This window comes from Agromyces arachidis (assembly GCF_052805135.1).
Genome location: NZ_JBRBDK010000010.1, coordinates 56,983 through 109,014 on the forward strand (window position 1 = coordinate 56,983; position 52,032 = coordinate 109,014).

The window sequence follows — 52,032 nt, forward strand, 5'->3', positions numbered from 1 at the left end:
GTCCAACGGATCGCCCGAGCGGGGTCGGACGGGTGCTGCGGTCGGCGACATCACGGTTCAAGGCTCGCACGGCCGGCGGACGTCTGGTAGCGGGAATCGGACATGGGTGTCGCGTATACGCTGGCGGCATGCACGACGACGTCCGGACCCGCCTCCTGGCCGCGCTGGGCGACGCCGTCGCCGTCGACGGCCCGCTCCTCGACGTGGTCCGAGCGGACCGCTCGGGCTGGGTGAGCCCGGAGCGACCGCTGGCGGTGGTGCGCGCGGCATCCGTCGCCGACGTGCAGGAGGTCATGCGCATCGCGACGGCGACGGGCACGCCCGTCGTGCCGCGCGGCGCCGGCACCGGTCTCGCCGGGGGCGCGATCGCCGGCGCGGGCGCGATCGTCCTCGACCTGACCGGCATGGATCGCATCCTCGAGCTCGACGACGTCGACGAGCTCGCCGTCGTCGAGGCCGGGGTCCTGAACGGCGACCTCGACCGCGCCGCGCGCGAGCGCGGGCTCTGGTACGCGCCCGACCCGGCGAGCCGGGCGATCTCGTCCATCGGCGGCAACATCGCCACCAACGCCGGCGGGCTCCTGTGCGCGAAGTACGGCGTGACCCGCGAGAGCGTCCTCGGGCTCGCGGTGGTGCTCGCCGACGGCAGCCTGCTGCGCACCGGCCACCGCACCGTGAAGGGCGTGACCGGGTACGACCTGACGGCGCTCATGACCGGCTCGGAGGGCACGCTCGGGGTGATCGTCGAGGCCACCCTGCGCCTGCGTCCGGTGGTCCGCGGTCCGGTGGAGACCGTCGCGGCGGCCTTCCCCGACGTCGAGTCGGCGGGCATCGCGGTGGGCGGGGTCGCCGCGGCCCGCGTGCGCCCCGCCATCCTCGAGCTCATCGACCCCGTCGGGCTCGCCCGGGTCGCGGAGCACCTCGGCACCGAGGCCCTCGCCGGCACTCCGCTGGCCGATTTCGCCCCGGGCGAGACGTTCCTGCTCGCGCAGTGCGACGCCGGGGATGCGGCGGCCGAGGCCGCCGTCATCGCGCGCGTGTTCGCCGAGTCGGGCGGGCGGGTCGACCGGTCGACCGACGCCGCGACGGGGGAGCGCCTCCTGGACATCCGCCGCGCGATGCACCCGGCGCTCGCTTCGCGTGGGAACGTGCTCATCGAGGACGTGGCGGTGCCCCGCTCGAAGCTGCCGGAGATGTTCCGCGAGATCGCGCGGATCGGCGCGCGCCACGGCGTGGAGATCCCGACGCTCGCGCACGCGGGCGACGGCAACCTGCACCCGAACTTCGTGTTCGAGGGCGACGAGGTCCCCGAGCGCATCTGGACCGCGGCGGACGAGCTCTTCCGTGCCGCCGTGCGCCTCGGCGGCACCCTCACGGGCGAGCACGGCGTGGGCGTGCTGAAGCGCCGGTGGCTCGCCGACGAGCTCGGGGACGCGTCGGTCGACCTGCAGCGCCGCATCAAGGCGGTGTTCGACCCGGCCGGCATCCTGAACCCGGGCGCGATGTTCCCGCCGACCGACGGTCCGGATCGCTAGGCTTCCGCCGTGAGCCTGACGCCTCCGCCCCCCGTCGATCCGCACGGTCACCTGAACCCGGCCGGCCCGCCCGCCGCGGACCCCGCCTTCGCGCATCGGACCCCCGGTCGGACGCGCGACGGCCTGGGCGCGGGCGCCGCCATCGTCGTGCTCATCGCCGTGGCGGGCCTCGTCGCGCTGCTGGTGGCGGGCTACCTCGCGATCGCGCTCGGCGCCTCCGTCGTTGCCGTCGGCACGCTGGTCGCGCTCGTGCCGCTCGCCATCGTCCTGCTTGCGGTCCGCTGGATCGACCGCTGGGAACCCGAACCGCGCTGGGCGCTCTGGCTCGCCTTCCTCTGGGGGGCCGCGGTGTCGGTCGCGATCGCGCTCGTCGTCGACCTCGGCGTGCAGCTGTTCGCCGCCTTCGCCTCGCCCGGGGGCGCGACCACCGACGAGGCGCTGCAGGCGGTCGTGCAGGCGCCGATCGTCGAGGAGATCGCGAAGGGCGCCGGCGTGCTCCTCATCTTCCTGCTCGCCCGGTCGCACTTCGACGGCCCCGTCGACGGTCTCGTCTACGGGGCGACGGTCGCCGCGGGCTTCGCCTTCACCGAGAACATCCTCTACTTCGGCGTCGCGCTCCTCGAGGGCGGTGCGGGCGAGCTCGGCGCGACCTTCATCGTGCGCGGGCTGTTCTCCCCGTTCGCGCACGTGCTGTTCACGGCCTGCACGGGCATCGCGATCGGCTTCGCCGCCCGGCGCGGTCGCGGCGCGGGCGTCGTCGCGTGGTTCCTGGTCGGCCTCGCCGCCGCCATCCTGCTGCACGCGTTCTGGAACGGCTCGCTCGCGTTCGCCGACGCGTTCGCGCTCTACTTCACCGTCCAGGTGCCGATCTTCATCGCCGCGATCGTCGTGACGGTGCTCCTCCGACGCGAGGAGCAGCGGGTGACGCGCAGGCGGCTCTCGGAGTACGCGGCCGCGGGGTGGTTCAGCCAGGACGAGGTCGACGGGCTCTCGACGTGGCCGGGGCGACGGGCCGCGCTCGCCTGGGCTCGCACCCAGCAGCCGCCGCGCACGGCCCAGGTGCAGCGGTTCATCGCGGATGCCACCCGGCTGGCCTTCACGCGCAACGTCATCGCGACCGGTCGAGCCGACGTGCGGCGGCACGCCGACGAGCGCGCCCTCCTCGACGCGGTCGCGCGCAGCCGGGCCGCGATCTCGGCCTGAGCAGGAGCGAGGCTCCGTCGGCCGGTCTATGCTGGCCGCAACCGCGAGGAGATCGACGGCGATCGGAGACGGCGTGCCCATGCCGAACGAGGTGCCGCAGGGCAGCGACCCCAGCGCCCTGCGCGACCGCCTGCTGCGCGCCCAGGAGGACGCCCTCGCCACCGGCGTGGTCCCGCTCAGCCTCCGCCCCGTCGTGCGCGAGTCGTGGGAACGCGCCATCCGCGGGGCGATCGACCCCGACCGCGCGCTGCCGCGCATCGAGCTCGACGAGGACGAGTTCCGCGCGTATCGCGCCTCGCATGCCCTCGCACCCGTGATGCCGGTCATCCGTCGCCTGCTCGTCGACGGCACCGAGGACGCCGGGCTCGTGGTCGCCGTCGGCGATGCGCAGGGCCGGCTGCTCTTCGTCGAGGGCGACCCGCACCTGCGCCGTCGCGCCGAGGACATGCTCTTCATCGCGGGCGCGGACTGGTCCGAGGCGAGCATCGGCACCAGCGCACCGGGAACGGCGCTCCAGCTCGACCGGGCGGTCCAGATCCGCGGGGCCGAGCACTACAACCGCATCGTCCACCCCTGGAGCTGCACGGCCGCGCCCGTGCACGACCCCGTGACCGGCGCCCTCCTCGGCGTCATCGACATCACCGGCACCGACCTCGCCGTCGCGCCGCACACGCTCTCGCTCGTGTCGGCGACCGTCGCCGCGGTCGAGGCCGAGCTGCGCATCGCGACCCTCGAGTCGAACGTGCACGCCACCATCCGGCGCTCCCGCATGCGGCCCGTGCTGCCCCCGCGCACGGCGCTCACCGTGCTCGGCGCGCAGCGGCCGCGGCTCGGCGCCAACGAGCTGAGCCCCCGGCACGCGGAGATCCTGACACTGCTCGCGTGGCATCCGAACGGGATCGGTGCCGAACGGCTCGCCTCGCTCGTCTACGAGGGGGATGCCTCGCCCGTGACCCTGCGCGCCGAGGTCACGCGCCTGCGACGCGTGCTCGATGCCGTCGGCGAGCCGCCGCTGGAGTCCCGCCCGTACCGCCTCGCGCGCGAGCTCGATGTCGACGCCGCTCGGGTCGCGAAGCTGGCCGGCCAGGGTTCGCTCCGCAAGGCGCTCGAGCAGTACCCGGGCCCGATCCTGCCGTCCTCGGTCGCGCCCGGCATCGTCGACCTCCGCGACGAGCTCGCGAGTCGGCTGCGCGAGTCGATGCTCGCCGACGCGTCGCCCGAGCTGCTCGCCGAGTTCGCCGAGCGCGACGAGCACCGATTCGACGTCGGGCTCTGGCGCGCGCTCCTCGAGGTGCTGCCGCCTCGGTCGCCGCGTCGCGCGTCGGTCGTCGCGCACCTGGAGCGCATCGACGCGGCCCTGCGCTGAGGCGGGCCGCCCGCGGCATCCGCCGCCCGCGGCATCCGCCGTCCCACTGCAACGCGGCTGCAACCCTCGGGCAACCGGCCCGCAACGCCCGCGCCCGTACCGTGGCGCACGCCCCACTCCGAGGGCATGACGACGACGTCACGAGGAGACACGATGACCGTGTACGCAGCGCCCGGCACCGCCGGCGCACTGATCCAGTTCAAGCCGCGCTACGAGCACTTCATCGGCGGCGAGTGGGTGAAGCCCGTCGAGGGCGCCTACTTCGACGACATCTCGCCGGTGAACGGCAGGCCGTTCGCCGAGGTCGCCCGCGGCACCGCGGCCGACATCGAGGCCGCGCTCGACGCGGCGCACAAGGCCGCCCCGGCGTGGGGTCGCACGAGCACCGCGCACCGCGCCGCCATCCTGAACGCCATCGCCGACCGCATCGACGCCAACCTCGAACTGCTCGCGGTCGCCGAGACCTGGGACAACGGCAAGTCGATCCGCGAGCCGCTGAACGCCGACCTGCCGCTCGCGAGCGACCACTTCCGCTACTTCGCGAGCCTCATCCGCGCGCAGGAGGGCAGCTTCACGCAGCTCGACGAGGACAACGTCGCCTACCACTTCGACGAGCCGCTGGGCGTGGTCGGCCAGATCATCCCGTGGAACTTCCCGCTGCTCATGGCCGTGTGGAAGCTCGCCCCGGCCCTCGCTGCCGGCAACGCCGTCGTGCTGAAGCCCGCCGAGCAGACGCCCGTGTCGATCCTCGTGCTCGTCGAGCTCATCGCCGACCTGCTGCCGGCGGGCGTGCTGAACGTCGTCAACGGCTTCGGCGTCGAGGCCGGCAAGCCGCTCGCGTCGTCGAGCCGCATCCGCAAGATCGCGTTCACGGGCGAGACCACGACCGGCCGCCTCATCCTGCAGTACGCGTCGGCGAACATCATCCCCTCGACGGTCGAGCTCGGCGGCAAGAGCCCGAACATCGTCTTCGAGTCGGTCGCCGACCGGCGGGACTCGTTCTACGAGAAGGCGCTCGAGGGCTTCAGCCTGTTCGCGTTCAACCAGGGCGAGGTGTGCACCTGCCCGAGCCGGTCGCTCATCCAGAAGTCGATCTACGACACGTTCCTCGACGACGCGATCGAGCGCACCAAGCTCGCCCGCCAGGGCAACCCGCTCGACACCGAGACGCAGGTCGGCGCTCAGGCGTCGAACGACCAGCTCGAGAAGATCCTGAGCTACATCGACATCGGCAAGAAGGAGGGCGCGAAGCTCCTCCTCGGCGGCGAGCGCGTCGACCTCGGCGGCGACCTCAGCGAGGGCTACTACGTCGCTCCGACGATCTTCGAGGGCGAGAACCGCATGCGGCTCTTCCAGGAGGAGATCTTCGGACCGGTCGTCGCGGTCACGAGCTTCCAGGACTACGACGACGCGATCCGCATCGCGAACGACACGCTCTACGGCCTCGGTGCGGGCGTCTGGAGCCGCAACGGGAACGAGGCGTACCGGGCCGGCCGCGACATCCAGGCCGGCCGCGTGTGGGTGAACAACTACCACGCGTACCCCGCGGGCGCGGCGTTCGGCGGCTACAAGTCCTCGGGCATCGGGCGCGAGAACAACAAGGAGGCCCTGTCGCACTACCAGCAGACGAAGAACCTCCTCGTCAGCTACAGCGAGAACCCGCTCGGGTACTTCTGATCGGGAGCCGGCCATGACGATCGAGACGACGGATGTCGCGGCGCTCGCCGGACGCGTGGTCGCGTCGGTCACGGTCGAGGGCGACGTCTCGCCGCGGGTGGAGCTCGCACCCGCGGCGAGCGTGCTGCTCGCGACGCTGTGGGCGAAGCACGGGCCGCTGATGTTCCACCAGTCCGGCGGCTGCTGCGACGGCAGCGCGCCGATGTGCTACCCGGCGGGCGACTTCGCCACGAGCGCGGCCGACGTGCTGCTCGGCGAGCTCGACCTCGGGTCGGGGCGGGTCGTGCCGTTCTGGATGTCGGCCGAGCAGTTCCGGTACTGGCGCCACACGCACCTCACGGTCGACGTCGTGCCGGGCCGGGGGAGCGGCTTCTCCCTGGAGGCGCCGGAGGGCCTGCGCTTCCTCATCCGCTCGCGGCTGATGGACGAGGGCACCCGCTGACGGAAGAAGCTCGTCGCCCCGTGGATGTGGCAATGCCGACATCTCGACGGGGCGACGAGCCTTTGAGGGCACCAGACTGCAAGATGTTCGCCGTCAGCACAAGACCCACGTGGACGGGCGTCCCGGATTGAACCGTCGGGCGGCATCCGTTTGGATGGGGGCATGACTGATACGAACAGCAAGCCCGAGGTCGACGCTCCCCAGGGCCCGGCCCCCGAGGACCTCGTCATCGAGGACATCGTCGTGGGCGACGGCGCGGAGGCGGCTGCCGGCTCGACCGTCGACGTCCACTACCTCGGCGTCGAGTACGACTCGGGTGAGGAGTTCGACTCCTCGTGGAGCCGTGGGCAGTCCATCAACTTCCCGCTGCAGGCGCTCATCGCCGGCTGGCAGGAGGGCATCCCCGGCATGAAGGTCGGCGGTCGGCGCAAGCTCATCGTCCCGCCGCACAAGGCGTACGGACCCGCCGGCGGCGGGCACCAGCTCTCGGGCAAGACGCTCATCTTCGTGATCGACCTGCTCGGCGTCAGCTGAGCCCACGTCGACCGGCGCACCAGGGCCGGCGGACCCCGGGTCCGCCGGCCCTCGTCATGCCCGCGCCGACGATTTTCCATTCAGGTGCATCCGAACGCCGTGCTCGGTCGGAAGTAGGTGATGAAGGCACACATCGCCGCTCCGCCGGGCGGAGCTGACCTGGAGGGAATCATGAACAAGATCCTCATCGCCGGCATCGGTGCCGGAGCGCTCGTCGCGTTCGGCGCCGTCGCGCCGGCCAACGCAGCCGAGGACGGCGCCATGCTCTCGGTGCTGCACGGCATCCCGGACACGCCCGTCGACGTGTACGTCAACGACGAGCTCACCATCGACGACTTCCAGCCGGGCGACCTGGCCGGTCCGCTCGAGCTGCCGGCGGGCACGTACTCGGTGGCGCTCACCGCGCCGGATGCCGCGGACGCCTCGGCGCCCGTGCTCGGACCGATCGACCTCCCGCTCGAGGCGGGCGGGAACTACACCGCCGTGGCCCACCTCGACGCCTCGGGCGCGCCGACGGCCAACCTGTTCACCAACGACATCTCGGACATCGCCGCGGGCGAGGGCCGCCTGACCGTTCGCCACGTGGCCGCCGCGCCGGCCGTCGACGTCCTGGCCGGCGGCTCGCCCGTCATCGAGGGCCTCGAGAACCCGAACGAGCAGACGCTCGACCTGCCCGCCGGTACGGTCGAGGCGTCGGTCGCCGCCGCCGGCACGACCGAGCCCGTCCTCGGGCCGGCTCCGGTCGACGTCGCTGAGGGCACCCTGACCATCGTCTACGCGTGGGGCAGCCTCGAGGACGAGAACCTCGACCTCGCGGTGCAGACCGTCACGGGCATGCACTCGAGCCCCGATGGCGTGCCCGCCGGCTCCGCCGGCCTCGTCGCCACCAACGCGCCCGAGCAGCAGGCCGGCCTCTGGGCCGCTGCGGGCCTGGCGCTCCTCGCGGCGATCGCGCTCGGCGCGGGCTTCGCTCGGAAGTCCGCCGCTGCCAAGGCGGAGCGCTGATCCACATGAAGCGAGCGGAGGTCGCGACCGGGATCGTCGGATCCCTGGTCGCGGCCTCCGCCGTGCTCGGCCTCCTGGCCGGATGCGTCGCGGCGCCGTCGGGGGTCGGCGCCGCGACGGGGGCGGCGACTCCGGCGCCCGCGGCGGCGGCCGACGAGGAGCCGTCGCGTCCCGCGGCGGCCGCGCCGGCGGCATCCGTGCCGGAGGTGCCCCGCCGATCCGCGTCGCTGGCCGACCAGCAGGCGCGTCCCGCAGCGCCCACCCGGATCGAGGTGCCGGCGCTCGGGATCGACATGGCGATCCGGCCGGTCGGCCTCGACGGCGACGGCAACATGGGGCTCTTCGACGACCCGTCCGTCGCCGCGTGGTACCAGTGGGGTCCCGCTCCGGCGAGCGAGTCCGGGTCGACGGTGATCGCCGCCCACGTCGACTCGCTGGAGTACCGGATCCTGCCGTTCGCCAAGCTGCGCGACGCGAGGCCGGGCACGCTCGTCATCGTGACGGATGCCGCGGGCGTCCGGCACTCCTTCGGCGTCGACGCCACGCAGGTCATCGAGAAGGGCGTCGTCGACTGGGCGGCCGCCTTCGATCGGTCCGGCCCGCCGCGACTGACCCTCGTGACCTGCGGGGGCGAGTTCGACTACGCGAACCGCACCTACCTGAGCAACCTGGTGGTGACCGCGACGCCGCGGTGATCGACTGAGCCGATGACCACGTACGGAAAGGGAGGGTGGATATGCTGATGCCGACGTCGCACGCGAGTGTCGCGACGCCGCCGCGGGTCGTGATCGACTCGCGACGCCTCCTGGACCGACGAAGGGGTGAACGCCGTACCGTGAGCGCGACCGCCTTCGAGACGCTCGACGACCGCACGCTCGCGACCGAGTTCGCGGCCGGCGAGGAGCGCGCGCTCCGAGAGGCCTACGCCCGCTGGTCCCCGCTCGTGTTCCGTCTCGCGCTCCGCTCGCTGGGCGATCGCACCGACGCCGAGGACGTCACCCAGCAGGTCTACATCTCGGCATGGCGCGGGCGCCACACCTTCGACCCGGCGCGGTCGAGCCTCAGTGCGTGGCTCGTCGGGATCACGAAGCACCGCATCGCCGATGCGCACGAGGCCCGGGCCCGGGCCCGTCGCCTCGAGGACACGCTCGTCGCCGAGGCGTCGACCGCGCCCGATGCGGTCGAGGACGATCTCGCGGAGCGGGTGATGGTGGCCGAGGAACTCGAACGCCTCGAGCCGGTCCCTCGCCGCGTCATGCAACTCGCGTTCTACGACGAGCTGAGCCATTCGCAGATCGCCGACACGCTCGGCATGCCGATCGGCACCGTGAAGAGTCATGTCCGACGCAGCCTCGCCCGGCTGCGCACACGATGGGAGGTGGATGATGGACCACATCGAGCCTGAGGAGCTCGCCGTGCTCGCCCTCGACGGGAGCGAGCCCGACGCGGCCGTCCGTGACCACCTCGATGGGTGCGCCGACTGCCGGGGAGAGTACGACGCCCTCGTCCGAACCGTGGCGCTCGGCCGCGGACCCTCCGACGACCGGTTCGAGTCGCCGTCGTCGTCGGTCTGGTCGTCGATCCACGCCGAGCTCGGGCTGGCGCCCGACCTGGCGGCCGATCCGCTGGAGGGCCGGACCGCGGTCGCCGTCGCGCCGGCGGCGACGTCCGACCACGTCGCGCGCCGCCGGCGCCCGCGCCGGCCGGCGCTGGCCTCGGACGGCCCGGACGGCACGCGGCGTCGCGCTGCGTGGCTCCCGATCACGGTCGCAGCGGCGGTCGGCGGCATCCTCGCGGGGGTGGGCCTCGGGTGGCTGTTCGGCGCGGCCGGGTCCGGCGGCGGAACGGAAGTCGACGACCCCGCGGTCGTGCTCGCGAGCGCCGACCTCGACGCCTTCCCCGGCTGGGATGACGCGGTCGGCACGGCCACGGTCGAGGAGGCCGCGGACGGCGCCCGCACCGTGGTCGTCGACCTCGACGCGGTCGTGCCCGAGGGAGAGGTGCGGGAGGTCTGGCTCATCCGCTCGGACGCGTCCGGGCTCGTCAGCCTCGGCCTGCTCGACGGTTCGAACGGCCGGTTCGTGGTGCCGCCGGGCGTCGACCTCGACGAGTACCCGCTCGTCGACGTCTCCGCCGAGCCGGTCGACGGCAACCCGGCCCACTCGGGCGACTCGATCGTGCGCGGGGAGCTCCGCTCGACGTGACGCCCGTGCCGGGTCGATGCACCCGGCTCGCGCGGCTCACGGTGCCGGTCGGCGCCCTCGGTCCGGTTCCGAGACCTCGCGCACCCGCTCCACGAGCTCGCGCCACGGCCCGGTGAGCTGGCGCTCCGCGAGCGTCGCCTCATGCGGCTCGCAGCGGATGCGGTACTCGTACCGGTCGGGCTCGGCCGGTGCGGGCGCGGCCTCCTCCCAGGGCAGCCGCTCGAGGAGCAGCTCCCACTCCTCGGGATCGGGCTGGTCCTCGACGTGAACCCTCCAGGTGAGCCGCAGGCCGGCGATGCCTCCGCTGCGGACGACCTCCACCTCCATGCCGCCGATGGTACTCCGCCGGCGCTCGGGCGGCGGGAGGGCTTCGTCGCCCGTCATTCGGGATCGATCCCCACGGCGCGCCATCCGCTCGCCACCGCACGCGACTCGCGCGACGCCACGCCGTACCGGGCGCGCGCGGCCGCGTGCGTCGCCGCGGCGAACACGGCGAATCCGTCGTCGGGGCCGAGCACGCCGTCGGTGAGCGCGTCGTACCAGACGCGTCCCGCGTGCTCCCATGCGAACCCGCCCAGCTCGCTCGCCGCGAGGGCGAAGGCGCGGTTGGGGATGCCGGAGTTCAGGTGCACGCCGCCGTTGTCGTCGCGGGTCACGACGTAGTCGCGAAGGTGGGCCGGCTGCGGGTCGCGGCCGAGCACGTCGTCGTCGTAGGCGGTCCCCGGCTCGAGCATGGAGCGCAGCGCCCGCCCTTCGACGAGCTCGGTGAACACGCCCTCGCCGATCAGCCAGCTCGCCGCCGCGGCATCCTGTCCCATCGCGTACTGCTCGACGAGGGCGCCGAAGACGTCGGAGACGTGTTCGTTGAGCGCACCGGACTGGTCACGGTAGCGCAGGCGCGCCGTGGCCTCGGTGACGCCGTGGGCGAGCTCGTGCCCGATGACGCTGAGCGAGTGGGTGAAGCCGCGGAACACCTCGCCGTCGCCGTCGCCGAAGACCATCCGCTCGCCGTCCCAGAAGGCGTTGTCGTAGCGATCGCCGAAGTGCACGGTCGCCTCGAGCGACCCGCCGGCGCCGTCGATGGCATCGCGCCCGTAGACCCGACGGAACAGGCGGTAGGTCTCGCCGAGGCCGTCGTAGGCCTGGTCGACCGCCTCGTCGCCGGTCTCGGGGCCGCCCTCGCGACGGACGAGCCGGCCGGGCAGGGTCTGCGCGCCGCCGGCATCCGAGATGCGACGGTCCGGGCCGGGCTCGCCACCCGGTCGCAGCGAGGGCAGTTCCTCGGGCGTCGGCGGGACGGCGAACGGCGGGCGGGCCCCCTCGGCGCGCAGTTCGCGCATCGGCGCGTCGTGGCGGAGCGAGCGCCGCGCCGCGTCGGCCGCCACGTCGAACCGTTCGCCGGCTTCGGCGACGCGCAGCAGCAGCCATGGCGGGACGACGCCCGCGGGCCGTGCGGCCTCGATGGGGCGTCGGGGGAGCGGCATCCGGGTCATGCGTCGATGCTCGCACGCACCGCCGACGGGACCGGAGCCGTCCGGCCGCGAGTCGCCTGCGAGATCCGGTGCCGCCCGCGCGCGCATGGCAGGCTGGTGACGTGACCGCGACCGCCCCCGCCACCGCCGAGGTGCGCACCCATCCGGTCGGGCTGGTCCCGGCGTTCCTGGTGTGCGCGGCCGCGGTGTCGCTCTTCGGGTTCCAGGAGCGGCTGCCCGGCTACGCGCTGCTCGCGATCGGCGTCGCCGCCGCCTGGTTCGTCGACCGCTCCGGCCGCACCGAGCGGCTCGCGCCCGACCTGCTGCTGATCGCGATCGGCCAGGTGATCATCTCGACGATGTCGCTGAAGGCCGAGCTGTCGGATGCCGCGATGGTGCGCTTCGCAGTCGTCCTGGGCCTCGCCGTGCTCGTGCCCTACGCGATCTCGCGATTCGTCTACCGCGAGCGCGTCATCCGCTTCCCGTGGCGCACGGGGCGTCGATGGACCCGCACGCAGTGGCTCTACCTCATCTTCGTCACGCTCGCCGGCTGGCTGATCCTGCCCTTCTACTTCATCACCTCGGGCGTGTACCAGAACTGGCCCGTCGTCGAGACGCCGAACGAGATCGCCCGCCTCTTCGTCGGCGTCAACGCGGTCGGCACCTGGGACGAGCTCTTCTTCATCTGCACGGTCTTCACGCTGCTGAAACGGCACTTCCCGGCCTGGCAGGCGAACCTGCTGCAGTCGATCGTGTTCGTCTCGTTCCTGTGGGAGCTCGGCTACCAGTCGTGGGGGCCGCTGCTCACCATCCCGTTCGCGCTCATCCAGGGCTACACGTTCAAGCTCACCAAGTCGCTCACGTACGTGCTCATCGTGCACCTCATCTTCGACGCGGTCGTGTTCATGGTGATCGTGTACGCGCACAACGGCTGGCCGGCGATCTTCCCGCTGGTGCCGGGCGGCTGAGCGGCGCCCGATTCAGACGGCCGACCACCCGCCGTCCGACGGCAGGACCACGCCCGTGACGTTGGCCGAGTCGTCGCTCGCGAGCCAGGTGATGGCCGCGGCGAGCTGCTCCGGCGTCGCGACGCCGGGGATGACGACCTGCATCAGCGGCCCGAGGCGGCCCTGCGCCCACTCCGACTCCCACGGCGCCTCGATGTTCGTCGCGGTCGCTCCCGGCGCGACCGCGTTCACGCGGATGCCCTTCGGGGCGTACATGAACGCCGTGTTCTTCGTGTAGCCGATCACGGCGTGCTTCGAGGTCGTGTACGCCACGCCGGCCGCCGACCCTCGGAGCCCCGCCTCGCTGGTGACGTTCACGATGACGCCGCTCCCCGCCTCGATCATGCGGGGGAGCACGGCGCGGGTCAGCCGCATGATCGCCGTGACGTTGACGGCCATCACCCGTTCCCACGTCGCGTCGTCGACCTCGGCGGCCGGGAGGAAGGCGTCCATGATCCCGGCGTTGTTGACGAGCACGTCGATGCGCTCGCCCGCGGCGGCGACCAGCGCCTGAGCGGTCTCCTCGGTCGAGACGTCGCCGGCGACCGCGACGAATCCCGCCCCCGGGTGGGCGGCTACGAGCGCGTCGAGCCGCTCCTGGGAGAGGTCGCTCGCCACCACGCGGGCCCCCTCGTCCGCAAGGCGCAGCGCCGTGGCGAGTCCGATGCCGGAGCCCGCGCCGGTGACGATGGCCGTGCGTCCCCCGAATCGTGCGGTAGTCGAGCCCATGTCGCGTCCGTCCTTCCGGGTCGGTGTCGGGATGGACCCACGTTAGGCGCCGTTCGACGGGTCGGACAGGGCCGAAGGTACCGCTCGCGCGTTCCCGGGGGATCGGCCGGCGGCATCCGCTCTGCTAGACTCTTGAGGTTGCCGTGAAACGGCCGCGCATCAAGAGAGCCCAGGCATCAGGCCCCGGGCAGCGCGCAACGAGAAGAAGGGATCCCATCTATGGCACTGGATGCAGACATCAAGAAGGCGATCATCGAAGAGTACGCGACGCACCCCGGTGACACTGGATCCCCCGAGGTCCAGATCGCGATCCTCACCAAGCGGATCAAGGACCTCACCGAGCACCTCAAGGAGCACAAGCACGACCACCACTCGCGTCGTGGCCTGCTGCTCCTCGTCGGTCAGCGTCGTCGTCTGCTCGGCTACCTCGCCGACGTCGACATCAACCGCTACCGCTCGCTCATCGAGCGTCTCGGGCTGCGCCGCTAAGCGCATTCACCCGCGCGGCTCTCGACGACACCGCGAACTTCTTGCGAAGGCCCCCCGCCGGCTCATCACGAGCCCGCCGGGGGCCTTCGTCATGTCCGGGCGCGGTGGGCGCGAGCGGCCATCCGGTTGCCGCACCGGGTGCTGCAGTACCGCTTCGACGCGTTCTTCGACAGGTCGACGAACACCCCGGTGCAGTCGTCGGCGTCGCAGCGGGCGAGCCGGCGGGTCTCGTCGGCGCGGATGACGTCGACGAGGGCCATCGCGGCCTCGACGAGCATACGTTCGGCCAGCGGCGACTCCTGCGAGACCGCGTGGATGTGCCAGTCGAGGTCGTCGTGCCGGATGAGGCGGGGCGTCGCGTTCGTCTCCTCGAGGATCGTGTTCACGGCCTCGACCATGTCGTCGCGTTCGAGCGTCCAGACCGAGCGGAGCCGGTCGCGGACCTCGCGCACCTCGTCGAGTTCGCGCCGGTCGCCGTCGCGCCGTCCGGAGAAGCCCCAGTCGTCGAGGAGCGTGCGGAGCTGGGCGATCGTGGCCAGTTCGTCGTCCCCCGATTCGGACGCGCTCGGCACGGTGTCGGCCACGGCCGCCATGAACCCCAGGGCCGCGGTCGTGTCATCGGTGAAAATCATTTGACTCCTGACATCCGCTCGGCTAACGTCACGAGCATAACGACGTTCGGCCCTGACGTGGGCCGACGGCGCGCAGGTTGTGGAGAGGGGGCACCGTGCGTGCATCACGGGGGATCGTCGGCATCGCGCTCGGACTGGGCGCCGGGCTCGCCTTCGGTGCGGGCGGCGTCTTCGTCAAGCCGCTGCTCGAAGCGGGCTGGTCGCCCGGTGCCGCCGTGCTCGCGCGGATCTCGATCGCCGCGGTGCTGCTCGTGGTCCCGGCGCTGATCGCGCTCCGGTTCGACCTGCGCCCGCTCTGGCGCGCGCGCTGGACCGTGCTGCTCTACGGCCTCGTCGCCGTCGCGAGCGTGCAGGTCGCGTTCTACGCGTCGCTCGAGCGCATCCCCGTCTCCATGACGCTGCTCATCGAGTACCTCGCGCCGATCGCGCTCGTCTTGTTCGCGTGGGTGCGAACCCGGCGGATGCCGCAGCTCATCGTGCTCGGCGGATCGGTGCTCGCCATGGCCGGGCTCGTCCTGGTCATCGGCCCCGGCGGCGGCGACCTCGACGTGCTGGGCCTCGCGTTCGCCGGCATCGCGATGATCGGCGTGTGCGTCTACTACGCGGTGGGCGAGCGTGCCACCGAGCAGTTGCCGCCCGTGGCGCTGATCGCGGCCGGCTTCGTGGTCGGCGCCATCGCGCTGGCGCTGCTCGGGTTCGTCGGCATCCTGCCGATGGAGGCGGCCTTCACCGACGTCGGGTTCCTCGGGGGGACCGCGCCCTGGTGGGTGCCGCTGCTGACCGTCGGCGCGGTCTCGACCGCGTTCGCGTACACGGCGGGCGTCGCCGCCATCCGCCTGCTCGGATCGCGACTGTCCTCGTTCCTCGGCCTGTCGGAGGTCGTGTTCGCCGGGGTCGTCGGATGGATCCTGCTCGGCGAGGCACTCGGCCCGCTGCAGATCCTCGGCGGCGCGCTCATCCTGGCCGGGATCGTCCTGGTCCGGATGGAGCGCGGCGACCGGGGCCCGGCGTCGGTGGCCCTCGACGTCGATCTCGTGCCGGTTCCGGATGACGCGCCCGTCGATCCGCCTGCCGACGGGGCGGGTCGGACCGTGCGCGCGGCCGTGGCCGAGCCCGCGTAGGCTCTGGGCATGCGCTTCGGACTGGTCATCCTGCCGCAGTACGAGTGGCCGGGGGCGGGTCGGCTGTGGCGCGACGCCGAGCGGCTCGGCTTCGGCCACGCCTGGACCTACGACCACCTGTCGTGGCGGGGGCTCGCGGGGGAGCGCTGGCACGCGACCGTGCCGACGCTGACCGCGGCGGCCATGGCGACCGAGCGGATCCGGCTGGGCACGCTCGTCGCGAGCCCGAACTTCCGGCACCCGGTGCCGTTCGCGAAGGACGTCGCCACCATCGACCAGATCTCGGGCGGCCGGTTCGTGCTCGGACTCGGCTCGGGCGGGACCGGGTTCGACGCGCGGGTGCTCGGGCAGGGCGAGCTCACGCCGCGGGAGCGGTTCGAGCGGTTCCGCGAGTTCACCGAGGCGCTCGATCGGCTGCTCCGGTTCGAGCGCGGCGCCGACCGCGGCATCACCTACTGGGGCGACGAGTTCTCGGCCGACGCCGCGCGCATGGTCGGCGAGCCCGCCCAGCTGCCCCGCATGCCGTTCCTCATGGCGGGGGAGGGGCCGCGCGCCATGCGCCTGGCCGCGCGCTTCGGCTCCGGCTGGGTCACGACGGGACCGAAGGCCGAAACGGATGACGCATGGTGGGCCGGGCTCGCCCCGCTCGTCGCGCGCCTCGACGAGGCGTGCGCCGCCGAGGGACGCGACCCGGGCGACCTCGACCGCGTGCTCTCGCTCGACGACGAGGGGCGGTACTCGATGGGCAGCGTCGCCGCCTTCGAGGACTCGGTCGGCCGGGCGCGCGAGCTCGGCTTCACCGACGTGATCTCGCACCGACCGCGCGAGCACGGCCTCTACGCCGGGAGCGAGGCGGTGCTCGAGGAGATCGCCGGGAGGCTCGACGCGCTCCGGTGAGTGTCGCGTCGCCCGCATTCGCGTCGCGCGCGCGCGTCGCCCGCGCCGGGGCGCCCGACATCGCCCACCGGTAGCCTGTCGTGGTGTCCGCGCCGCGCTTCGTCCACCCCCTCCGCTGGGAGCCGCTCCCGTACCTCGTGCTCGTCGCACTGCTCGTGCTCACCGGGCTCGTCCGGCCGGAATCCGGTGCCGCGTTCATCGCGCTGGTGGTCGCGATCGTGCTCGCCGGCACCTGGCTGGTCCTCGGCTGGCTGCGGGAGCGGCGCATGCGCAACCCCGATGCCGTCGGCGAGCTGACCGACGCGGGCGCCCTGGACCTCGTCGACGCTCCGTCAGCAGGCGATGCGCTGCGCGCCGTCGTGCCCGTCGCGGACGCGCATCGTCACCAGCCCGCCATCGACCTCGCGAGGCTGCACGGGGGAGCGCGGCAGTGGGCGGTCCTCGTGCCGCGTGCCCGCCGGTGGATGTCGCCGCGCTTCCGGGTCGGGGTGCAGCTGGTGGGCGACGTGGAGCCCCGTCACGCGGGGTTCCTCCCCGACACCGCCGACGCGACCTGGCGCGATCGCCTGGACGGCCTGCGCGAGTCCGGGCGCTTCGTCCGCGTGCCCGCCGTGATCGAGGGCTCGGGGCGTCCCTATCGCGTCGACCTCGACCTCAGCGGGCTCGCGCACGTGGTCGGCGAGGACGGTCCGTCCGCGGGCTGAATCGGGACCGCGACCCCTCAGCGGGTGTCGCTCATACGGGGTACATCGCTCGAAGTCAAGACTGTTTCTTCCTGTCAGTTGCCGCATAGGGTCTCGGCGTATGGGGCGTCGACGAGGGCGCCCCTCGAGAAGGAGAAACGATGTACCGATCTGCAAGGCATGCCCGCCGCGCCGTCGTGCTCGCGACCGCCACCGCCGTGGCCGGAGCGCTCGCGCTCGCGCCGGGCGCCGCGTTCGCCGCACCGCCCACCGGCAAGGTCTGCGAGAAGCGAGACAACAACACGATCGCGAAGCTCCTCGAGTGCGTCACCCCTGAAGGTGCAATGGAGCACCTCCAGGCCCTGCAGGCGATCGCGGACGCCAACGACGACAACCGCGCGGCCGGCACCTCGGGCTACGAGGCCAGCGTCGACTACGTGACCGGCGTGCTCGAGGCCGCCGGCTGGGAGGTGTCGATCGACGAGTTCCCGTACACGTACGTCGGGCCGTCGACCCTGACGCAGCTCACGCCGAGCACGGCCGAGTACCCGACCGGCCCCTACACCGGCAGCGGCGCCGGTGACGTGACCGGAACGATCATCCCGGTGGACCTCCAGCTCTACCTGGGCAACACCAGCACGAGCGGATGCACGGCCGACGACTTCGCCGGCCTCGACTTCTCGGGCCCCGCCGACATCGCGCTCATTCAGCGCGGCGGCTGCAACTTCAGCGCCAAGGCTCTCAACGCCGAGGCCGCCGGCGCTGAGGCCGTGATCATCTTCAACCAGGGCAACGAGGACACCGACGCCCGCAAGGGGCTCATCGTCGGCACCCTCGGCGGCTCGAACGTCGTGGGCATCCCGACCGTCGGCGCAAGCTACGACCAGGGCGTCGCGCTCTCGCAGGCCGGCTCGACGGCGAACGTCTTCGTCCCCGCGCCGGAGTCGCGCCCGCAGAAGAACGTCATCGCCGAGCTCCCGGGCGTCAACGACGACAACGTCGTGATGGCGGGCTCGCACCTCGACTCGGTGCAGGCCGGCCCCGGCATCAACGACAACGGCAGCGGCTCGGCCGCGCTGCTCGAGCTCGCGCAGAACATCGCCACGCTCGAGCCGCAGAACACCATCCGCCTCGCCTGGTGGGGTGCCGAGGAGTCCGGCCTCATCGGCTCGGAGGAGTACGTCGCCGAGCTCAGCCAGGAGGAGAAGGACCGCATCGCGCTGTACCTGAACTTCGACATGATCGCCTCGCCGAACTACATCTTCATGGTGTACGACGGCAACGAGTCGAGCTTCGACGCCCCGGTCACGGTGCCCGACGGCTCCACCGCGATCGAGGAGCTCTTCGAGCGCTACTACACCTTCGTGGGCGAGCCCTACGACGACACCGCGTTCAGCGGCCGCAGCGACTACCAGGCGTTCATCGAGAACGGCATCGCCGCCGGCGGCCTGTTCACCGGTGCCGAGGTCGTGAAGACCGAGGAGCAGGAGTCGATCTGGGGCGGTACGGCCGGCGAGTCGTTCGACCCGTGCTACCACCAGGCGTGCGATGACATCAGCAACCTCGACATGCACGCGCTCGGCGTCAACGCCGACGCGGTCGCCCTCGCGGTGCTCGTGTACTCGTACTCCACCGAGACGGTCAACGGCGTCGCCGGCGTCGAGGTGGCCGGTGGCCTGAAGCTGCCGGCTGCGGCCGGCCCCGAGGGCACGTTCGTCCCCGAGAACGGCGGCGGTCTGTCGCCCGACCTGGTGGACGGCCACGACCACAGCCACGGCCCGACCGACCTGGACTAGTCCCGGATCGATCGAACCCAGCGGGGCCCGTCGCGACAGCGACGGGCCCCGTGTTCGTGCCCGGTGGCGGCACACTGGAGCCGTGGAGACCTTCGTCAAGCAGCGTGCGGACGCCCCGACCGGCTTCTTCGAGGCGGAGGCCGCCGGGCTCGCCTGGCTCGACGCCGCGGGTGGCGTGCCGGTCGTCGGCGTGCTCGACGTCCGACCGGGTCGGATCGAGCTCCGGCGGGTCGACGAGGTCCGCCCCACGCGCACCGCCGCTCGGTCGTTCGGCGCCGCGCTCGCCCGGACCCACGCCGCGGGTGCGCCGGTGTTCGGGTCACCGCCGGACGGCTGGGACGGCCCGCTCTTCATCGGTCGTCGCGAGATGCCGACGGCCGCCGAACCGTCCTGGGGCCGCTTCTACGCCCGCGACCGCGTGATGCCGTTCCTCTCCGTCGCCGTCGACGCCGGCGGCCTCACCGGGCACGAGGCCGACCTGGTGGAGCGCACCTGCGACGTGGTGGCCGCGGGCGCGTTCGACGACGGCGAGCCGCCGGCGCGCCTCCACGGCGACCTCTGGACGGGCAACGTGCTGTGGTCCGCCGAGGGGGCGGTGCTCGTCGATCCCGCCGCGCACGGCGGACACCGCGAGACCGACCTCGCCATGCTCCACCTGTTCGGCTGCCCGTACCTCGACGACGTCATCGCGGCCTACGACGCGGCGGCGCCGCTGCGCGACGGATGGCGCGAACGCCTGCCGCTCCACCAGCTGCATCCGCTCGCGGTGCACGCCGCCGGGCACGGCCGCGCCTACGGGATCGCCCTCGCGGATGCCGCGCGGGCCGTGCTGGACCTGGCCGGATGAGGTCGGGAATACTTCGACCGGGTCATCGGTTCACCAGATTGCATGCAAAAGCATGAAACGAGACGGAGCCCAGGAGGGCGACATGCAGTTCGGAATCTTCACCGTCAGCGACATCACGCAGGACCCCACGACCGGCCGCACCCCGAGCGAGGCCGAGCGGATCCAGGCGACGCTGACCATCGCCAGGCACGCGGAGGAGGTCGGTCTCGACGTCTTCGCGCTCGGCGAGCACCACAACCCGCCGTTCTGGTCGTCCTCGCCCACCACGACGCTCGCCTACATCGCCGGGCAGACCAGCACCCTGCAGCTCTCGACGGCGACCACGCTCATCACCACGAACGACCCGGTGAAGCTCGCCGAGGACTACGCGATGCTCCAGCACGTGTCGAACGGACGCGCCGACCTCATGCTCGGCCGCGGCAACACCGGCCCGGTCTACCCGTGGTTCGGCAAGGACATCCGCCAGGGCCTGCCCATCGCGATCGAGAGCTACGAGCTCCTGCACCGCCTCTGGCGCGAGGACGTCGTCGACTGGGAGGGGAAGTTCCGCACGCCCCTGCAGGGCTTCACCGCGACGCCGCGCCCGCTCGACGGCGTGCCGCCGTTCGTCTGGCACGGATCGATCCGCACCCCCGAGGTCGCCGAGCAGGCCGCCTTCTACGGCGACGGGTTCTTCGCCAACCACATCTTCTGGCCGGCATCCCACACGCAGCGGATGATCGCGCTGTACCGCCAGCGCTACGAGCACCACGGCCACGGCACCGCCGCGCAGGCGATCGTCGGCCTCGGGGGCCAGGTGTTCATGCGCAAGAACTCCCAGGACGCCGTGAACGAGTTCCGCCCGTACTTCGACAACGCGCCCGTCTACGGACACGGCCCGAGCATGGAGGACTTCACGCAGCAGACCCCGCTCACCGTCGGCAGCCCGCAGGAGGTCATCGACCGGACGCTCGGCTTCCGCGACTACGTCGGCGACTACCAGCGCCAGCTGTGGCTCATCGACCACGCGGGACTGCCGCTGAAGACCGTCCTCGAGCAGCTCGACCTGCTCGGCGAGGAGGTCGTGCCGGTGCTCCGACGCGAGTTCGCGACGGACCGCCCGGCCCACGTGCCCGACGCGCCGACGCACGCCTCGCTCGTGGCGGCGAAGTACGGCGACGGGACGCCGCGGCAGGCGACCCCGCGCGCGAACCGCGGCGACAACCTGACGGCCGGGTCGCCCTACCAGGACGCGCCGGCCCTCGCCGGCGCCCCGGCGTCGGGGGCGGCCTTCGGCCTCGCCGCGACGAGGACGGCGGGTGCACGATGACCGCCAAGCGCATCGTCGTCGTCTCGTCCGGACTGAGCACGCCGAGCTCGACCCGGCAGCTCGCCGACCGCCTCACCGCCGACGCCGTCGGCGTCCTCCGCGAGCGCGGGGTCGAGGCCGAGGTACGGACGGTCGAACTGCGCGACCTCGCGCACGACATCACCAACCACCTGCTCACCGGCTTCGCGCCGCCGAAGCTGCAGGAGGTGCTCGACGAGCTCGCCACGGCGGACGGCCTCATCGCCGTGACGCCCATCTTCTCGACGAGCTACGCCGGACTGTTCAAGTCGTTCATCGACGTGATCGACCCGCAGTCGCTCACCGACCTGCCGGTGCTCATCGGGGCGACCGGCGGCACGCCGCGGCACTCGCTCGCGATCGACTACGCCATCCGGCCGCTGTTCACGTACCTCCACGCCGTCCCGGTGACCACCGGCGTGTTCGCCGCCACCGGCGACTGGGGCGGGGGCGACGGCGTCCGCTCGCTGCCCGACCGCATCTTCCGCGGCGCGCGCGAGTTCGCCGAGCTCGTCGAGCGAACCGACCGCGGCGACCGCGTGAGCGACCCGTTCGCGCTCGACCGCCCGATGGGGCACCTGCTGGGGGGACTCGCGGGGGAGTAGGCATACGGCGGGGCGGGAGCCATCGGCTCCCTCCCCGCCGTCGTTCGGCTCGTCAGTCGTCGAGGACGAACGTGACCTCGAGGGTCACGGACCACTCGATGATGCGGTCGCCGTCGACCTTGACCTTCTGCTCCTTGACCCAGGCGCCCTTGACGCCGCGAAGCGTCTGCGCCGAGCGGGCGATGCCCACGGCGACGGCGTCCTCGAAGCTCTTCTCGGAGAACGCGGTGATGGTGGTGACCCGTGCGACGGATGACATGGAGTTCCTCCTCGGCGATCCGGGATGCACCGGACGGTGCCCCCACGGCCAATGATGCGCCTTCCCCGGCTCCCGCCGCGAGGGGTTGCGTCGACGGGTGCCGCCGGCCCCCGTGCCCCGCAGGTCGCATCCGGTCGGAGGGCCCCGCTAGGCCGCGACACGCCGGGCTGGTAGGCTCGCCGAGGATGCCCGCGCGGCATCCGCTCAATTCAACATGAGCTCGCGCCCTCTCGTGGGCGCTCCGGAGCAGGCCGGCAGGAAGCTGGTCCCCTGTGGTGGCTTACCAAGCGAGAGCTTGGTGGACTTCTACTGGTGGCCAGCGCTGGCGGGTCATCGACGCGCTGAGATCTGCCTGTTCCCTGCTCCTTGTTCACCTCGCGTGCCACACGGGCGCGCGAGCCGAAACAAAGGAGAGAGACCTCTTGGAAGGTCCTGAAATCACGTTCGCCGAGACCGTCATCGACAACGGTCGCTTCGGCACCCGCACCGTCCGCTTCGAGACCGGTCGCCTCGCCCAGCAGGCGCAGGGCTCCGCGGTCGCGTACCTCGACGACGAGACCATGCTGCTCTCGGCCACCTCGGTCTCGAAGCAGCCGAAGGAGCACTTCGACTTCTTCCCGCTCACGATCGACGTCGAGGAGCGCATGTACGCCGCGGGCCGCATCCCCGGCTCGTTCTTCCGCCGCGAGGGCCGCCCCTCGACCGAGGCGATCCTCACCTGCCGCCTGATCGACCGCCCGCTGCGTCCGTCGTTCGTCGACGGCCTCCGCAACGAGGTCCAGGTCGTCGTGACCGTGCTCGCGATCGAGCCCGACGAGCTCTACGACGTGCTCGCCATCAACAGCGCGTCGCTCTCGACGCAGCTGTCGGGCCTGCCGTTCTCGGGCCCGATCGGCGGCGTGCGCGTCGCGCTGATCGACGGCCAGTGGGTCGCGTTCCCGAAGCACTCGCAGCTCGAGGAGGCCGTGTTCAGCATGGTCGTCGCCGGCCGGGTCATCACCGAGGCCGACGGCTCGCAGGACGTCGCGATCATGATGATCGAGGCCGAGGCGACCGACAACGCGTTCACGCTCATCCAGTCCGGTGCGGTCAAGCCCGACGAGACCGTCATCGCGCAGGGCATCGAGGCGTCGAAGCCGTTCATCAAGCAGCTCGTCGAGGCGCAGCAGGAGGTCGCGAAGACCGCCGCGAAGCCGACGGCCGACTACCCGACGTTCCCGCCCTACCAGGACGCCACGAAGGCCGCGGTCGAGGAGCTCGCGCTGGAGGAGCTGAAGGGCATCTACCAGATCGCCGGCAAGGTCGAGCGCCAGGACGCCGACGACGCGCTGAAGGCGCGCGTCAAGGAGGCCGTCGCCGCCAAGGTCGAGGCCGGGGAGCTCCCCGAGTCGGCCAACGGCGAGGTCTCGGCCGCCTACAAGTCGGTCACCAAGCACGTCGTGCGCTCGCGCGTCCTCTCCGAGGGCGTCCGCATCGACGGTCGCGGGCTGGCCGACATCCGCCCGCTCGACGCCGAGGTGCAGGTCATCCCGCGCGTGCACGGTTCCGCGATCTTCCAGCGCGGCGAGACCCAGATCCTGGGCGTCACCACGCTGAACATGCTCAAGATGGAGCAGCAGATCGACTCGCTGAGCCCGGTCACCAAGAAGCGCTACATGCACAACTACAACTTCCCGCCCTACTCGACGGGTGAGACGGGTCGTGTGGGGTCGCCGAAGCGCCGCGAGATCGGCCACGGCGCGCTCGCCGAGCGCGCGCTCGTGCCGGTGCTGCCGAGCCGCGAGGAGTTCCCGTACGCCATCCGCCAGGTCTCGGAGGCGCTCGGCTCGAACGGCTCGACGTCGATGGGCTCGGTCTGCGCGTCCACGCTGTCGCTGCTGAACGCGGGCGTGCCGCTGAAGGCGCCGGTCGCGGGCATCGCGATGGGCCTCATCTCCGACACCGTCGACGGTGAGACCCGCTATGCGGCGCTCACCGACATCCTCGGTGCGGAGGACGCGCTCGGCGACATGGACTTCAAGGTCGCCGGCACGTCGGAGTTCGTCACCGCGATCCAGCTCGACACGAAGCTCGACGGCATCCCCGCCTCGGTGCTCGCGGGTGCGCTGACGCAGGCCAAGGAGGCGCGCACGACGATCCTCGCCGTGCTGAACGCCGCCATCGACGGCCCCGACGAGATGGCCCCGACCGCGCCGCGCGTCATCAGCGTGCAGATCCCGGTCGACAAGATCGGCGAGCTGATCGGCCCGAAGGGCAAGACGATCAACGGCATCCAGGACGACACGGGCGCCGAGATCTCGATCGAGGACGACGGCACCGTCTACATCGGCGCGACCGACGGCCCGACGGCCGAGGCGGCTCGTGCCGCGGTGAACGCGATCGCCAACCCGACCAATCCGGAGGTCGGCGAGCAGTTCCTCGGCACGGTCGTGAAGATCGCCGCGTTCGGCGCGTTCATCTCGCTGCTGCCGGGCAAGGACGGCCTCCTGCACATCTCGGAGGTCCGCAAGCTCGCCGGCGGCAAGCGCGTCGAGAACGTCGACGACGTCCTCGGCGTCGGGCAGAAGATCCTCGTCGAGATCACGAAGATCGACGACCGCGGCAAGCTCTCGCTCGCGCCGGTCATCGCCGAGGACGCCGACACCAACGGTCGCGGCGCCACCGGCGAGCACGCCGAGGCCCCGGCCGAGGGTGCCGACGCGTAGCACCGCGCGACGTCCGGCACGGATGCCCCGCCCGATCGATTCGGGCGGGGCATCCGTCGTCTCCGGCGGGTCGGGTCAGAGCGGCAGCCAGCCCGCGCGCCGGATGAACTCGTCGCGTTCGGCCACCGCCGCGGCGGCGACGGCGCGCGCCTCGATGCGGGAGAGCTGGGTGCGAGGACGCGTGCCTCGCGGCGGGCGCCGATCAGCCCTCTCGCGCCAGGAGCGGTGCGAGGCGATACGGGATGAGCTCGCCCATCGCGAGCGAGGTCTCCGTCCGCTCGACGCCGTCGATGGCCAGGATCTCCTCGTCGATGCGGAACAGGTCGTGCGCATCGCGGCACACGACCCGCACGAGCAGGTCGACCTGCCCGGAGAGCCCGTGCGCCTGGATCACCTCGGGGATCCGGACGAGCTCCCGCACGACGTCGGCGAGCACCTTCTGCCTCGCGTGCACCGACACGAAGGCCTCGAGCGGATAGCCCAGCGGCGTCGGGTCGATGCTCCGCTCGAACGAGAGGAACGCGCCGGACGCCTCGAGGCGGGCCATCCTCGCCTGCACCGTGTTGCGGCTCAGCTTCAGCCGCTCGGCGAGGGCGACCACCGTCGCGCGCGGATCGTCGGACAGCGCCGCCAGGAGGGCGCGGTCGACGGCGTCATACCCGTTCATAGCGCCACACGTTAGCACCGTGAGGCAGGGTCGCACTACGCAATCTGCGCAACGCGGTGGACGTTGCTTGAGCCGAATGCCAGATCGGCGTAGCCTGCCCGTATCCGGCACCGTCGCCGGATGCGACGCTGCCCACAAGGCGGCGGAGCCGACACGGAGGTTCGACGATGACCCCTTCCGACCGAGAGGCGACCGGGCTGCTCACACGCCCGGACGACCTCGTCCAGCTCCTCGACCCGTCGGGCACGCGGCATGCGAACCCCGAGTTCGACCCGTGGGTCGCCGACGTCGACACCGAGGCCCTCGCCGCGCTGCACCGCGACATGGTCGTGGTCCGCCGGCTCGACGCCGAGGCCACCGCGCTGCAGCGTCAGGGCGAGCTCGGCCTGTGGCCGCCGCTGGCCGGGCAGGAGGCCGCGCAGATCGGTTCGGCGCGCGCCCTCGACGACGAGGACTTCGTGTTCTCCAGCTACCGCGAGCACGCCGTGGCGTGGCTCCGCGGCGTGCAGCCGGTCGAGTTGCTGAGCGTCTGGCGCGGGACCGCGGCATCCGGGTGGAACCCCTACGAGAAGCGGATGGCGGTGCCGCAGATCATCATCGGCGCGCAGTCGCTGCACGCCGTCGGCTGGGCCATGGGCGCCAAGTGGGAGGGCTCCGAGCACGCCTCGATCAGCTACTTCGGCGACGGCGCGACCAGCGAGGGCGACGTCAACGAGGCGTTCGTCTTCGCGTCGAGCTTCGACGCCCCGGTCGTGTTCTTCTGCCAGAACAACGGCTGGGCGATCTCCGAGCCGGTCGGCCTGCAGTCCAAGCAGCCGCTCGCGCGCCGCGCCGACGGGTTCGGCATGCCCGGCATCCGCGTCGACGGCAACGACGTGCTGGCGGTGCTCGCCGTGACCCGGTGGGCGCTCGACCGCGCCCGACGCGGCGAGGGACCGGCGCTCATCGAGGCCGTGACCTACCGCATGGGTCCCCACACCACCGCCGACGACCCCAAGCGCTACCGCACCGACGACGACCTCGCCGCGTGGCGCGAGCGCGATCCCGTCACGCGCCTGCACGCCCTGCTCGCCTCGTCCGGCGCCGACATGGAGGCCGTCGACGCCGACGCGAAGGCGGCCGCCGACCGCGCCGCCGCCGACCTCCGCGCGGCCATCACGAACATCCCGGACCCGGAGCCGATGAGCGTCTTCGACCACGTCTACGCCGAGCCCAACAGCCACCTGGAGCGCCAGCGCTCGCGATACGCCCGGTACCTCGCCATGTTCGACGAGGAGGGCGGCCGATGACCACGCTGACCCTCGGCAAGGCCCTCAACGAGGGGCTGCGCCGCGCGCTCGCCGACGACGACAAGGTCGTGCTCATGGGCGAGGACATCGGCACCCTCGGCGGGGTGTTCCGCATCACCGACGGCCTGAAGGCCGAGTTCGGCGCCGAGCGAGTCGTCGACACGCCCCTGTCCGAGGCCGGCATCCTCGGCACCGCCGTGGGGCTCGCGTACCGCGGGTTCCGTCCGGTGGTCGAGATCCAGTTCGACGGATTCGTCTACCCCGGGTTCGACCAGATCGTCGCGCAGGTCGCGAAGCTCCACTACCGGTCGCGCGGCACCGTCAGGATGCCCATGGTCATCCGGATCCCGTTCGGCGGCGGCATCGGCGCGGCCGAGCACCACTCGGAGTCGCCCGAGGCCTACTTCACGCACACGGCGGGGCTGCGCGTGATCGCGTGCTCGAACCCCGCCGACGCGTACGTGATGATCCGCCAGGCGATCGCGAGCGACGACCCGGTGGTGTTCCTCGAGCCCAAGCGCCGGTACCACGTGAAGGGCGAGGTCGACCTCGAGGCGAACCTCGCCGACGCGCGGCCGATGGGCGTGGCCACCGTCGCGGCGTCCGGCGACGACGTCACCCTCGTCACCTACGGCGCGCTCGTCCAGACCGCGAGGGACGCGGCGACGGCCGCGGCCGAGGAGGGCGTGTCGATCGAGGTCATCGACCTGCGCTCGCTCGCGCCGGTCGACTACGCGACCGTCGAGGCGTCGGTCCGTCGCACGGGCCGCCTCGTGGTCGCGCACGAGGCCGGCGAGCAGGGCGGGGTCGGCGCCGAGATCGCCGCGTCGATCACCGAGCGCTGCTTCGAGTTCCTCGAGGCCGCGCCCGTGCGGGTGACCGGCCACGACATCCCCTATCCGCCGGCCAAGCTCGAGCAGCACCACCTGCCCGACCTCGATCGCATCCTCGACGGGGTGGACCGGGCCATGGGCCGGCCCAATTCGCTCTCCGACGTGTCGGAGGTGGAGGCGTGAGCATGATCCGCGACTTCGCGCTGCCCGATCTCGGCGAAGGACTCACCGAGTCCGAGATCGTCGCCTGGCGCGTCAAGGTCGGCGACCACGTCGAGCTCAACCAGATCATCGCCGACGTCGAGACCGCGAAGGCCGTCGTCGAGCTGCCGTCCCCCTTCGAGGGCACCGTCACGGCGCTCCACGCGGCCGAGGGCGAGACGGTGAACGTGGGCGAGCGGCTGTTCTCGTGCGACACGGGCGGCGGTGCGACGACGGAGGCCGCGGCGCCGGAGTCCGGTGCGCAGTCGGCTCCCGCGCCGGGTGCCGCCGGCGAGGCAGTGCCCGCGGCGAGCGCCGAACCCGCCGCGGAGGTCCGCGAACCCACCCTCGTCGGCTACGGCGCGGGGGTGGAACGCGGGCCCAAGCGCCGTGCGCGTCGCCTCGGCGCCGCCGCGCTCCGCGACGACCTCGTGCCGGCGCCGCCGGAGCACGATCGGATCGAGCCCGACGCCGCGACGGACGGGGCCGGCAGCGGTCCGGCGGCCGTCGGGGAACGCCGGGAGCGTCCGCGTTCCACCCCGCCGGTCCGCAAGCTCGCCCGCGATCTCGGCGTCGACCTCGAGCAGGTCGCCGGCACCGGCGAGCGCGGGCTCATCACGCGCGGCGACGTCGAGGCCGCGGCATCCGGGACCTCGGCGCCCGCTCGTGCTGCGGCGGCGACCGAGCACCGCTCGGAGCCGGCGCGCGAGGCGTCGACCGAGACGCGGACGCCCATCCGCGGCGTCCGCAAGCACACCGCCGCGGCCATGGTGCGAAGCGCGTTCACGGCGCCGCACGTGACCGAGTTCCTCACCGTCGACGTGACGGCCACGATGGAGCTCCTGGCCGCCATCCGCGCCGATCGCGAATACGCGGGCCGGAAGGTCACGCCGCTCACGGTCGTCGCCAAGGCGCTGTGCATCGCGGCGGCCCGCACGCCCGAGGTGAATTCGCGCTGGGACGAGGACGCGCAGGAGATCGTGCGGTTCGCCCACGTCAACCTCGGCATCGCGGCGGCGACGGAGCGCGGGCTCGTGGTGCCGAACGTGAAGGGCGCCGAGCGGATGACGCTCATCGAGCTCGCCGACGCGATCGCCGCGCTCGCGGAGACGGCGCGCGCCGGGCGCACGACGCCCGGCGACCTCTCCGGCGGCACGATCTCGATCACGAACATCGGCGTGTTCGGGATCGACGCGGGAACGCCGATCCTCAACCCGGGGGAGGCCGCGATCCTCGCGATGGGTGCGGTGCGCCGGCAGCCGTGGGAGCATCACGGCGAGGTCGCGCTGCGCGACGTGATGACGCTCTCGCTCTCGTTCGACCACCGGCTGGTCGACGGCGAGCAGGGGTCGCGGTTCCTGGCCGACATCGGTCGCATCCTCCGCGAACCCGGCCTGGCCCTCACCATGTCCTGACGTGCGCACGGACGCGGATCGTCGGAATTCCATTCGGGTTCCGACGATTCGCGTTCGGCGGGGGATTTGCGTCGCATTGCACAGCGCCGATTCATTTCGAGCAGCCCATATCGAATGGGAATAGGATTCCCGGAGGAATTCACTATCCATTCGAGCGCAGTTCCCCCTGCGAATTCAGCGGTCCTCACCGCGGAAAGGGCGTGCACCATGGCCAAGCGAATTGTCGAGACCCTCGTCGACGATCTCGACGGATCCGAAGCCGACCGCACGATCGCATTCAGCATCAACGGCGAGGGCTATGCCATCGACCTCTCCTCGGCGAACGCGGAGAAGTTCGACGCGGCCCTCGCGCCGTTCGTCGACGCCGCGCGACGCACCTCGTCCGGGCGCGCCGGCGGCGGCTCGCGCCGACGCGGCGGCGGAGGCGGCGGCAGCGACACGAAGGACGCGCGCGAGTGGCTCCGCGCCAACGGCCACCAGGTCTCGGATCGCGGCCGGATCCCGGCGCCCCTCCTGGAGCTCTACCGCAACCGCTGATCCGGCACGGCGCCGCGGCATCGCCATCCGCTCATCGCAGGACGAACTCGATCTCCTCGATCTCCTCGCGACGGGCCTCGGCGAAGCCGCGGTCCCGGCCGACCTCGACGAAGCCGAGCTTGCGCAGCACGGCGATCGAGCCGGCGTTGTCGGCCGCGGCCCGCGCGCGGAGCGGACGCGGCTGGGTGTCGAGGAACAGGCGCAGGGCGCGCGTGGCGATGCCGCGCCCCCAGTGCTCGCGGTCGATCCAGTAGGAGATCTCGACCATGCCGGTGTCGTCGTCGACCCACCGGCCGACGCTGCCCACGATGCGCCCGTCGCAGCGGACGGTGCGGTTGTCGACGTCGTCGCGGGCGGCGAACCGGGCGACGCGCGCGTCGTAGGCCGCGCGATCCGTCGGGTCCTTCGAGGTGAACGCCGCCATGCGGTTCGCCTCGGGGTCGCATTGGATGCGGAACAGCTCATCGCGATCGCCGGCGCGGGTCGCGCGCAGGGTCACGACGTGAGGCTCGACCATGCCATGTCCTCCAGGATGCCGCGGACGAGCCTGTCCGCGGGTCGGCGCCCATGGATGCGGGCGCTGTGCGGGGTCGAGTTGATCAGTCCGAAGGCGGCGTGTGCCCGGATGCGCAACTCGGATTCGGCCCGGTCGGGCCTCAGGCGGGCGAGCACGCCCACCCACAGTTCGACGTACTCGCGCTGCAGCCGACGGACCTCGTGCGCATCGGAATCGTCGAGGTTGCCCAGGTCGCGGTCCTGCACGCGGATGACGTCGGCGTTCGCGAGCGCGAACTCGACGTGGAACCGGATGAGCGCACGGAGCGCGTCATCGGGCTCGGCGACCTCCTCGACCGTGCGGCGGCCGCCGTCGAGGAGCCCGCGGCTCGCGTCGGCGAGGATCGCGGCGAGGACGGCGGCCTTGCCCGGGAAGTGCCGGTACACCGCCGGACCCGAGACCCCGGCGGCCTGCCCGAGTTCCTCGAGGGTGACGCCCGGGTATCCGCGCTCGGCGAACAGGCGCGCCGCCGCCGCGAGCAGCGCTGCACGGCGATCGGCCTTGGCGCGGCCGCGCTCGGTGAGCGTCTCGGTCACGGGCACCTCCGGGGCATTCGGTGAATGCACACTAACCGACCTTCAGGCCCGCGGCAACCGGTCTGCGGGCCCGGAGCGCGATCGGCTCGACCGCCGGCGCGTCCTGGAGGGTCAGTGCGGATCGCCGCCGGCGGCGGCGCGGACGAGTCGCACGGCCTCCCGGGCGCCGCGGTTCCACGGCGTGCCATGACCGGGCAGGACCCACGTGGCATCCGTCGCCGCCAGCCGATCGAGCGAGTCGAGCGCGGTGTCGGGCGCATCGGTGAACGGCGCGGGCTGCGGGCCGCGTCGGCCGGTGAGCACGTGACGGGTGGTGAGCGCGTCGCCGACGGCGATCGCGTCGAGCGCGGGGGAGTGCACGGCGATGCTGCCGGACGAGTGGCCCGGCATGGCGATGATCTCGGGCGAGCCGGGGAGGTCGGCGAGTCGTTCCCCGCCCTCGAGCGTGCCGGCCTCGGTGAGGTACTCGGTACGCGCGCCGCCCTTGCCGAGTGCGTAGGCGAAGAAGCGCGCGACCGGCCAGGGGCGGATGCCGCGGCCGAGCGAGGTCGCGGGCTTGGCGCCGCCCTTCGCGCGATCGAGGTCGGCCGCATGCACGTACACGGGCACGCCGTGCTCGCGGCGCAGGCGTTCGGCGAATCCGAGGTGGTCGGTGTCGCCGTGCGTGAGGATGATCGCGCGTACGTCGTCGATCGCGAGGCCGGCGTCGGCGAGCTCGGCCAGCAGGTCGCGGTAGTGGCCGGCCAGGCCGGCGTCGACGACGGTGACGCCGCGGTCGTCGATGAAGAGGTAGGACGCGACGATCTCGTTGCCGACGCGCCGGAGTCCGGGTGCGAGTTGCATGATGGCTACGATACATAGCTATGATGGCTAGTGTCAATAGCCATGGAGGAGGCGGACATGCCGGCACCCGCGAAGGTCACCCCTGAAACGCTGCGCGTCGCTGCGCGCGGGATCCTCGAGCGCGAGGGGCAGCCCGGCCTCACGATGCAGGCGGTCGCCGCCGAGCTCGGCGTGCGCGCGCCGTCGCTGTACAAGCACCTTCGCGACCGCGATGCGCTCGTGCGGCTCGTCGCCGAGGACGTCGCGGTCGGGCTCGGCGAGCGGATGGACCGGGTCCTGGCCGCCGAGGCCGATCCGGTCCGGGCCGTCCGCGCGATCGCGGCATCCGCTCGCGCCTATGCGCACGAGCATCCGCACGGGTACGGCCTCGTCTTCGGGCCGCTGCCCGACGCCGCGCGGGCCGGGGGAGCGGCCCTGGAGCAGGCGAGCGCCGCGATCCTCGAGGCGGCGCGGCGCCTCTCGGGCGACGGGCGCGCGCTCGAGTCGGCGCGCACGATCACGGCGTGGATGCACGGCTTCGTCAGCATGGAGCTCGCGGGCGCGTTCCGCCTCGGCGGCTCGATCGACGACGCATGGGAGTTCGGGCTCGATCACCTGTTGCGCGGGCTCGCGGCGGCGGGGTGACCGCTGCGGTTGCGCAACTCGGTGAATGGTCGCTAACATGAATCCCGGTTAGCGGGCGTTCACCGAAGCGCTCGCGGTCACGCCACGACGGAGAGGCGGAACGGGAGCGGATGCACACCATCACGAGCGCGGTCGACGCGGCCTCCGACGCCGCCCGCGCGAACGCCGACGCCCACGCCGCCCTGGCCGACGAGCTCCGCGAGAAGCTGCGCGTCGCCGCCCTCGGCGGCCCCGAGGCATCCCGCGACCGTCACGTCGCCCGCGGCAAGCTGCTGCCGCGCGACCGGGTCGAGCGACTGCTCGACGAGGGAAGCCCGTTCCTCGAACTCGCACCGCTCGCGGCGGGAGACCTCTACGACGACGACACCCCCGCCGCCGGCGTCATCGCCGGGGTCGGGCTCGTGCACGGCCGACCCGTGATGGTCGTCTGCAACGACGCGACCGTCAAGGGCGGCACGTACTACCCGATGACGGTGAAGAAGCACCTCCGAGCGCAGGAGGTCGCCCTCGAGAACCGCCTGCCGTGCGTCTACCTCGTCGACTCCGGCGGCGCGTTCCTCCCGAAGCAGGACGAGGTCTTCCCCGACCGCGACCACTTCGGCCGGATCTTCTACAACCAGGCGAACCTCTCCGCACGGCGCATTCCGCAGATCGCCGCCGTCATGGGCTCCTGCACCGCGGGCGGCGCCTACGTCCCCGCGATGAGCGACGAGACCGTGATCGTGCGCGACCAGGGAACGATCTTCCTCGGCGGACCGCCCCTCGTGAAGGCCGCGATCGGCGAGGTCGTGACCCCCGAGGAGCTCGGCGGCGGCGAACTGCACGCCCGCACCTCCGGGGTCACCGACCACCTCGCCGAGGACGACGAGCACGCGCTCGAGCTCGTGCGCGACATCCTCACGACCCTGCCGCCGCTGCCCGACCGGGCCTGGGCCGTGCGCGAGCCGCGCGAGCCCGCGGTCGACCCGGCGACCCTGACCGCGGCCGTGCCCGTCGACGTGCAGCAGCCGTACGACGTGCGCGAGGTGATCGCCCGGCTCGTCGACGGCAGCGAGTTCCACGAGTTCAAGAAGGAGTACGGCGACACGCTCGTCGCGGGCTTCGCCTGGATCGACGGTCATCCCGTCGGCATCGTCGCGAACAATGGGGTGCTCTTCAGCGAGTCGGCCATGAAGGGCGCGCACTTCATCGAGCTCTGCGACCAGCGCGGCATCCCGCTGCTGTTCCTGCAGAACATCTCGGGCTTCATGGTCGGCCGCGACGCGGAGGCCGGCGGCATCGCCAAGCACGGTGCCAAGATGGTCACCGCCGTCGCGACGACCCGCGTTCCGAAGTTCACGGTCGTGATCGGCGGCTCCTTCGGCGCCGGCAACTACTCGATGTGCGGACGCGCCTACTCGCCGCGGTTCCTCTGGATGTGGCCGAACGCGCGCATCTCCGTGATGGGCGGCGAGCAGGCGGCATCCGTGCTCTCGACGGTCAAGCGCGACCAGATGGCCGTCCGCGGCGAGGAGTGGCCGGCCGACGCCGAGGAGGCGTTCAAGTCGCCCGTGCGCGCCCAGTACGAGGCGCAGGGCAGCCCCTACCACTCGACCTCGCGCCTGTGGGACGACGGCGTCATCGCGCCCGGCGACACCCGCACCGTGCTCGCCCTCGCCCTCGAGCTCGCCAGCCGCACGCCGCTGCCCGAGCCCCGCTTCGGCCTGTTCAGGATGTGACCGGATGACGCAGCCCACCACCCGCACGACGTCCCGCCCGTTCGACCGCGTGCTCGTCGCGAACCGCGGCGAGATCGCCGTCCGCGTCATCCGCACCCTGAAGCGCTTGGGCATCCACGCCATCGCCGTGCACTCCGACGCCGATGCCGACGCGCCCCACGTGGCGCTCGCCGACGAGGCCGTGCGCATCGGCCCTGCCGCGGCGTCCGAGAGCTACCTCGACCCCGCTCGCATCGTGCGGGCGGCGCTCGACACGGGCGCGCAGGCGATCCACCCGGGCTACGGGTTCCTCTCCGAGAACGCCGCCTTCGGCCGGGCCTGCGCCGAGGCCGGCATCGTCTTCGTCGGCCCCGGCGGACTCGCCCTCGAGGTCATGGGCGACAAGATCCGGGCGAAGCGGCACGTCGCCGAGTCGGGCGTGCCCGTCGTGCCCGGGATCAGCGAGCCCGACGCGACCGACGACGAGCTGCTCGACGCGGCGCCGCTCATCGGCTTCCCGATCCTCGTGAAGCCGTCCGCGGGCGGCGGCGGCAAGGGCATGCAGGTCGCCCGCGACCAGTCCGAGCTCGAGCACGCGCTGCCCGCCGCGCGCCGCGTCGCGCGCGCCGCGTTCGGCGACGACACGCTCCTGCTCGAGCGCTTCATCGACACGCCGCGGCACATCGAGGTGCAGGTGCTCGCCGACGCCCACGGCGGTGTGATCCACCTCGGCGAGCGCGAGTGCTCGCTGCAGCGCCGGCACCAGAAGGTCGTCGAGGAGGCGCCGTCGCCCCTGCTGGACGCCGCCACGCGCGAGCGCATCGGCCGGGCCGCGTGCGACGCCGCCCGGAGCGTCGACTACCTCGGCGCCGGCACCGTCGAGTTCCTCGTATCGGATGCCGCCCCCGACGAGTTCTTCTTCATCGAGATGAACACCCGACTGCAGGTGGAGCACCCGGTGACCGAGCTCGTCACCGGCGTCGACCTCGTCGAGCAGCAGCTGCGGATCGCCGCGGGGGAGCCGCTCGCGCTCGCCCAGTCGGACGTGCGGATGGCCGGCCACGCCGTCGAGGCGCGCGTCTACGCGGAGAGCCCGGAGCGCGGATTCCTGCCCTCGACCGGCGAGGTGCTCGCATGGCGTCCGCCCGCGGGCGACGGCGTCCGCGTGGACGCGGGAATCCGCGAGGGCCAGCGCGTCACGGCCGACTACGACCCGATGATCGCCAAGGTGATCGCGTTCGGCGACGACCGCGCCGAGGCCCTCGACCGGCTCGACGCCGCGCTCGCCGACACCGTCCTGCTCGGCGTCGAATCGAACATCGCGTTCCTGCGCACGCTGCTCGCGCACCCCGACGTCCGTGCAGGACACCTCGACACGGGACTCATCGATCGCCTCCAGGACGCCGACGCACCCGTCGCCCCGGACGGGGCCGCCGATCAGGAGGAGGACGCAGCCGACCTCCACGCCGAGGTCGCGCGCCTCGCCCGCGATCGTGCCGCCCGCGTCGCGGCCGCGGGCGCCGGCGCGTGGGAGCGCGAGCGCGGATGGCGGCTCGGCGGTGGCGGCGGCCCTGCCGAGCGCGACGCCCGCGCGGCGGCCGCCTCGGAGCGCGCGACCGTGCGGTTCGCCGACGACGGCACGGCATGGGTCCACCTGGACGGACGCGCACGCGCGGTGCCGCACGCCGACCGCCGCGCCGCGCTCGCCGATCGCCTCGCACAGCTCGAGCGCGGCGGCACGGCCGACCCCGACCTGCGCGCCCCGATGCCGGGCAGCGTGACGACCCTCCTCCTCGCCGACGGCGACCGCGTCGAAGCGGGCCGGGCCGTGCTCGCGATCGAGGCGATGAAGATGGAGCACCGCGTGGTCGCGACCGTCCCGGGCATCGTCCGCCTCCGCGTCGCCGAGGGCGACCAGGTCGCGCGCGACCAGGTCGTCGCCCGCATCGAACCCGCCGAGGACGAGGCCGCCGGCCCCGCGGCATCCGACCACCGACCCCGGGCCGGCGCCCACGACGCCGCCGTCCCGAACGCATCCCACCAGGAATGAGGAGCACCATGCACGACCTGACCGACGAGGAACAGCAGCTGTACGACATGGTCTGCGAGTTCGCCGACACCGTCGTCGCCCCGCAGGCCTACGAGGCCGACCGCACCCACGAGCTGTCGATGGACGTCGTCGCGCAGATGGGCGAGCTCGGGCTGTTCGGGCTGCCGTTCCCCGAGGAGGTCGGGGGACAGGGCGGCGACTACATGGCGCTGTGCCTCGCGATCGAGGCGCTCGCCCGCGTGGACCAGTCGGTCGCGATCACGCTCGAGGCCGGAGTGGGCCTGGGCGCCATGCCGATCTTCCGCCACGGCACCGACGAGCAGAAGGCCGAGTACCTGCCCGACCTCGTGGCCGGACGCGCGCTCGGCGGCTTCGGCCTCACCGAGCCCGAGGCCGGATCGGACGCGGGCGCCACCCGCACGACCGCCGTGCTCGACGGCGACGAGTGGGTCGTCAACGGCTCCAAGCAGTTCATCACCAACTCGGGCACGCCGATCACGCGCTTCGTCACCGTCACCGCGGTGACCGGTGAGCGCACGCGGGCCGACGGCTCCACCTCCAAGGAGCTGTCCACGATCATCATCCCGAACGGCACGCCCGGGTTCACCGTGGGACCGGGCTACGACAAGTCCGGATGGCGCGCCTCGGACACCCACCCGCTGACCTTCGACGACGTCCGCGTTCCGGCCGGGAACCTCCTCGGCGAACGCGGCCGCGGCTTCGCGAACTTCCTCCGCGCACTCGACGAGGGGCGCATCGCCATCGCCGCGCTCGCCACCGGCGCGGCGCAGGGCTGCCTCGACGAGGCCATGGCGTACGCGAAGACCCGGAACGTGTTCGGCGTGCCCATCGCGAGCCACCAGCACATCGCGTTCACGATCGCGGGGATGCAGGCCCGCGTGCACACCGCCCGCCTCGCCTGGCACGATGCCGCGCGACGCGCCGACGCGGGGCTCCCGTTCAAGAAGGAGGCCGCGATCGCGAAGCTGGTCTCGAGCGACGCGGCCATGCTGAACGCGCGCGACGCCACCCAGATCTTCGGCGGCATGGGCTTCATGAACGAGACGACCGTCGCGCGGCACTATCGTGACTCGAAGATCCTCGAGATCGGCGAGGGCACCAACGAGGTGCAGCTCATGGTCATCGCGCGCGAGCTCGGGCTGGCGGCGTAGCGAGGCACGGCGACCGGAGGGAGGGAGTGCCATGACGGATGGCGCGATGCGCGAGGTCGTGCAACGCGGGCTCTGGTTCGAGGAGTTCGAGGAGGGCGTGCGGTACCTGCACCGCCCCGGCCGCACCGTGACGGAGGCCGACAACGTGCTGTTCACGACGCTCACCATGAACCCCCAGCCGCTCCACCTCGACGCCGCGTGGTCGGCGCGCCAGCCCTTCGGCCGGATCCTCGTGAACTCGCTCTTCACGCTGTCGACCCTCGTCGGGCAGTCCGTGGGGCAGCTCACGCAGGGGACCCTCGTGGCCAACCTCGGCTTCGGAGCGGTCGCGTTCCCGAACCCCGTCTTCGTGGGCGACACGCTCTACGGCGAGAGCGTCGTCGAGTCGAAGCGCCTGTCGTCGTCTCGGCCCGGCGAGGGCGTCGTCGTGCTCGCGCACACCGCCCGGAACCAGGACGGCGAGGTGGTCGCGACCGCCTCGCGGACCATGCTGGTCTGGACGCGGGAGGCGGGCGAGCGCCGTTCGCGAGCCGATGGCGGGGCCGACGGATGACGCACCCGCCGTTCCCCTTCGGGCCCGCACTGCTGTTCTGCCCGGCCGACCGGCCCGACCGGTACGCCAAGGCGATCGAACGGGCCGACGCGGTGATCCTCGACCTCGAGGACGCGGTGGCCGAGACCGCGAAGTCGGCGGCGCGCGAATCGCTGGTCGCGAACCCGCTCGATCCGGCCCGCGTGATCGTCCGGGTCAACCCGGCGTCCACGCCGCACCTGGCCGACGACGTCGCGGCGCTCCGCCGCACCTCGTATCGGACCGTGATGCTCGCCAAGTGCGAGGGCACGGCCGACCTCGTCGCCCTCGAGGACTTCGACGTGATCGCGCTGTGCGAGACCGCGCGGGGCGTGCTGGCCGCGCCCGGCCTCGCCTCGGTGCCGATCGTCAGCGCGCTCATGTGGGGCGCGGAGGACCTCGTCGCGTCGCTCGGCGGCGCGTCCAGCCGCTTCCCGGACGGCCGCTACCGCGACGTCGCGCGACACGCCAGGTCCCAGGTGCTGCTCGCGGCGGGAGCGCACGGCGTGGCGGCGATCGACGCGGTGCACCTCGACCTCGCCGACGCGGAGGGCCTCCGTGCCGAGGCGGAGGACGCCGCGGCGCTCGGCTTCGCTGCCACGGCCTGCGTGCATCCGGCCCAGGTCGACGTGGTGAGGTCGGCGTACGCGCCGACCCCGGAACGACTGGAGTGGGCGCGCACCCTGCTCGCCGAGGCCGCCGTGCGCGAGGAGCAGGGCGTGTTCGCGTTCCGCGGGCAGATGGTCGACGCACCGCTCATGCGGCAGGCCGAGGCGATCATGCGACGTGCGCGAACCGCAATCGATGGAGGGACAGACGCCAGATGAAGATCATCGTCCTCGTGAAGGAGGTGCCCGACACCTGGGGCGAGCGCAAGCTCGACCTGGAGACGGGACTCGCCGATCGCGCCGCCGGCGAGGTGGTGCTCGACGAGATCGGCGAGCGGGCGCTCGAGGTGGCGCTCGCCCACGCCGACGCCCACGACGGCACCGAGGTGGTGGTCATGTCGATGGGGCCCGAGAGCGCCGCGACGACGATCCGCAAGGGCCTGGCCATGGGAGCCGGATCGGCCGTCCACATCGCCGACCCGGCACTGGCCGCCGCCGACCTCGGGCTGACCGCTCGCACCCTCGCGGCGGCGATCCGCCGCACCGGGTTCGACCTGGTGATCACCGGCAACCTCTCGACCGACGGCAGCGGAGGCGTCATCCCCGCGATGCTGGCCGAGCTCCTCGGCGTACCGAACGCCACGGGGCTCGCATCCGTCGAGATCGGCGAGACCTCGGTGTCGGGGACGCGCGCCGTCGAGGGCGGGACGATGCGGGTGAGTGCACCCCTGCCCGCGGTCGTGTCGATCACCGAGGCGCTTCCCGACGCCCGCTTCCCGAACTTCAAGGGGATCATGGCCGCGAAGAAGAAGCCGTTCGAGACGATCGGCGCCGCCGATCTCGGCATCGAACCCGACGACCTGTCCGTTCCCTGGTCGATCATGACCTCGGTCGCGGAGAAGCCGCCGCGCGCGTCGGGGACCAAGATCACCGACGAAGGCGACGCCGGCGCGAGGATCGCGGAGTTCCTGATCGAGAACCGCCTGGTCTGAGAGGACGATCGTGACCGACTACCCTGCTGACTCCATCCTCGTCGTCCTCGAGACGGCGGCGAACGGCGAACTCGCCACGAGCGCCTCCGGCCTGCTCTCGGCCGCATCCCGCATCGGCACTCCGATCGCACTCGTCGTCACGGCCCCGGGCGGCGCGCAGGCGCTCGCCGAGCAGGCCGCGGCGCTCGGAGCCGATCGGGTCCTCGCCGCGGAGACCGCGTCCGCGACCTCCGAGCTCACGGTCCCGCACGTCGACGCGCTCGCCGCGGCGATGACGCTGACCGCCGCGGAGGCGGTGCTCGTGCCGAACTCGATCGACGGTCGCGACGTCGCCGGGCGCTTCGCGGCCCGCACCGGCGCACCGCTCGCCGTGGACGCGGTCGGCGTCTCGCGCGACGACGAGGGCGTGCTCGCCCACCACTCCGTCTACGGCGGCGCCTACAACGTCGACTCCGCAGCGACCTTCGGGCCACTGGTGGTCACCGTCCGCCAGGGCGCGATCGACGGTCGTGCCGAGGCGCGACCGGTCGCGCTGGAGACGATCGAGGTGCCGGCGTCGGGAGCGCCGTCCGCCTCCATCGAGTCGGTCGAGGCCGTCGCCGCGACCTCGGGCCGGCCGGAACTGCGGGGCGCGAAGCGAGTGGTCTCGGGCGGTCGCGGTCTCGGGTCGGCCGAGAAGTTCGCACTCGTCGAGGAGCTGGCCGACGCCCTCGGCGCCGCGGTCGGCGCGTCGCGCGCGGCCGTCGACGCCGGCTACGTCCCGGCGACCATGCAGGTCGGCCAGACCGGGGTCTCGGTCTCGCCGCAGCTCTACATCGCCCTCGGAATCTCCGGTGCGATCCAGCACCGGGCCGGCATGCAGACCGCGAAGAACATCGTCGCCGTCAACAAGGATCCCGACGCGCCCATCTTCGACGTCGCCGACTTCGGCGTCGTCGGCGACGTCTTCACGGTCGTTCCGCAGCTGATCGACGCGCTCGCCGAACGGAAGCGGTGACCGTGACCGCCGTGGGGAACGTGCGCCGGGGACTGCCGCGCCGACGCGGGGGCGAGCCCTGGCCGCCCGCGGGCACCGTCGGCCCGGCGGAGCGGGCCGACGCGCCCGTCGCGCAGGCGTCCCCCGCCCGGCCGGCGGCTGAAGCGCCGGTGACTGGAGCGCCGGCGCCCGTCGCGACGCCGGAACCGGTCGAGACGCCGCAGCCTGCGGCGACGACCGACCCGGTCGCCGCGTCGACGGCGACCGCAGCGGCGGTTCGCGGGCTCCGACGCGGCCTTCCGCGCGTTCGCGGCGGCCGGCCGTGGCCGGACGCGGTCGAGACGCCGCAGGCGGCCGCCGCACCGACGACCGGTTCCCAGCCCGGCGCGGCGCCGGAGGGCGTCGCCGAACCCGTCGTCGAGGCGGCTGCCGAGCCGGTCGTCGCTCCGCAGCCCCCGATGGCTTCGGACGCCCCGGCACCGGCCGCCGGCTCCGGGCTCCGCCGCGGCCTCCCGCGCGTGGCGGGAGGAGACCCGTGGCCCGCGGCGACGGCGGCTCGCGTCGCAGCGCCCGCGCCACCTCGGGACGCGGCGGCGGATGCCGCCGTGGAACCCGCCCCGGCGCCCGCGCCCGCGGAACCGGACGCGTCCGTCGAGGGAACCGGTGTCCCCGAGGTGGCCGCCGCCGTTCCTGCCGAGGTCGCGCCCGCGCCGGCCCGGGTGCCGGAGCCGGCACCTGCGGCGCAGCCCGCGCCGGCACCGGTATCCGCGCCGGAGCCGGCGCCTGCGCCCGCACGGGCGCCCGCGCCGGTGTCCGCGCCGGAGCCGGCGTCGGCGCCGGAGGCGCGACGGTACGGCCCGCTGACGGTGAGGCAGTGGGCCGCCGCATCCGTCGTCGGCGTCCTCGCGATCATCGGCGCCGCGACCGTCGTCGTGCAGCTCACGAGGTGGTTCCTCGGCCTGGACTTCATGCAGGACTTCATGGCGACCTACCCCGGCGAGACGCCCCTGCCCGAGGGGGCGCCGGTCGGGCTCCCGGCGTGGCTCGGCTGGCAGCACTTCTTCAACGTCTTCCTCATCGTGCTGATCATCAGGTCGGGCCTGCAGGTGCGCACGGAGCGACGACCACCGGCGTCCTGGACGCCGCGCTGGTCGAAGGGCGGGCAGGGGAGGATCAGCCTCACCCTCTGGTTCCACCAGTCGCTCGACCTGCTGTGGTTCGTCAACGGACTCGTCTTCGTGGTGCTGCTGTTCGCGACGGGGCAGTGGATGCGCGTGGTGCCGACGAGCTGGGAGATCGTGCCCAACGCGATCTCGGCCGGGTTGCAGTACCTCTCGCTCGACTGGCCGCTCGAGGACGGCTGGGTCAACTACAACAGCCTCCAGGTGCTCGCGTACTTCGTGACGATCTTCATCGCGGCGCCGCTCGCCGCCGTCACCGGCGTGCGGATGTCGGGCCTCTGGCCGAAGGGCGCGACGACGCTCAACCGGGCCTACCCGGTGGAATGGGCCCGCGCCGTGCACTTCCCGGTCATGCTCTACTTCGTCGGGTTCATCGTCGTGCACGTCACCCTCGTGCTCCTCACCGGGGCGCTGCGCAACCTCAACCACATGTACGCCGCGCAGGACTCCGACGGCTGGCTCGGCTTCTGGCTCTTCGTCGCCTCGCTGGTCGTCATCGCGGCGGCATGGGTCGCCGCCCGCCCGACGGTGCTCGCGCCGATCGCGGGCCTGTTCGGCAAGGTCGGTCGGTAGGGCGACGGATGCCGCGGCATGCGCCCTCGGCGGGCGCGAGCCGCGGCATCCGCTCGGTCAGACCGCGACGTCGCGTCGCCGGAACACCACCCAGCCGACCACGAGCAGGACGGCGATGACGGCGTAGTTCAGCCAGATCGTGCCGTTCCACCCGTTGAGGATCGGCGAGTCGCCGTAGGCCCAGCTGTAGGGCGACCAGTCGTGCAGCCACGAGAGGTCGTCGCTCTGGTTGCCGAGCGCGTTGAGCGCGTATGCGTACACGGCGACGCCCGCCCCGGCGCCGACCGCCCAGGACCGCCGGCCCGTGACGGCGCCGATGCCGATCGCCGCGGCCGCGGACAACGAGACCAGGCCGAGGAAGGCGACCGCGGTCGCGACCAGGTTGCCGAACTCGACGCCGAGCTCGGCGGGCTCGTTCAGGACCATGACGACGACGACGCTCACGACGGCGAGCCAGAGGAGCTTGACGAGCACCGCCGCCGCGCGCTCGGCGAGGAGCTGCCCGCGGAGCACGCCGTGGGCGAGCGTGAGCTCCAGCTGGCCGTTCTCCTCGTCGTTCGCGATCGCCTGGCTGCCCCATCCGACGGCCGCGATCGTGAGGAGCACGAAGCCGATGAGGCCGTAGAACGTCGCCTGCGCGTACCCCGGTCCCGAGCCGATCTGGTCGTAGTTCAGCGACCTGACCAGCTCGGGCGGCAGCGTGTCGATGATCTGCTGCATCTGGCCGTTGCCTCCGAACGACGGGTACAGCGGCAGGTAGAGGAACAGCGCGGCGAGGATCCCGATCGTCCAGCCGGCGAGGCCGCGCCATCCGTCGGACATCGAACGGCGGAAGAGGGGGAGCACGCGGTTCATCGCTCGGCCGCCTTCCGGTCCGCCTCGACGGGTTCCGCGGTCGAGGAGACGTCGGTGCCGTAGTACGCGAGCACCATCTCCTCCAGATCCGGCTCCTCGATCGACAGGTCGACGATGGCCAGGCGCGCGACCGCCTTGACGAACGCGTCGACGTGGGAGTCGAGCGTCGCGGTGAGGGCGACCGTGCCCGGGCCGTTCGGCGCCTCCGCGAGACCGGCCACGCCGGGCAGCGCGTCGAGCGTGGATCGCGCGTCGGCGGCATCCGACTCGGCCACCACGACCTTGACGTGGTGCAGCGCGTTCTCGCGCAGCGCGGCGACGGTCGCGCGCTCGATGATGCGCCCCTCCTTGATGATCGCGATCTCGTGCGCGGTCTGCTGCACCTCGCTCAGCACGTGCGAGCTGAGGAACACGGTCTGCCCCTTCGCGTTCGCCTCGCGGAGCATCGCGTGGAACTCCTGCTGGACGAGCGGGTCGAGGCCGCTCGTCGGCTCGTCGAGCACGAGCAGTTCGGGTTCGTGCATGAAGGCCTGGATCAGGCCGACCTTCTGCTTGTTGCCCTTGGACAGGCTGCGCACGGGGCGGCCGAGGTCGACGCCGAGCCGGTCCGCGAGATCGTCGACGGCGCCCTTGCGAACCGGGCCGGAGATCTCCGCGTAGTGCGCCAGGAGGTCGCGGCCCTTCACGCGCGTGCCGAGGTGCAGCTCGCCCGGGAGGTAGCCGATGCGGCGCCTGAGCGACGCCCCGCCGTCTCGCGGCGACTCGCCGAGCACGCGGAGTTCGCCGGCGGTGGGCCGGAGGATGTCGAGCAGCAGTCGCATGGTGGTGGTCTTGCCCGCGCCGTTCGGACCGATCATCCCGAACACGCTGCCGCGCGGGATGTCGAGGTCGATGCCGTGCAGGGCGGTGCTGGCGCCGTAGCGCTTGACGAGACCGCGGGTCGTGACCGCGGCGTCGGTGGTGGTGTCCATGTTCGTCCTTCCGAAGTCGATGAGAGCGGATGGCGCGCGTCAGCCGCGCGCGTCGTCGTCGTCGTCGATCGGCGGGTCGGGGTCCTGGTTCGGGTTGCCGGCGCCCTTGTCCGAGCGCACCCGCTCGGCGGGGGTCGCGGCCTCCGGATGCGTCGAGGCGTGCCCGGTGCCGGCGTCGGCGATCGCGGCGCGCGCCGCGTCGAGGATCCGGGAGTCGGCGTACAGGCCGTGCGTGTACAGCTCGAGGGTGGGCAGGGTCAGCCGCCGCACGGTCCGGGGGTCGTCGAGGGGCGCGCCGAGGCTGCGCGCGAGGTGCTCGCGCAGCAGGAGCGGCGCGAGCCCGGAGACGGTGACCAGCAGGGCGCGCAGCTCGGGGTCGGAGCTCTCCTGCATCGCGCCCGACGCGACGCCCTCGGCGAGCATGGACCCGGTCTCCGCCAGCAGCAGGTCGAACAGGCGCGCCCCGCCCTCGGTGCCGTCTGCGAGCATCATCGCCATGTAGTCGAGCCGCTCGCGGAAGCGGCCCGGGTCGTCGAGCCACTCGCGGATGCTCGACGCGACCGAGGCGTCGCCGAGCCGCGCCTTCTCGCCCATGAGCTGCCCGACCAGCCATTCGTCGCACGCCCGGCGCAAGCCGTCCTTCGAGCCGAAGTGGTGGATCACCAGGCCCGGGCTGACGCCCGCGTCGGCGGCGATCTCGCGCACGCTCGTGCGTGCGAAGCCGCGAGCGCCGAACCGTGCGACCGCCGCGCCGCGGATCCGGGCCGCCGTGGTCGCGTCCTGCGACGAGATTGAACGCACGTTCAGCAATCTAAACGAGTGTTCAATCGCGCGTCAAGGAGCGCGGTCCGCCGGGTCATCCGAACGGATGATGCGGCGCGCCGGGAGCGGCGCGACGATGTTCGCCAACGGTTCGGTAACGCTTCGCCGCTGCGGTCGGAGCCGGCCCGCCGGGGCACGTAGCGTCGATGTCAATCCTGGGGAGGAGGATCGCGTGGCAGCGAAGCACGCACTGCACGGGGCACGACCCGCCGAGGGCGAGGCGGCGCCGACGCTCGGACGCGCCGCGACCGCCGAGATCGACACGAACGCCCTCTCCGGCCCGATCACGGTGCCGCAGACGGTCGCCCTCGGCCACTCCGGCATCCGGGTGCACCCGCTCGTGCTCGCCGCCGGACGGCTCGCGATCGACGCCGACCCCGAGATGGCGTCCGGCGTGCTCGATCGCTTCGCCGCCCTCGGGGGCACCCTCATCGACGCCGCCGACGTCCCGGGCGACGCCGATGCCGGCCGCACCGAGCGCCTGGTCGGCGAGTGGCTGGACGCACGCGGCACGCACGACCGCATGCGCGTCATGGTCCGCGCGGGGCGGGCGGAGGCGCGCACCGGTCGGGACTCGACCATCGCGGCCGCCGTCGACGCATCGCTGCGCCGGCTGCGAGCCGAGCGCGTCGACCTCCTCTGCCTCGACGGCGACGACCCCGCCGATCCGCTCGAGGAGCGCCTCGGCGCGGTCGACGCCCTCATCACGGCGGGCAAGGTGCGGGCCATCGGCGCCGCCGGGTTCTCCCCCGAGCGGCTCCTGGAGGCTCGCGTGCTGGCCGCGAACGGACTCCCGCGATTCGAGGTGCTCGTCACCCGCGACGACCTCGCGGAACCGAGCGGGTCCGAGTCCGCCTCGGAACTCGTCGCGCACGCCCAGGGCCTCGCCGTGCTGCCCGACCTCGCGGTCGGGGAGGGCATCGCGGGCGTCGTCGGACGCGCCCGCGCCGACGCCCGGCACGACCGGCGCGATCGGAAGCGGGCGCGGGAACTCGGACGCCGGAGCATCCGGGTGCACCACGTCCTCGAGCGGGTCGCCGCGGCGCACGACACCACGCCGACCGCCGTGGCCGTCGCCTGGCTGCTCGCGCGGCCGACCGTCGTCGCGCCCATCGCCGCAGCCCGCCGACCCGAAGCCGTCGACGCGCTCATGGCCGCGTCGTCCCTCATCCTGCACCGGTCGGAGCTCGTCGAGCTGGATCGCGCCTCGTCCTGAGTCCGGGCGCCGATCGCCGCGGCGAGCCGTGACATAGGCTGGAGGGGTGAACGGCGCCGTCGACCTCCCCCTCGGCATGCCCGAGCTCGAGTTCCGCGCCGCGGGCGACACCCTGGTCCGCCGCACGGTCCTGCCCTCCGGCATCCGAGTGCTCAGCGAGCGCGTGCCCGGCAGCCGCAGCGCCACGATCGGCTTCTGGGTCGCCGTCGGCTCGCGCGACGAGCATCCGTCGGAGTCGGGGCACCCCGCCACCTTCGGCTCGACCCACTTCCTCGAGCACCTGCTCTTCAAGGGCACCGAGCGCCGCAGCGCGCTCGACATCGCGATCGCCTTCGACGCGGTCGGCGGCGAGCACAACGCCGTCACCGCGAAGGAGTACACCTGCTACTACGCGAAGGTGCAGGATCGCGACCTGCCCATGGCGGTCGAGGTCCTCGCCGACATGTTCACGTCCTCGATCCTCGACCCGGAGGAGTTCGAGAGCGAGCGGCGGGTCATCCTCGAGGAGCTCGCGATGGCCGGCGACGACCCGGCGGACGTCGCGAGCGAGCGGTTCTTCGAGGCGGTCCTCGGGCGGCATCCGCTGGCCAGGCCGATCGGCGGCGATCCCGACGCGATCGCGGCGGCGAGCCGCGACGCGGTCTGGGAGCACTACCGGACGAACTACCGGCCGCAGGACCTCGTCGTGACGGTGGCCGGCGCGGTCGACCACGACCGGGTGGTCGACGACCTGCGCACCGCGCTCGGAGGCGCCGGGTGGCGGCTCGGCGACGAGGCCGCGCCCGTCGAGCGCCGCGCCACCAGCGTGGAGGCGCCGTTCGACTCGAGCGGGCTGACCGTCGTCGAGAAGCCCAACGAGCAGGTGAACCTCGTGCTCGGCATGCCGGGCCTCGTGGCCACCGACGAGCGGCGCGCCGTGCTGAGCGTCCTCAACACGGTCTTCGGCTCCGGCATGTCGTCGCGGTTGTTCCAGCAGATCCGCGAACGACGGGGCCTGGCCTACTCGGTGTACTCCTTCGCGCCCGGGTACTCCGACGCGGGCGTCTTCGGCATGTACGCCGGATGCGCGCCGAAGAACGCGGCGACCGTCGCCGCGCTCATGCGCACCGAGCTCGAGCGGCTCGCGCACCACGGCGTCAGCGCCGACGAGATGGAGCGCGCGGTCGGCTACCTCGGCGGGGCATCGGCGCTCGCCCTCGAGGACTCCGACACGCGGATGTCGCGGCTCGGCCGCGCGGAGCTGGCCCTCGGCGAGTTCGTCGACCTCGACGAGGCGCTCCGGCGGGTGGCGCGCGTCACCGCCGACGACGTGCAGGCCCTCGCCGCCGAGCTCGCCGGCCGCCCGATGTCGCTCGTCGCCGTCGGCCCGGTCGACGAGCACGCCTTCCGTCCCATCGTCGACGACTCCGACCCCCGAACCGACGTCGCCTGAGCGACGACCGAACCCACCCAGGACCCGACGTGCCCCACCACCTGTACCTCGTACGCCACGGCGAGCAGCTCGATGCCGAGCACGGCCTGCCCGACGGCCCGCTGTCCCCGCGCGGCCGTCGCCAGGCCGAACTGCTCGCCGAACGCCTCGGCGGCATCCCGTTCGACCACGCCTGGCACTCGCCGCTGCAGCGCGCGGCCGAGACCGCCCGGATCATCGCCGGGAAGCTCCCCGCCCTGAAGCCCGAACCGTCGGCGCTCCTGTTCGACTGCATCCCCTCCGGGCCCGACCCGGAGACGCCGGCCGCCTACGCCCCGTTCTTCGGTTCCTACTCCGAGCTCGACTTCGAGGCGGGCCGGGCGCAGATGGCCGACGCGCGGTCCGAGTTCCTCAGCTCGCACCGCGAGGATCGCCACGACCTGCTCATCACCCACAACTTCGTGATCGGCTGGTTCGTCCGTGAGGTGCTCGGAGCCCCCGAGTGGCGCTGGGTCACGATCAACCAGGCCAACTGCGGTCTCACCGTGCTCACCCAGCGCGCGCCGGGGCGCCCGTGGAGCCTCGTCGTGCACAACGACCTCGCGCACCTGCCGCCCGAGCTGCGCACCGGCCTGCCCGACCTGTACTCCCTCTGAGCCGGCGCTCCCGCCGACCCGGCGCGGATCAGACCCGCTTGCCGTACCAGTTCGTCGCGTTCGGGTTGTCGTTGTACGGCGGGATGTCGACGTACCCGCTCGATCGGTAGAGCCCGCCCGCGGCCTCGAGGCTCGCGTTCGTGTCGAGCACGAGCTCGCGGGCGCCGAAGGCGGCCGCGCGCCGCTCGAGCTCCGCCAGGAGCCGGCGACCCTCGCCGCGGCCCCGGCCCGCGGGGGAGAGCCAGAGGTGCTTCACCTCGTAGCGGAGCGAGCCGTCGTCGGCGTCGGCGATGCGCCGCACCCCGCCGCACCCGACCGGCTCGCCGGCCTCGTCCTCGACCACGAGGAAGACGCCGGCGGGCGGCGTGAAGCCGGCCGGATCCGGCCACGTCGGCCGGTACGCGCCCTGCTCGGCCGGGAACCCCGCCGCTCGTTCGGCGAAGTAGTCGCCGATGAGGCGGTGCGCGTCGGGGTCGGTCACGGCGGCGTCGCGATAGCGCAGCATCCGCCCAGCCTACGGCGGCCGCGACCCCGGTCGCGCCGCTTCCCCGAGGGCGGCGCCGCGGCGGATTGCTAGGGTGATCGACGTGACGATCAGGGTGGCGGTGGCCGGGGCGACCGGGAAGATGGGGCGGCTGGCTCTCAGGCTGATCGAGGAGGCGGACGACCTCGAGCTGCACGCCGGACTCGACTCGAGCTCGAGCCTCGACGAGCTCGAGGGTGCCGACGTGGTGCTGGATGTCACCCACCCCGCGGCGAGCCAGGGGATCGTCGAGGCGGCCATCGAAGCGGGCGCCGCCGTGGTCGTCGGCACCTCGGGCTGGTCGAACGAGCGCATCGCCGAGGTCGAGCGGCGCCTCCGCGACCACGACGACGCACCCGGCGTGATCTTCGTCCCGAACTTCTCGGTGGGCAGCGTGCTCGGATCGGCGTTCGCGGCCTTCGCGGCCCGCCACTTCGACTCGATCGAGATCATCGAGGCCCACCACGCCGGCAAGGTCGACTCGCCCTCCGGCACGGCGGTCCGCACGGCCGAGCTGATCGCCGCGGCCCGCGGCGACGCAGGACCCGTGGCGGCGCCGCACGCCGACCAGCGCGCCCGCGGGCAGCTCGTCGCCGGCGTCCCGGTCCACAGCCTCCGCATGTCGGGCCTCCTCGCCGAGCAGCGCGTCGTCGTCGGCGGAGACGGCGAGACCCTCACGATCGCCCATTCGACGATCTCGTCGTCGGCCTACGAGACCGGCATCCTGCTCGCACTCCGACGCGCCGCGACCGCCGAGGGCGTCACCGTCGGGCTCGACGCGCTCCTCGGCCTCGAGCTGCCCGGAGCGCGATGAGCGGCGCGAGGGTCGGCGCCGTCGTGATGGCGGTGCTGCTCGCGGTCTACCTCGTGCTGGTCGGATGGCGCGCCGTGCAGTTCGTCCAGACCGGCGAGCCCGTCGCGGTCGCGATGGGCGTCGCCCTCATCCTGCTCCCGCTGCTCGCGGCCTGGGCCATCTGGCGCGAACTGCAGTTCGGCTCGCGGTCCCAGCGCCTCGTCCGACGGCTCGAGGAGGAGGGCGGCCTCGACCTCGGCATCCCCGTGCGCCCCAGCGGCCGGCCCGAGCGGGCCGCGGCCGACGCGGCCTTCCCGGCGTTCCGCGAGGCGGTGGAGGCCGATCCCGACTCCTGGCGCGCCTGGCTGCGGCTGGGGCTGGCCTACGACGCGGCGGGCGACCGGCGGCGCGCTCGGCGCGCGGTGCGCCGCGCTATCGAGCTGGAGCGCGCTCCGGACTGAGCATCGCGTCGATGGCCGACTCGACCGTCACGTGGCGGAAGCGGTAGCCGTCGTCGATGAGTCGCTGCGGGCGGACCTTCTGGCTCGAGAGCAGGAGGTCGTCGGCGGCGTTCCCGAGGCCGAGCTTGAGGATCGCCTCGGGCACCGGGATCGCGTACGGCCGGCTCAGCCGCTCGGCGACCGCCGCCATGATCCGGTCGGCGGTCGCCGGAGTCGGGCCGACGAGGTTGACCGGGCCCGAGACCGACGAGTCGAGCAGGTGGACGATGGCGCCCACCTCGTCGTCGAGCGCGATCCACGGCCAGTACTGCCCGCCGGTGCCGAGCCGCCCGGACACCCCCGCCCGCGTCAGGCGCATGATCGGCTTGAACGCGCCGCCGCGACCCACGATGATCCCGGTCCGCAGGAGGACCGTGCGGGTCTCCTTCGGCGCGAGCCGAGCCGCCGCCTCCCAGCGGCCGACGACGTCGGCCAGGAATCCGGTGCCCGGGCTCGAGTGCTCGGTGACGAGCTCGCCCGGGCGGTCGCCATAGATGCCGACGGCGGAGCCGCTGAGGAAGACCGACGGCGGAGACGACGACTTCCGCATGGCGTCGGCGAGCGTCCGCGTCGCCGTCACCCGCGACTCGAGGATCTCGTCTCGGTACCGGCGCGTCCACGGCAGCCGCGTCATCGACGCCCCCGACAGGTTCAGCACCGCGTCGGTGCGATCCATCACGGTGAAGTCGATGATCCCCGAAGCCGGCGACCACGTGAGTTCGTCAGGAGCCGTCGCACGTCGCCGGACGAGGCGCACGACCTCGTGCCCCGCGTCGACCAGGCGGGCGACGACGGCGGTGCCGATGAAGCCGGATGCGCCGGCGACGAGGACGCGCACCGCTACGCGAGCTCGGCTTCGATCGTGATCGGGATGCCCGCGAGCGCCTTGGAGATCGGGCAGTTCGCCTTCGCCTCCTCGGCGAGGCGCTCGAACTCCGACTCGGACAGCCCCGGCACCCGCGCGCTCACGAGCAGGTGGCTGCCCGTGACGCCCTCACCGGGCTGGAACGTGACGGCCGCGGTGGTCTGGATGCTCTCGGGCGTGTGGCCGGCCTGGACGAGGCCGAGCGAGAGCGACATCGAGAAGCACGCGGAGTGGGCGGCCCCGAGCAGCTCCTCGGGGTTGGTCGTACCGGCCTCGCCCTCCGCGCGGGCCTTCCAGTTGACCGGGAACTCGGCCTGCTTGGAGGAGTCCAGGCGCGTGACGCCCGAGCCCTCGAAGAGGGTTCCGGTCCAGACCGTGGTCGATTCGCTCGTCAGTGCCAATGGGTCCTCCTCGTCGAGCCGGGGCTCCAGCCTATCGAGCCGACGGCGACGGCGCCGGGTTCGTCCGTCCGCGCGTCATCGGGCCGGACGGATGACGCGGGCGCGGACCAGCAGCAGGTACGCCTGGCATCCGAGGCAGTAACCGAAGACGGCGTTCAGGAACGCCGCGATGAACGCGACGGCAGCGGCCGCGGGCACCGCGGCGGCGACCCCGGCCAGCCCGAGCACGACGCCCGTCCCGGTGACCAGCAGGCCGACGAGGAGCGCGAACGTCGGAGGCCGCGGATCCTCGAGCTCGACCGGAGGCGCGAGCCGGGGCCGGACCAGCCTGCGGAAGAGGATCCCGAACGGATGCCGCGCCACGCCGGCCGCCGCGCCCCAGGCGAACAGCAGCGCGAGCGCGGCGAGCAACGCGAGGGCGGCGGCATCCGCACCGCCGAATCCGAGCACCGCCGCGACGAGGAGGAGCGTCGCGGTGATCGCCGCGGAGAAGCGCGGTCCGCGCGGGTCGATGCCGGTCCGCGCCGGCGTGGCGGCGGTGGCGGTCTCAGGCGTGCTCGGGGACACGGTTCCTCCGGGTCAGGTCGTCGATGAGGTCGCGGAGTTCCGCGGTGCGGGGCACGCCGGCGACCCGGCCGGCGGCGTGGCCGGCCGGGTCGAGCACGAGCACGGTCGGCGTCTGCCGCACGTCGAACCTGGCGGCGAGCGCCGGGTCGTCGGTGAGGTCGACCTCGAGGTGCCGGACGTCGCCGTGGTGGTCGTCGGCGAACCGGGCGAGGGCGCGGGCGGTGCCCGGGCATCGGCTGCAGTAGGCCGTCGAGAACTGCACGAGCGTCGCGTCGGCGCCGAGCGATCCCGGCCCGAGGCCGAGCCCGGCCGCGGCGTCGCCGGTCGCGGAGCGGGATCGGACCGCCCGGAGCCGGCCGTCGCGTGATCGCGCGAACAGTCCGAGCACCGTGGCGACCAGCGGCAGGCCGATGCCGGCGACGAGTGCGGGCACGAGATCCATGCGCAGGAGGCTACGGGGGACCGGCTGGGAGCGCGCCGGGTGTGACGCCGGGTGACGTGGCGCGCGCCGACGGGCGCGCGCCGGCGGGCGCGGGACGCGCCCGCGCCGGGACCGCCTCCCGGCCCGCCCATGGGCGTAGCCTTGACGCCGTGGC

General features: G+C 72.9%; 56 protein-coding genes (1 of these 56 only partly in view). 38 read left to right on the plus strand and 18 right to left on the minus strand.

Annotated features, from left to right (window positions below; all coding sequences use genetic code 11):
- Positions 1–51, minus strand: the beginning of a protein-coding gene (locus ACUY4T_RS12885; RefSeq protein ID WP_446019364.1) for a DNA-3-methyladenine glycosylase 2 family protein. Its footprint begins 1,491 nt before the window's first position; only the first 51 of its 1,542 coding nucleotides appear in the window; it begins with the start codon at positions 49–51; the stop codon falls past the left edge of the window.
- Between the two features lie 77 nt (positions 52–128).
- Between ACUY4T_RS12885 and ACUY4T_RS12890 the strand changes: the two genes are divergently transcribed.
- The 10 genes from ACUY4T_RS12890 to ACUY4T_RS12935 all read left to right on the plus strand — a co-directional run bounded on the left by ACUY4T_RS12890 (position 129) and on the right by ACUY4T_RS12935 (position 9,966).
- Entirely contained in the window at positions 129–1,535 is a 1,407-nt protein-coding gene (locus ACUY4T_RS12890; protein ID WP_446019365.1) for an FAD-binding oxidoreductase, read from the plus strand.
- 9 nt (positions 1,536–1,544) lie between these two features.
- On the plus strand, positions 1,545–2,738 hold the full coding sequence (locus tag ACUY4T_RS12895; RefSeq protein ID WP_446019366.1) for a PrsW family intramembrane metalloprotease: 1,194 nt from the start codon (positions 1,545–1,547) through the stop codon (positions 2,736–2,738).
- 79 nt (positions 2,739–2,817) lie between these two features.
- Positions 2,818–4,104, plus strand: a complete 1,287-nt coding sequence (locus ACUY4T_RS12900) for a GAF domain-containing protein (protein WP_446019415.1) — start codon at positions 2,818–2,820, stop codon at positions 4,102–4,104.
- Positions 4,105–4,257: 153 nt separating this feature from the next.
- Entirely contained in the window at positions 4,258–5,781 is a 1,524-nt protein-coding gene (gene exaC, locus ACUY4T_RS12905; protein ID WP_446019367.1) for an acetaldehyde dehydrogenase ExaC, read from the plus strand.
- 13 nt (positions 5,782–5,794) lie between these two features.
- On the plus strand, positions 5,795–6,223 hold the full coding sequence (locus ACUY4T_RS12910; protein WP_446019368.1) for a DUF779 domain-containing protein: 429 nt from the start codon (positions 5,795–5,797) through the stop codon (positions 6,221–6,223).
- 162 nt (positions 6,224–6,385) lie between these two features.
- Complete coding sequence (locus tag ACUY4T_RS12915) at positions 6,386–6,757, plus strand: FKBP-type peptidyl-prolyl cis-trans isomerase (RefSeq protein ID WP_446019369.1); 372 nt, start codon at positions 6,386–6,388, stop codon at positions 6,755–6,757.
- Between the two features lie 171 nt (positions 6,758–6,928).
- Positions 6,929–7,762, plus strand: a complete 834-nt coding sequence (locus tag ACUY4T_RS12920; protein WP_446019370.1) for a DUF4397 domain-containing protein — start codon at positions 6,929–6,931, stop codon at positions 7,760–7,762.
- A 5-nt stretch (positions 7,763–7,767) separates the two neighbouring features.
- Positions 7,768–8,457 (plus strand): class F sortase, encoded by a 690-nt coding sequence (locus ACUY4T_RS12925; RefSeq protein ID WP_446019371.1) that lies wholly within the window; start codon positions 7,768–7,770, stop codon positions 8,455–8,457.
- A 140-nt stretch (positions 8,458–8,597) separates the two neighbouring features.
- Complete coding sequence (locus ACUY4T_RS12930; RefSeq protein WP_446019372.1) at positions 8,598–9,167, plus strand: RNA polymerase sigma factor; 570 nt, start codon at positions 8,598–8,600, stop codon at positions 9,165–9,167.
- Positions 9,148–9,966, plus strand: coding sequence for an anti-sigma factor (locus tag ACUY4T_RS12935; RefSeq protein ID WP_446019373.1), 819 nt, complete (start codon positions 9,148–9,150; stop codon positions 9,964–9,966). The genes ACUY4T_RS12930 and ACUY4T_RS12935 overlap by 20 nt, the downstream gene beginning before the upstream one ends.
- 36 nt (positions 9,967–10,002) lie before the next feature.
- On the opposite strand, the gene ACUY4T_RS12940 is transcribed toward ACUY4T_RS12935, so the two are convergent.
- Both ACUY4T_RS12940 and ACUY4T_RS12945 read right to left on the minus strand, forming a co-directional pair.
- Positions 10,003–10,293, minus strand: coding sequence for a protealysin inhibitor emfourin (locus ACUY4T_RS12940; RefSeq protein WP_446019374.1), 291 nt, complete (start codon positions 10,291–10,293; stop codon positions 10,003–10,005).
- A 53-nt stretch (positions 10,294–10,346) separates the two neighbouring features.
- Positions 10,347–11,459 carry a M4 family metallopeptidase gene (locus ACUY4T_RS12945; RefSeq protein WP_446019375.1) on the minus strand — a complete coding sequence of 371 codons (1,113 nt, stop codon included), beginning with the start codon at positions 11,457–11,459 and terminating at the stop codon, positions 10,347–10,349.
- Between the two features lie 101 nt (positions 11,460–11,560).
- On the opposite strand from ACUY4T_RS12945, the gene ACUY4T_RS12950 reads away from it, so the two are divergent.
- A complete protein-coding gene (locus ACUY4T_RS12950; RefSeq protein WP_446019376.1) occupies positions 11,561–12,406 on the plus strand; it encodes a CPBP family intramembrane glutamic endopeptidase in 846 nt (281 codons plus the stop codon).
- A gap of 12 nt (positions 12,407–12,418) precedes the next feature.
- Here ACUY4T_RS12950 and ACUY4T_RS12955 read toward each other — a convergent pair whose 3' ends face one another.
- The gene (locus tag ACUY4T_RS12955; protein WP_446019377.1) at positions 12,419–13,174 is read right to left on the minus strand and encodes an SDR family NAD(P)-dependent oxidoreductase; all 756 of its coding nucleotides are present in this window, start codon (positions 13,172–13,174) and stop codon (positions 12,419–12,421) included.
- 219 nt (positions 13,175–13,393) lie between these two features.
- Between ACUY4T_RS12955 and rpsO the strand changes: the two genes are divergently transcribed.
- Positions 13,394–13,663, plus strand: a complete 270-nt coding sequence (gene rpsO / locus ACUY4T_RS12960; protein WP_127793104.1) for a 30S ribosomal protein S15 — start codon at positions 13,394–13,396, stop codon at positions 13,661–13,663.
- A gap of 89 nt (positions 13,664–13,752) precedes the next feature.
- On the opposite strand, the gene ACUY4T_RS12965 is transcribed toward rpsO, so the two are convergent.
- Positions 13,753–14,295 (minus strand): CGNR zinc finger domain-containing protein, encoded by a 543-nt coding sequence (locus tag ACUY4T_RS12965; protein ID WP_446019378.1) that lies wholly within the window; start codon positions 14,293–14,295, stop codon positions 13,753–13,755.
- A 95-nt stretch (positions 14,296–14,390) separates the two neighbouring features.
- Here ACUY4T_RS12965 and ACUY4T_RS12970 point away from each other — a divergent pair, with 95 nt between their 5' ends.
- The 7 genes from ACUY4T_RS12970 to ACUY4T_RS13000 all read left to right on the plus strand — a co-directional run bounded on the left by ACUY4T_RS12970 (position 14,391) and on the right by ACUY4T_RS13000 (position 21,571).
- Positions 14,391–15,416, plus strand: coding sequence for an EamA family transporter (locus ACUY4T_RS12970; RefSeq protein WP_446019379.1), 1,026 nt, complete (start codon positions 14,391–14,393; stop codon positions 15,414–15,416).
- Positions 15,417–15,425: 9 nt separating this feature from the next.
- A complete protein-coding gene (locus ACUY4T_RS12975) occupies positions 15,426–16,313 on the plus strand; it encodes an LLM class flavin-dependent oxidoreductase (protein ID WP_446019380.1) in 888 nt (295 codons plus the stop codon).
- Between the two features lie 83 nt (positions 16,314–16,396).
- Entirely contained in the window at positions 16,397–17,017 is a 621-nt protein-coding gene (locus ACUY4T_RS12980; RefSeq protein ID WP_446019381.1) for a hypothetical protein, read from the plus strand.
- 140 nt (positions 17,018–17,157) lie between these two features.
- On the plus strand, positions 17,158–18,792 hold the full coding sequence (locus tag ACUY4T_RS12985) for a M28 family peptidase (protein WP_446019382.1): 1,635 nt from the start codon (positions 17,158–17,160) through the stop codon (positions 18,790–18,792).
- 10 nt (positions 18,793–18,802) lie between these two features.
- The gene (locus ACUY4T_RS12990; protein WP_446019416.1) at positions 18,803–19,639 is read left to right on the plus strand and encodes a fructosamine kinase family protein; all 837 of its coding nucleotides are present in this window, start codon (positions 18,803–18,805) and stop codon (positions 19,637–19,639) included.
- Positions 19,640–19,721: 82 nt separating this feature from the next.
- On the plus strand, positions 19,722–20,948 hold the full coding sequence (locus ACUY4T_RS12995) for an LLM class flavin-dependent oxidoreductase (RefSeq protein WP_446019383.1): 1,227 nt from the start codon (positions 19,722–19,724) through the stop codon (positions 20,946–20,948).
- Complete coding sequence (locus ACUY4T_RS13000; protein ID WP_446019384.1) at positions 20,945–21,571, plus strand: FMN reductase; 627 nt, start codon at positions 20,945–20,947, stop codon at positions 21,569–21,571. The genes ACUY4T_RS12995 and ACUY4T_RS13000 overlap by 4 nt, the downstream gene beginning before the upstream one ends.
- A gap of 52 nt (positions 21,572–21,623) precedes the next feature.
- On the opposite strand, the gene ACUY4T_RS13005 is transcribed toward ACUY4T_RS13000, so the two are convergent.
- On the minus strand, positions 21,624–21,830 hold the full coding sequence (locus ACUY4T_RS13005; RefSeq protein ID WP_446019385.1) for a dodecin family protein: 207 nt from the start codon (positions 21,828–21,830) through the stop codon (positions 21,624–21,626).
- 422 nt (positions 21,831–22,252) lie between these two features.
- Here ACUY4T_RS13005 and ACUY4T_RS13010 point away from each other — a divergent pair, with 422 nt between their 5' ends.
- Positions 22,253–24,535, plus strand: a complete 2,283-nt coding sequence (locus ACUY4T_RS13010) for a polyribonucleotide nucleotidyltransferase (RefSeq protein WP_446019386.1) — start codon at positions 22,253–22,255, stop codon at positions 24,533–24,535.
- Between the two features lie 202 nt (positions 24,536–24,737).
- Here the strand turns inward: ACUY4T_RS13010 and ACUY4T_RS13015 are convergent, their stop codons facing one another.
- The gene (locus tag ACUY4T_RS13015) at positions 24,738–25,202 is read right to left on the minus strand and encodes an Lrp/AsnC family transcriptional regulator (RefSeq protein WP_446019387.1); all 465 of its coding nucleotides are present in this window, start codon (positions 25,200–25,202) and stop codon (positions 24,738–24,740) included.
- 167 nt (positions 25,203–25,369) lie between these two features.
- On the opposite strand from ACUY4T_RS13015, the gene pdhA reads away from it, so the two are divergent.
- The 4 genes from pdhA to ACUY4T_RS13035 all read left to right on the plus strand — a co-directional run bounded on the left by pdhA (position 25,370) and on the right by ACUY4T_RS13035 (position 29,477).
- Positions 25,370–26,491: a pyruvate dehydrogenase (acetyl-transferring) E1 component subunit alpha gene (gene pdhA / locus ACUY4T_RS13020; RefSeq protein ID WP_446019388.1), complete on the plus strand. Its 1,122-nt coding sequence runs from the start codon at positions 25,370–25,372 to the stop codon at positions 26,489–26,491.
- Positions 26,488–27,507 carry an alpha-ketoacid dehydrogenase subunit beta gene (locus ACUY4T_RS13025; RefSeq protein ID WP_446019389.1) on the plus strand — a complete coding sequence of 340 codons (1,020 nt, stop codon included), beginning with the start codon at positions 26,488–26,490 and terminating at the stop codon, positions 27,505–27,507. Before pdhA ends, ACUY4T_RS13025 begins: the two co-directional genes overlap by 4 nt.
- 2 nt (positions 27,508–27,509) lie before the next feature.
- Positions 27,510–28,940: a dihydrolipoamide acetyltransferase family protein gene (locus ACUY4T_RS13030; protein WP_446019417.1), complete on the plus strand. Its 1,431-nt coding sequence runs from the start codon at positions 27,510–27,512 to the stop codon at positions 28,938–28,940.
- Between the two features lie 207 nt (positions 28,941–29,147).
- Positions 29,148–29,477, plus strand: a complete 330-nt coding sequence (locus ACUY4T_RS13035) for a histone-like nucleoid-structuring protein Lsr2 (RefSeq protein WP_446019390.1) — start codon at positions 29,148–29,150, stop codon at positions 29,475–29,477.
- Positions 29,478–29,508: 31 nt separating this feature from the next.
- Here the strand turns inward: ACUY4T_RS13035 and ACUY4T_RS13040 are convergent, their stop codons facing one another.
- The 3 genes from ACUY4T_RS13040 to ACUY4T_RS13050 form a co-directional block, all read right to left on the minus strand.
- On the minus strand, positions 29,509–29,976 hold the full coding sequence (locus ACUY4T_RS13040; protein ID WP_446019391.1) for a GNAT family N-acetyltransferase: 468 nt from the start codon (positions 29,974–29,976) through the stop codon (positions 29,509–29,511).
- Positions 29,973–30,569, minus strand: a complete 597-nt coding sequence (locus tag ACUY4T_RS13045; protein WP_446019392.1) for a TetR/AcrR family transcriptional regulator — start codon at positions 30,567–30,569, stop codon at positions 29,973–29,975. The genes ACUY4T_RS13040 and ACUY4T_RS13045 overlap by 4 nt, the downstream gene beginning before the upstream one ends.
- 111 nt (positions 30,570–30,680) lie before the next feature.
- The gene (locus tag ACUY4T_RS13050; protein WP_446019393.1) at positions 30,681–31,412 is read right to left on the minus strand and encodes an MBL fold metallo-hydrolase; all 732 of its coding nucleotides are present in this window, start codon (positions 31,410–31,412) and stop codon (positions 30,681–30,683) included.
- Between the two features lie 57 nt (positions 31,413–31,469).
- On the opposite strand from ACUY4T_RS13050, the gene ACUY4T_RS13055 reads away from it, so the two are divergent.
- From ACUY4T_RS13055 to ACUY4T_RS13095, 9 genes are all read left to right on the plus strand, one after another.
- Positions 31,470–32,036: a TetR/AcrR family transcriptional regulator gene (locus tag ACUY4T_RS13055; protein WP_446019394.1), complete on the plus strand. Its 567-nt coding sequence runs from the start codon at positions 31,470–31,472 to the stop codon at positions 32,034–32,036.
- Between the two features lie 110 nt (positions 32,037–32,146).
- Positions 32,147–33,754, plus strand: a complete 1,608-nt coding sequence (locus ACUY4T_RS13060) for a carboxyl transferase domain-containing protein (protein ID WP_446019395.1) — start codon at positions 32,147–32,149, stop codon at positions 33,752–33,754.
- Positions 33,755–33,758: 4 nt separating this feature from the next.
- The gene (locus ACUY4T_RS13065) at positions 33,759–35,783 is read left to right on the plus strand and encodes an acetyl/propionyl/methylcrotonyl-CoA carboxylase subunit alpha (RefSeq protein ID WP_446019396.1); all 2,025 of its coding nucleotides are present in this window, start codon (positions 33,759–33,761) and stop codon (positions 35,781–35,783) included.
- An 8-nt stretch (positions 35,784–35,791) separates the two neighbouring features.
- Complete coding sequence (locus tag ACUY4T_RS13070) at positions 35,792–36,955, plus strand: acyl-CoA dehydrogenase family protein (RefSeq protein WP_446019397.1); 1,164 nt, start codon at positions 35,792–35,794, stop codon at positions 36,953–36,955.
- A gap of 31 nt (positions 36,956–36,986) precedes the next feature.
- Positions 36,987–37,508 (plus strand): MaoC family dehydratase, encoded by a 522-nt coding sequence (locus tag ACUY4T_RS13075; RefSeq protein ID WP_446019398.1) that lies wholly within the window; start codon positions 36,987–36,989, stop codon positions 37,506–37,508.
- Positions 37,505–38,353, plus strand: a complete 849-nt coding sequence (locus ACUY4T_RS13080; RefSeq protein WP_446019399.1) for an HpcH/HpaI aldolase/citrate lyase family protein — start codon at positions 37,505–37,507, stop codon at positions 38,351–38,353. Before ACUY4T_RS13075 ends, ACUY4T_RS13080 begins: the two co-directional genes overlap by 4 nt.
- Positions 38,350–39,126, plus strand: a complete 777-nt coding sequence (locus tag ACUY4T_RS13085) for an electron transfer flavoprotein subunit beta/FixA family protein (RefSeq protein WP_446019400.1) — start codon at positions 38,350–38,352, stop codon at positions 39,124–39,126. Before ACUY4T_RS13080 ends, ACUY4T_RS13085 begins: the two co-directional genes overlap by 4 nt.
- 10 nt (positions 39,127–39,136) lie before the next feature.
- On the plus strand, positions 39,137–40,123 hold the full coding sequence (locus ACUY4T_RS13090) for an electron transfer flavoprotein subunit alpha/FixB family protein (RefSeq protein ID WP_446019401.1): 987 nt from the start codon (positions 39,137–39,139) through the stop codon (positions 40,121–40,123).
- An 845-nt stretch (positions 40,124–40,968) separates the two neighbouring features.
- Positions 40,969–41,856 carry a cytochrome b/b6 domain-containing protein gene (locus tag ACUY4T_RS13095; RefSeq protein WP_446019402.1) on the plus strand — a complete coding sequence of 296 codons (888 nt, stop codon included), beginning with the start codon at positions 40,969–40,971 and terminating at the stop codon, positions 41,854–41,856.
- A 57-nt stretch (positions 41,857–41,913) separates the two neighbouring features.
- On the opposite strand, the gene ACUY4T_RS13100 is transcribed toward ACUY4T_RS13095, so the two are convergent.
- From ACUY4T_RS13100 to ACUY4T_RS13110, 3 genes are read right to left on the minus strand one after another with little or no spacing between them, the layout of a single operon-like run.
- Complete coding sequence (locus ACUY4T_RS13100) at positions 41,914–42,711, minus strand: ABC transporter permease subunit (RefSeq protein ID WP_446019403.1); 798 nt, start codon at positions 42,709–42,711, stop codon at positions 41,914–41,916.
- Positions 42,708–43,682, minus strand: a complete 975-nt coding sequence (locus tag ACUY4T_RS13105; protein WP_446019404.1) for an ABC transporter ATP-binding protein — start codon at positions 43,680–43,682, stop codon at positions 42,708–42,710. Before ACUY4T_RS13105 ends, ACUY4T_RS13100 begins: the two co-directional genes overlap by 4 nt.
- A gap of 39 nt (positions 43,683–43,721) precedes the next feature.
- Positions 43,722–44,483 carry a TetR/AcrR family transcriptional regulator gene (locus ACUY4T_RS13110; RefSeq protein WP_446019405.1) on the minus strand — a complete coding sequence of 254 codons (762 nt, stop codon included), beginning with the start codon at positions 44,481–44,483 and terminating at the stop codon, positions 43,722–43,724.
- 193 nt (positions 44,484–44,676) lie between these two features.
- On the opposite strand from ACUY4T_RS13110, the gene ACUY4T_RS13115 reads away from it, so the two are divergent.
- From ACUY4T_RS13115 to ACUY4T_RS13125, 3 genes are all read left to right on the plus strand, one after another.
- The gene (locus tag ACUY4T_RS13115; protein ID WP_446019406.1) at positions 44,677–45,720 is read left to right on the plus strand and encodes an aldo/keto reductase; all 1,044 of its coding nucleotides are present in this window, start codon (positions 44,677–44,679) and stop codon (positions 45,718–45,720) included.
- 76 nt (positions 45,721–45,796) lie between these two features.
- Positions 45,797–47,152, plus strand: coding sequence for a M16 family metallopeptidase (locus ACUY4T_RS13120; protein ID WP_446019418.1), 1,356 nt, complete (start codon positions 45,797–45,799; stop codon positions 47,150–47,152).
- A gap of 29 nt (positions 47,153–47,181) precedes the next feature.
- A complete protein-coding gene (locus tag ACUY4T_RS13125) occupies positions 47,182–47,787 on the plus strand; it encodes a histidine phosphatase family protein (protein WP_446019407.1) in 606 nt (201 codons plus the stop codon).
- Positions 47,788–47,815: 28 nt separating this feature from the next.
- Here the strand turns inward: ACUY4T_RS13125 and ACUY4T_RS13130 are convergent, their stop codons facing one another.
- Positions 47,816–48,292 (minus strand): GNAT family N-acetyltransferase, encoded by a 477-nt coding sequence (locus ACUY4T_RS13130; protein ID WP_446019408.1) that lies wholly within the window; start codon positions 48,290–48,292, stop codon positions 47,816–47,818.
- Positions 48,293–48,374: 82 nt separating this feature from the next.
- Between ACUY4T_RS13130 and dapB the strand changes: the two genes are divergently transcribed.
- Both dapB and ACUY4T_RS13140 read left to right on the plus strand, forming a co-directional pair.
- Entirely contained in the window at positions 48,375–49,124 is a 750-nt protein-coding gene (gene dapB, locus ACUY4T_RS13135; protein WP_446019409.1) for a 4-hydroxy-tetrahydrodipicolinate reductase, read from the plus strand.
- A complete protein-coding gene (locus ACUY4T_RS13140; protein ID WP_446019410.1) occupies positions 49,121–49,564 on the plus strand; it encodes a tetratricopeptide repeat protein in 444 nt (147 codons plus the stop codon). The genes dapB and ACUY4T_RS13140 overlap by 4 nt, the downstream gene beginning before the upstream one ends.
- On the opposite strand, the gene ACUY4T_RS13145 is transcribed toward ACUY4T_RS13140, so the two are convergent.
- The 4 genes from ACUY4T_RS13145 to ACUY4T_RS13160 all read right to left on the minus strand — a co-directional run bounded on the left by ACUY4T_RS13145 (position 49,536) and on the right by ACUY4T_RS13160 (position 51,878).
- Complete coding sequence (locus ACUY4T_RS13145) at positions 49,536–50,441, minus strand: TIGR01777 family oxidoreductase (RefSeq protein ID WP_446019411.1); 906 nt, start codon at positions 50,439–50,441, stop codon at positions 49,536–49,538. The genes ACUY4T_RS13140 and ACUY4T_RS13145 overlap by 29 nt on opposite strands.
- 2 nt (positions 50,442–50,443) lie before the next feature.
- A complete protein-coding gene (locus tag ACUY4T_RS13150) occupies positions 50,444–50,869 on the minus strand; it encodes an OsmC family peroxiredoxin (RefSeq protein ID WP_446019412.1) in 426 nt (141 codons plus the stop codon).
- A gap of 75 nt (positions 50,870–50,944) precedes the next feature.
- Positions 50,945–51,436 (minus strand): DUF4395 domain-containing protein, encoded by a 492-nt coding sequence (locus tag ACUY4T_RS13155; protein WP_446019413.1) that lies wholly within the window; start codon positions 51,434–51,436, stop codon positions 50,945–50,947.
- Positions 51,417–51,878 carry a thioredoxin family protein gene (locus tag ACUY4T_RS13160; RefSeq protein ID WP_446019414.1) on the minus strand — a complete coding sequence of 154 codons (462 nt, stop codon included), beginning with the start codon at positions 51,876–51,878 and terminating at the stop codon, positions 51,417–51,419. Before ACUY4T_RS13160 ends, ACUY4T_RS13155 begins: the two co-directional genes overlap by 20 nt.
- Positions 51,879–52,032 lie beyond the last annotated feature (154 nt).

Bases quoted from the DNA above. Each gene is read 5' to 3' on its own strand.
- ACUY4T_RS12975 (WP_446019380.1), top strand. From the start codon at position 15,426: ATGCGCTTCGGACTGGTCATCCTGCCGCAGTACGAGTGGCCGGGGGCG.
- ACUY4T_RS13080 (WP_446019399.1), top strand. From the start codon at position 37,505: ATGACGCACCCGCCGTTCCCCTTCGGGCCCGCACTGCTGTTCTGCCCG.
- ACUY4T_RS13075 (WP_446019398.1), top strand. From the start codon at position 36,987: ATGACGGATGGCGCGATGCGCGAGGTCGTGCAACGCGGGCTCTGGTTC.
- ACUY4T_RS12890 (WP_446019365.1), top strand. From the start codon at position 129: ATGCACGACGACGTCCGGACCCGCCTCCTGGCCGCGCTGGGCGACGCC.
- ACUY4T_RS12915 (WP_446019369.1), top strand. From the start codon at position 6,386: ATGACTGATACGAACAGCAAGCCCGAGGTCGACGCTCCCCAGGGCCCG.
- ACUY4T_RS12965 (WP_446019378.1), bottom strand. From the start codon at position 14,295: ATGATTTTCACCGATGACACGACCGCGGCCCTGGGGTTCATGGCGGCC.
- ACUY4T_RS12925 (WP_446019371.1), top strand. From the start codon at position 7,768: ATGAAGCGAGCGGAGGTCGCGACCGGGATCGTCGGATCCCTGGTCGCG.
- ACUY4T_RS12900 (WP_446019415.1), top strand. From the start codon at position 2,818: ATGCCGAACGAGGTGCCGCAGGGCAGCGACCCCAGCGCCCTGCGCGAC.
- ACUY4T_RS13025 (WP_446019389.1), top strand. From the start codon at position 26,488: ATGACCACGCTGACCCTCGGCAAGGCCCTCAACGAGGGGCTGCGCCGC.
- exaC (WP_446019367.1), top strand. From the start codon at position 4,258: ATGACCGTGTACGCAGCGCCCGGCACCGCCGGCGCACTGATCCAGTTC.
- ACUY4T_RS13000 (WP_446019384.1), top strand. From the start codon at position 20,945: ATGACCGCCAAGCGCATCGTCGTCGTCTCGTCCGGACTGAGCACGCCG.
- ACUY4T_RS13130 (WP_446019408.1), bottom strand. From the start codon at position 48,292: ATGCTGCGCTATCGCGACGCCGCCGTGACCGACCCCGACGCGCACCGC.
- ACUY4T_RS12995 (WP_446019383.1), top strand. From the start codon at position 19,722: ATGCAGTTCGGAATCTTCACCGTCAGCGACATCACGCAGGACCCCACG.
- rpsO (WP_127793104.1), top strand. From the start codon at position 13,394: ATGGCACTGGATGCAGACATCAAGAAGGCGATCATCGAAGAGTACGCG.
- ACUY4T_RS13030 (WP_446019417.1), top strand. From the start codon at position 27,510: ATGATCCGCGACTTCGCGCTGCCCGATCTCGGCGAAGGACTCACCGAG.
- ACUY4T_RS12945 (WP_446019375.1), bottom strand. From the start codon at position 11,459: ATGACCCGGATGCCGCTCCCCCGACGCCCCATCGAGGCCGCACGGCCC.
- ACUY4T_RS13100 (WP_446019403.1), bottom strand. From the start codon at position 42,711: ATGAACCGCGTGCTCCCCCTCTTCCGCCGTTCGATGTCCGACGGATGG.
- ACUY4T_RS13015 (WP_446019387.1), bottom strand. From the start codon at position 25,202: ATGAACGGGTATGACGCCGTCGACCGCGCCCTCCTGGCGGCGCTGTCC.
- ACUY4T_RS12935 (WP_446019373.1), top strand. From the start codon at position 9,148: ATGGACCACATCGAGCCTGAGGAGCTCGCCGTGCTCGCCCTCGACGGG.
- ACUY4T_RS13065 (WP_446019396.1), top strand. From the start codon at position 33,759: ATGACGCAGCCCACCACCCGCACGACGTCCCGCCCGTTCGACCGCGTG.
- ACUY4T_RS13035 (WP_446019390.1), top strand. From the start codon at position 29,148: ATGGCCAAGCGAATTGTCGAGACCCTCGTCGACGATCTCGACGGATCC.
- ACUY4T_RS13105 (WP_446019404.1), bottom strand. From the start codon at position 43,682: ATGGACACCACCACCGACGCCGCGGTCACGACCCGCGGTCTCGTCAAG.
- ACUY4T_RS13070 (WP_446019397.1), top strand. From the start codon at position 35,792: ATGCACGACCTGACCGACGAGGAACAGCAGCTGTACGACATGGTCTGC.
- ACUY4T_RS12955 (WP_446019377.1), bottom strand. From the start codon at position 13,174: ATGGGCTCGACTACCGCACGATTCGGGGGACGCACGGCCATCGTCACC.
- ACUY4T_RS12910 (WP_446019368.1), top strand. From the start codon at position 5,795: ATGACGATCGAGACGACGGATGTCGCGGCGCTCGCCGGACGCGTGGTC.
- ACUY4T_RS13005 (WP_446019385.1), bottom strand. From the start codon at position 21,830: ATGTCATCCGTCGCACGGGTCACCACCATCACCGCGTTCTCCGAGAAG.
- ACUY4T_RS13055 (WP_446019394.1), top strand. From the start codon at position 31,470: ATGCCGGCACCCGCGAAGGTCACCCCTGAAACGCTGCGCGTCGCTGCG.
- ACUY4T_RS13060 (WP_446019395.1), top strand. From the start codon at position 32,147: ATGCACACCATCACGAGCGCGGTCGACGCGGCCTCCGACGCCGCCCGC.
- ACUY4T_RS12940 (WP_446019374.1), bottom strand. From the start codon at position 10,293: ATGGAGGTGGAGGTCGTCCGCAGCGGAGGCATCGCCGGCCTGCGGCTC.
- ACUY4T_RS13085 (WP_446019400.1), top strand. From the start codon at position 38,350: ATGAAGATCATCGTCCTCGTGAAGGAGGTGCCCGACACCTGGGGCGAG.
- ACUY4T_RS13050 (WP_446019393.1), bottom strand. From the start codon at position 31,412: ATGCAACTCGCACCCGGACTCCGGCGCGTCGGCAACGAGATCGTCGCG.
- pdhA (WP_446019388.1), top strand. From the start codon at position 25,370: ATGACCCCTTCCGACCGAGAGGCGACCGGGCTGCTCACACGCCCGGAC.
- ACUY4T_RS13160 (WP_446019414.1), bottom strand. From the start codon at position 51,878: ATGGATCTCGTGCCCGCACTCGTCGCCGGCATCGGCCTGCCGCTGGTC.
- ACUY4T_RS12920 (WP_446019370.1), top strand. From the start codon at position 6,929: ATGAACAAGATCCTCATCGCCGGCATCGGTGCCGGAGCGCTCGTCGCG.
- ACUY4T_RS13140 (WP_446019410.1), top strand. From the start codon at position 49,121: ATGAGCGGCGCGAGGGTCGGCGCCGTCGTGATGGCGGTGCTGCTCGCG.
- ACUY4T_RS12985 (WP_446019382.1), top strand. From the start codon at position 17,158: ATGTACCGATCTGCAAGGCATGCCCGCCGCGCCGTCGTGCTCGCGACC.
- ACUY4T_RS13120 (WP_446019418.1), top strand. From the start codon at position 45,797: ATGCCCGAGCTCGAGTTCCGCGCCGCGGGCGACACCCTGGTCCGCCGC.